Origin of the sequence: Vibrio inusitatus (genome assembly GCA_024346935.1) — a bacterium.
In the GTDB taxonomy this organism is placed as follows: domain Bacteria; phylum Pseudomonadota; class Gammaproteobacteria; order Enterobacterales; family Vibrionaceae; genus Vibrio; species Vibrio inusitatus.
The window spans coordinates 519042-576712 of sequence record AP024878.1 but is presented as its reverse complement, the minus strand read 5'-3'; the positions used below and the strand labels follow the sequence as shown (position 1 = coordinate 576712).

The following is a 57671-nucleotide window of genomic DNA, read 5'->3' as shown; positions in this document are numbered from 1 at the left end:
GCAAGAAGATGATCAAAGTCATCACCGCCTAGCGCCGAGTCTCCACCCGTTGACAGCACTTCAAATACACCTTTAGACAAGCGTAAGATCGAGATATCAAAAGTACCGCCACCCAGATCATAAACGGCAATAACGCCTTCTTGCCCTGAGTCTAGCCCATAAGCGATAGCCGCCGCTGTTGGTTCGTTAAGTAAGCGAAGTACATTCAATCCGGCAAGTTTGGCTGCGTCTTTTGTGCCTGCACGCTGTGCATCGTCAAAATAAGCCGGCACGGTGATCACTACACCAGTAAGCTCTCCGCCTAACGTAGATTCCGCTCGCTGACCTAATGCTCTGAGAATATCCGCAGATACTTCAATAGGGTTCTTACTGCCAAGTGTCGTTTGTAAAATAGGTAAGCCATTGTCGCTGTTCAAAAATGAATACGGCAACTTTGGATAACGCTGTTTAATGTCTTCAACCGAACGGCCTAAAAGTCGCTTCACTGAAATAATGGTATTTTTAGGGTCTGTCTCTGCCGCATCCAAGGCAGAATAACCTACATTGAAGCCATCTAATTTGTAATGCACCGCCGATGGTAAGATAGCGCGGTCTTCTGCATCAAGGAGTGGACTTGCTTGCCCGCTGCGCACTGAAGCAACGAGTGAGTTTGTGGTACCTAGGTCAATACCTGCTGCGAGCTTATGTTCATGAGGTGCAGAACTTTGGCCTGGTTCTGCTATCTGTAGTAATGGCATGACATTCCTATTCTATATACGACTAGTTAAGTAACTTGTCTTCTAGTCGTTCGATTTCTACTAATAACTTGGCAATAAATTTCAGTTTTCTTACGCTATCGGCCGCTTCAACCCAACATTGATCATTGATCTGTTGCTCAACTTGTTGCAACTGCTGCTTGTGCATTTTGGCCACTTTAGATTCAAAATCAAACAGTAAGTCATCCGCATTAGCACTATCGCCAATTTCCTCAAGCTCTTCGCGAAGTTCCATCTGCTGCATTAAAAATAAAGGATCTTGCAATGTTTGCTGCTCAGAGCGAATATCGTGCTCGTTCTCAGCCAACATATATTCAGCGCGGGCAATAGGACTCTTTAAGGTTTGATATGCATCATTGATGCTTGCTGCTTTTTGCACAGCCATCAAACGGTCGCGCTCAGAAGCAGTAGCAAACTTATCGGGATGAAAACGACGCTGCAATTCTCTGAATTGAGAAGAAAGAAGGCTACCATCCACATTAAACTGTGTTGGTAGCCCGAATAATTCGAAATGGTTCATAATGAGACTCTCGATATTTAAAGAGAGAGGGCTCATCCTAATGATGAACCCTAGCCTTAACTCGCTCGCTAAACGTTGAAGCTTTCGCCGCAGCCACATTCACCCTTAGCGTTCGGGTTATTGAATTCAAACCCTTCGTTAAGACCTTCTTTAACGTAATCTAGCTCGGTACCATCAAGATAAACAAGGCTCTTGGCATCGATCACCACTTTAACGCCCTTGTACTCGAAGATGCTGTCTTCTTCATTTACGTCATCTACGAATTCAAGCACATACGCCATACCTGAACAGCCCGTTGTTTTAACACCCAGTCTTAAACCGACGCCTTTGCCTCGACTGTCTAGGAATGCTCTAACGCGGTCTGCCGCGGTTTCTGTCATTGTGATGGCCATACTACAACCTTTATTGCCAATGAGGGGAAGCCTCCCCTCTAATTATTACTCTTGATGTTTTTTCTTATAATCTGAAACAGCTGCTTTAATTGCATCTTCAGCTAGGATAGAACAGTGCACCTTAACCGGTGGCAACTCTAGTTCTTCAGCAATTTCAGAGTTCTTGATTGAAGCTGCTTCATCAACGGTTTTACCCTTAACCCACTCAGTAACAAGTGAGCTAGATGCGATAGCACTACCACAACCATAAGTTTTAAATTTAGCATCTTCGATGATGCCCTCAGGAGTCACCTTGATTTGTAGTTTCATTACGTCGCCACAAGCGGGTGCGCCTACCATTCCACTGCCTACGCTTGGGTCTTCTTTATCGAAAGAACCAACATTGCGTGGGTTTTCGTAGTGGTCAATTACTTTTTCACTGTAAGCCATAATATAGTCCTCTAATCCTCTACTTCCTTGGAATTAGTGATGTGCCCACTCTACGGTGTCCAAATCAATACCTTCCTTGTACATATCCCAAAGTGGAGACATGTCGCGTAATTTTGTTACCGCAGTGCGAATTTGCTCTACCGCATAGTCAATTTCTTCTTCTGTCGTGTAGCGACCGAAAGAGAAACGCACTGAGCTGTGAGCTAGTTCATCATTGAGGCCTAGTGCTCGCAATACATACGAAGGCTCAAGGCTTGCAGATGTACATGCTGAGCCAGATGAAACAGCTAAGTCTTTCAGTGACATAAGCAGGGACTCACCTTCAACAAACGCAAAGCTTACGTTTAGGTTGTGTGGTACACGCTGCTCAAAATCACCATTAACCGTTACTGCTTCCAAATCTTTAACCGCATTAAATAGGCGATTACGCAGATTCAGAGCATGTTGGTAATCTTTTTCCATATCCAATTTAGCCACACGGAATGCTTCACCCATACCTACGATTTGGTGAGTTGGAAGTGTGCCAGAGCGGAAACCGCGCTCATGACCACCACCGTGCATTTGTGCTTCTAAGCGAATACGTGGTTTACGACGAACATACAAAGCGCCGATGCCTTTAGGACCATATACCTTATGTGCAGATAGCGATAGCAAGTCGACCTTAGTCTCTTGCACATCAATCGGTAGCTTACCTGCTGATTGAGCCGCATCCACATGGAAAACAATTTTTCGCTCGCGGCACAATTCGCCAATTGAAGTGATATCTTGAATCACGCCAATCTCGTTGTTTACGTGCATGATAGATACCAGAACAGTATCTTCACGCATTGCATCTTGAAGCTTGTTTAGGTCAATAATGCCATTGGCTTCAGGCTGTAGATAGGTAACCTCGAAACCTTCACGCTCAAGCTGACGACATGGGTCTAATACCGCTTTGTGTTCAGTTTTGCAGGTGATGATGTGCTTGCCTTTCTTTGAATAGAAACGAGCTGCACCCTTAATAGCAAGGTTATCTGATTCTGTTGCGCCAGAGGTAAATACGATTTCACGAGGATCCGCATTTAGAAGATCAGCAATCTGTTCACGAGCATTATCTACAGCTTCTTCTGCTTGCCAACCATAGCGATGTGAGCGAGACGCTGGGTTGCCGAAGGTACCATCCATAGTCATATACTGGACCATTTTCTCAGCAACACGCTCATCTACTGGGCAAGTGGCTGAATAGTCTAAATAAATTGGCAGTTTCATTATTTACTCCAAGTAAAACTGTTTGCTCTATGAGCGGACATTGACGCCGATTGCATCGGCTATCGATTTAGAGCTAAAACCATGATTAGAGGCTAACTCTATATCTTGGCGTCCTGAAATCGCTAAAACTTCATTGTCCAACATCAACTCACCTAAGGTGATATTGTTTAAAAAATCACTGATTCGAGAACTCAAATCACGCCAAAGCGTGTGGGTGAGACAACGAGCGCCTCCCTGACAATTGGCTTTTCCATTACAACGCGTTGCTTCAACTGATTCATCAACCGCTGAAATAATGGTGCCAATAGCAATAAGTTGCGCGTCTTTTCCTAGGTTGTAACCACCACCTGGACCTCGAACACTAGCAACTAAACCCGCTTTGCGTAGCTTTGAAAATAATTGTTCTAGATAAGAAAGAGATATACCCTGACGTTCCGATATGTCAGCCAGAGGTACTGGTCCTGACTGAGAATGCAATGCTACATCAAGCATGGCTGTTACGGCATATCTTCCTTTCGATGTAAGCTTCATATCACACTCTTTTCAATTACTTCGTTGCGGAAAGTCTCCCATACCCGACAAAAACGGTCAAGTATTTATTTGACCAATTTACTCAAGTATTTAACCTTATACGTAATATGGCTATTATTTGTGCGAAACTTTCTTTTGTATCGCTGTAAGGATACCGCGTAGGATATTGATTTCTTGAGCTTCAGGACGAGCGCGACTGAATAGTCGTCTCAGTTTATTCATCACTTGGTTAGGCTTATCCTTCTCAATAAACTGGGTATCAAGAAGCACATTTTCAAGGTGCTGATAAAACATTTCTAATTCATTATGACGTGAATAGACCACTGACTCATCTTCTGGATATTGAGCCTTGTCACTTTCTAGAAACGCCATTCTCACTTCGTAACAAAGGGTTTGTACCGCCATCGCTAGGTTCAGTGAACTATATTCAGGGTTAGCAGGTATGGCGACATGATACTGACACAGTTGCAGTTCATCATTAGTTAAGCCGGTCCGTTCACGACCAAACACAAGAGCAACTGAGGTATTCCTGCCTTCTTCAACAAACTTAACGCCACATTCGCGAGGCTCTAGCATTGGCCAATTAAGGGTTCGAGAGCGTGCACTCGATCCAACAACAAGGGCACAATCGGCCACAGCTTCTTCCATGGTCGAAAATCTTTGTGCGTTATTCACTACATCGTCAGCGCCTGCCGCCAATGCCATGGTTTGCTCATCTATTTCACATTGCGGATCAACCAAGACCAACTGAGTCAGCCCCATCACCTTCATTGCTCGTGCAGCTGAACCAATATTCCCAGGGTGAGAAGTTCCCACCAGTACCACTTTGACGTTCTGTAACATCAAACTTACCTCTATATTTCACAACCGACGCATACTAACACATCCCAAAAGCGGAATAAAAAAAACACTCGCGCAAAAAATAACCACTTCCCTTTTGTCACAATCTTGCTTATACTCCGCCCCGCTTTCCGTTCTTTAACATCCGTTGGGTATAATTATGCATCCTATGCTAAATATCGCTATTCGCGCTGCGCGAAAAGCAGGCAATCATATTGCGAAATCTCTTGAAACTGCTGACAAAATTGAAATCTCGCTGAAAGGCGAAAATGACTTTGTGACTAACATCAACAAAGACGCAGAACATGTGATTATCGATACAATCAAATCTTCTTACCCTGACCACAGCATCATCGCTGAAGAGTCTGGTTTAACTGTAGGTAAAGATGACGCAGTTCAATGGATCATTGACCCACTGGATGGCACCAATAACTTCGTTAAGGGTATCCCACACTTCTCTGTATCTATCGCTGTTCGTATCAATGGCAAAACAGAAGTTGCTTGTGTTTATGACCCAATGCTTAACGAGCTTTTCACTGCACAACGTGGTTCTGGCGCACAGCTAAACAACGCCCGCATCCGTGTTAAGCAACTAAAAGACCTTCAAGGTACTGTTCTTGCAACGAGTTTCCCAACTAAGCAAAAGCAACACTCTGAATCTTACTTCAAAATCATGAGCTCTCTATTTGTAGAAGTTGCTGACTTCCGTAGCACTGGTTCTCCTGCTCTTGACCTATGTTATCTTGCTGCTAACCGTGTTGATGGTTACTTTGAGCTTGGTCTTAAGCCTTGGGATATCGCTGCAGGTGAGCTTATCGCTCGTGAAGCTGGCGCAATCTTAACTGACTTTGGTGGCGGTACTGACTACATCAAATCTGGTAACCTTGTTGGTTCAAGTGCACGCGGTGTTAAGAATATTCTTCGCCACGTACGTGAGAACGCAAACGAAGGCATGCTGAAATAATTTCAGCCCTTTGAAAATAATATAAAAAAAACGGCCATCATCTGATGGCCGTTTTTGTATCTAACTTTTGACTATTTAATCAATTGCTAGCTTAACAGTGTTCACGAACAGTATCGGCTATGCGGTTAGCTAACTTAAGCACTAACTCGCCATTTTCACCTTCTACCATTACTCGAATCAAAGGCTCAGTACCGGACTTACGTAAAAGCACACGTCCTTTGTTACCCAATTCTTGCTCTGCTTGCAGGACGGATTCTTTAACGACATCTAACTGCATTGGATCGGTGTTACCTGAGAAACGAACGTTGATAAGCTCTTGCGGATAGAGTGTCATCCCTTGCGATAGGTCAAATAGGCTCATGCCGCTATCAACGATCGAGGACAGAACTTGAAGAGCCGCAACAATGGCATCACCCGTAGTCACTTTATCTAGCAAGATAACGTGACCTGAGTTTTCAGCACCAATGCTCCAACCTTTTTCTTTCAGCTGCTCCATCACATAACGATCGCCTACTGCCGCACGCGAGAAAGGAATACCCAATTGCTTGAGGCCATTTTCCATCCCTAGGTTCGTCATCAAAGTGCCAACAACACCGCCTTTTAACTCACCACGACGCAGAGCGTCACGCGCAATGATGTAAGCGATTTGGTCACCATCAACTTTATTACCTTTATGGTCAACCATGATAATGCGGTCACCATCGCCATCAAAACCAAGGCCTAGATCAGCTTTTTCTTCAACGACTTTAGCTTGCAGTGCACGAACATCCGTTGCACCCACTTCAGCATTAATGTTCAAGCCGTCAGGCTCACAGCCCATAAGCACCAAATTTGCACCTAGCTCTTTAAATACATTTGGAGCGATGTGATACGTTGCACCGTGAGCACAATCAACCACAATCTTTAGTGAGCTTAGGTTTGCATTGCTTGGGAAGGTGCTTTTACAAAATTCAATATAACGACCCGCCGCATCATTCATACGTGAGGCTTTACCCAGCAGTGCTGACTCAACACATTCAATGTCTTTATCTAGCTCAGCTTCAATAGCAAGTTCAATGTCATCTGGCAGCTTTGAACCCTCAGAGGAGAAAAACTTGATGCCGTTGTCATAATAAGGATTATGAGATGCTGAAATAACTATGCCCGCTTCAGCGCGGAACGTTTGCGTTAAGTAAGCAACTGCAGGTGTTGGCATTGGACCGGTAAAGGTTGCTTTTAAACCCGCTGCAGCAAGCCCAGCCTCGAGTGCAGACTCAAGCATATAACCTGAGATTCGAGTATCTTTACCAATAATGACTTTCTTGGTGCCTTGTTTAGCCAAAACACGACCCGCAGCCCAACCTAGCTTTAATACAAAATCCGGAGTGATTGGGTATTGGCCCACTTTTCCTCGAATACCGTCAGTACCGAAATAACGTCGTTTAGACATTGTCTAATTCCTATTTATTATTTTAATGATTCCATAAAGCTCACGACTCGTACGGCATCTACCGTTTCTTCAACGTCGTGAACTCGAATGATCTGTGCACCTTTCTGTGCAGCTACAACCGCACATGCCACACTGGCAGAAACGCAATCTGCAGGCGCTTTATCTAGCAACTTGAACACCATCGACTTTCGAGACATCCCCGCTAACAGTGGCAGGCCAAAGCGATGAAATTGCTCTAAATGTTGCAGTAAATGGTAGTTGTGTTCAAGTGTTTTACCAAATCCAAAGCCCGGATCCAGAATTAACTTATCTTTGTCTATTCCCACGCCCTCGCAAGCCTTGATACGTTCTGTCAAAAATGAAGCTACATCTAAAACCAAATCATCATAGTGTGGATTAGCCTGCATCGTTCTTGGTTGACCTTGCATATGCATGAGACAAATAGGAACGCCACTGTCAGCCGCAACTTGCAATGATCCAGGCTCTTGCAGTGCTCTTACATCATTGATCAAGTCCGCTCCGGCCTCAATGGCTTGGCGCATAACTTCCGCTTTACTGGTATCGATAGATATCCAGACATCAGACTCAGCGCGCACAGCTTTGATTATGGGAATAACGCGATCGAGCTCTTGTTGTAACTCTACCTCTGGAGCTCCAGGTCTTGTTGACTCCCCACCAATATCAATAATGGTGGCACCTGCAGCAATCATCTTTCGAGATTGGGCTAGCGCATCATCAATTCGGTTGTATTGACCACCGTCAGAAAACGAATCAGGGGTGACATTGAGTATGCCCATGACTTGAGGTGAAGAAAGGTTGAGTTGTTTTTTTCCACTATTTAGGATCATAACATTAAAGAATTTTAGAAAGTTTAAAGCGATAATTTGTGAGGGGTAGAAACAGAAAAACCCCGAGAGATCTCGGGGTTTGCTTACTTAGCTATTATTCTGAATCTTTTTCAGCTGGTTCTGTTTTAGATTCTTCTGCCGTTTCTGGCTCAGCTTTTGCTTCAGCCTTTGGCTCTTCAACTGGTTTTGATTGTTCACCCCAACCCGCTGGTTCACGAATATCACTACGACGTTCCATTAGATCATCAATCTGACCTGCATCAATGGTTTCGTATTTCATCAATGCATCTTTCATTGTATGCATGATATCCATGTTCTCTTCAAGAATCTGACGAGCTCTAGCGTAGTTTCGGTCAATGATTTGACGAATCTCGTCATCAATCAGCTTAGCGGTATCATCAGACATGTGTTTAGTCTGAGTTACGCTACGACCCAAGAATACTTCGCCTTCTTCTTCAGCATATAGAAGAGGACCTAGTTTCTCAGAGAAGCCCCACTGAGTCACCATCTTACGAGCGATATCAGTCGCACGTTCGATATCATTTGATGCACCAGTAGATACACGTTCTTTACCGTAGATAAGCTCTTCAGCTAGACGACCACCATAAAGGCTTGAAATCATCGACTCAAGGTGGCGACGGTTCATACTTACACGATCTTGCTCTGGTAAATACATCGTCACACCTAGCGCACGGCCACGTGGGATAATAGAGACCTTATACACAGGATCGTGCTCAGGAACCAAACGACCTATGATGGCGTGACCTGCTTCGTGGTATGCCGTTGACTCTTTAATGTCATCCGTCATTACCATAGAGCGGCGTTCTGCACCCATCATGATTTTGTCTTTCGCTTGCTCAAACTCGGCCATAGAAACGTTGCGCTTGTTACCACGAGCTGCAAATAGAGCAGCTTCGTTGACAAGGTTAGCAAGGTCTGCACCGGAGAAACCAGGCGTACCACGAGCAATCAAAGATGGCTCTACATCGCTAGCAAGAGGAACCTTACGCATGTGTACTTTTAGAATCTGCTCACGGCCACGTACATCTGGAAGACCTACCACTACCTGACGGTCAAAACGACCTGGACGAAGTAATGCAGGGTCCAATACGTCAGGACGGTTAGTTGCAGCGATAACGATAATACCTTCGTTACCCTCAAAACCATCCATCTCTACCAGCATTTGGTTCAATGTTTGTTCACGCTCATCGTGACCACCACCAACACCCGCGCCACGCTGACGACCTACGGCATCGATCTCATCGATGAAGATGATACAAGGTGCTGCTTTCTTCGCTTGCTCGAACATGTCGCGCACACGAGATGCACCCACACCAACGAACATTTCTACAAAGTCAGAACCTGAGATAGTAAAGAACGGTACTTTAGCTTCACCTGCAATCGCCTTCGCAAGTAGGGTTTTACCCGTACCTGGAGGACCGACTAGCAAGACACCTGTTGGGATCTTACCACCCAACTTTTGGAATCGACTTGGGTCGCGAAGGTAATCCACTAGTTCTTTCACGTCTTCTTTGGCTTCATCACAGCCAGCGACGTCAGAGAACAGTGTTTTGATTTGTTCTTCACTCATCATACGAGCTTTTGATTTACCGAAAGACATGGCACCTTTACCGCCACCGCCTTGCATTTGACGCATGAAGAAGATCCACACACCAATCAGCAGAATCATTGGGAACCATGAGATGAAGATAGTGCCTAGAAGACTTTGCTCTTCTGGTGGCGTACCTGTCACCTTCACGTTTTGATTGATCAGGTCATCAAGAAGCTTAGTGTCGTACACAGGCATATAAGTCACGTTACGTGAGTTATCGCTGCGATAAAAAACGATTTCTTTATCGTTAATTTTAGCTTCACGAATCTGGCCTTGGCCAACTTCCTGTATAAAAGTGGTGTAATCCACTGATTTTCCGTTGCTGTCTCCAGGGCCAAAGCTCTGGAAAACGGACATTAGCACTACAGCTATCACTAGCCACAGAATTAGATTTTTTGCCATGTCACTCAAGGTGTAAGCCTCTCGATAACTAATTGTAATTAAAAGTAGATTACTACAGTTTGGATGCTGTAGCCAGAATGTAAAGCTTTCTCAAGCTTGTTGAGCCGTTAGCCTTTGTAACCTGTTGCTACAACGAAGACTTCACGAGAGCGAGCTCGAGAAGAATCGGGTTTTCGAACTTTAACCGTTTTGAACATTTCACGTACATCTTTGACGAATTGATCAAACCCTTCGCCCTGAAATACCTTAACGACAAAGCTACCATTTGTAGCTAGAACTTGTCGACACATATCAAGGGCTAATTCGACCAAATACATAGCCCTTGGCTGGTCTACCGAGTTATTACCTGCAATATTGGGAGCCATGTCAGACATTACGACGTCCACCATGCTAGGTTGAATGCGTTCTAACAGCGCTTCAAGAACGCTCTCTTCACGAAAATCACCTTGCAGGAAGCTTACACCAGCAATAGGGTCCATTGGCAACAAATCACATGCAATAATTTGTCCATTGTCACCAACTATTTTTGCAGCGTATTGTGACCAACCACCAGGAGCGGCTCCTAAATCTACTACGGTCATTCCAGCAGAAAAGAGCTTATCTTTGGTGTGTATTTCTTCCATTTTGAAGTAAGCACGCGAACGGTAGCCTTTTTTTCTGGCTTCGTTGGCGTATTTATCATCAAAATGTTCTTTCAACCATCGACCCGAACTGGCCGAATGCTTTTGTTTACTCATTCAATTTCCAATGTGTTTTGAGTAGGCAAACCGCCTAATATTCCCGTTTCATGGATAAAGTATAGTCTTGAGACTTATATGACGTTAAAATAGGATTTTTCAACCCTTACATAAAAGAAATTGGCCGCGATATGAACTTAAGCACCAAACAAAAGCAGCATCTTAAAGGCTTAGCACACAACCTAAAACCGGTTGTGTTGATGGGCGCAAATGGACTTACTGAGGCTGTTCTAGCGGAAATTGAAATTGCATTGGGTCATCATGAATTGATCAAAGTTAAGGTAGCATCGGAAGATCGCGATACTAAAAACCTTATCATTGACGCTATCATTCGTGAGACTGGTGCAGAAAAAGTACAAACTATTGGTAAAACACTGGTTATGTACCGCCAATCAGAGCAACGCAAAATCGAACTGCCACGCAAATAGGCTGCAACGATTAATCGTTCTCATTAAAAAAGGCTGCAGATGCAGCCTTTTTGATATCTAAAGCCAATAAGCTTATAGATATTCTACTTGATCAATTTCGTAATCTTTTACGCCACCAGGCGTGGTGATAGTCACTTCATCACCTTCCATTTTGCCAATAAGGCCACGTGCGATAGGCGAGCTAACAGAAATACGACCTAGCTTAATTTCCGCTTCATCTTCACCTACGATCTGATACTTGAATTCTTCTTCTGTATCTACATCGATTAGCGTTACTGTTGTGCCAAAAATTACCTTACCGCTGTTATCCATCTTAGTGACGTCAATAACCTGAGCAACAGATAACTTGTATTCAATATCGCGAATCTGAGCTTCACAGATGCCTTGCTCCTCACGAGCGGCGTGATATTCAGCATTCTCTTTAAGGTCGCCTAACTCACGAGCCTCAGCAATAGCAGTCGAGATCAGTGGACGCAGTTTAAGCAGTCTTTCTAATTCTGTTTTTAGTTGCTGTTCGCCACGAACAGTCATTGGTACTTTTTCCATATTAAACCTCATTTGCCCAGCAAATATAGGGCAACAAAAAACCTATCAAGCGAAGGCTCAATAGGTAACTAACTGATAGTGATAGGCCAATTGTACCGAAAAGTCTGCTTTTTTTCACCAAAATTCGACGTATTGATTATAGGTAAAAGCGTGATGTAAATCACAATGCGACGGGCAAAAAACAAACAAAAACAACGGCATAAAGGTAAATAAACCTAAAAACTGCACATGTCATACCAATTGCATTACAACGCTAACACATTGTTTTTATTGAACCACAGTAACGTGGACATCATTTCGATACAAAAAGTTCCACTCCTTTACAACATTTTACTATCGCCTACTTATGCATCTAAGTCAGAATTCTAACCGAGAACAAATCTTATTAAGCGTAAAACACTGCGTATTACAATAACTTAGTGCAGTGCTTAACCAAGATTTTCTTAAAGGGAGTTTGGGTTTATACAGCCCACTTTTTATCGGACAAATACATTCTAGGACTTGGAAATGAACAAAAAGATTATTGCTCTAGCAGTAGCTGCTGCTGCTTTCGGTACTCAGGCATCAGCTGTTGAACTATACAACCAAGATGGTTCTACTTTCTCTATCGGCGGTCACGTATCTATTAGTGCTAAAGGCAACTCAGATGTTGGCGGTACAGACATCATCTCAAACTCGCCTCGTATTAACATGACTGCAACTCAAGACCTAGGCAACGGCTTCACAGCTGACGCTCGCGGTGAGTGGTCTGTAAACTACCTTAATGGTGGTGAAAACGCATTCTCTACTCGTTTAGGTTACATCGGCGTAACTCACGATACTTTTGGTCGCGCTGTTGGTGGTACTCAATGGTCTCCATACTACGACATCGCTGGTATCGCTGATATGCCAATCGCATTCGCGAACGACTTCCTATACGACAACCACGGTGCCCTAGGTACTGGCCGTGCGGAAAACATGATTTCTTACCGCAACGACATCCAACTAGGTGACAACCTATCTGTATTTGGTGGCCTAGGCTGGCAAGACGATGCAACTGCTGGCTTTGACTCTCGTGGTCAAGTAGCTATCGGTGCAAACTTCGCTGATTTCATGGTTGGTTACTCTTACAACGCTGGTGATCGTACTGACGGTGTAATTGGTACTAAAGAAGCAACTTCTCACGCTCTTTCTGCTAAGTACGGTTCTTACGGTAACGGTCTATACGTAGCTGCTGTATACACTATGAACGAATACATGCATGGTACTAGCAACTACAACACTGGTGCTTCAACTGCTGGTGTTCTTAAAGACTCTGACGGCATCGAATTCATCGCTGCATACGCATTTGCTAACAGCCTAAACCTATCTATCAACTACGAAGCAGTTGAAGGTAACGACAAAGCAATCGTAGACGGTACTGTATACAGCCAAATGGCATTCCAAGCGGAATACAACATCACTCCAACTTTCGTTACTTTTGCTGGCTACCAGCTTGACCTAGGTTCTGACCTATACAACAAAGAAAACGACATGTGGAACGTTGGTGTTCGTTACTACCTATAATGGTATAACAACCTAAATTCCTAATAAAACACCTGCCTCTTGGCGGGTGTTTTTGTTTATACTGATCTCTAAATTGCTTCTGCCTTAATTAGGGATGTTATGCGCACTCTCACCTTTTTGCTGACCTGTGTTTCCACAGCGGCAATGGCTTCAATCTCAACCCCTTATGAGGTTCTTCCTCCTGGGCAGCTTTCCAGTGTTATCGTCACCAAAGGTGCCGCTGTAGAGTCCTCTGTAAATGCCGAACAGCTTCTTCCTCCAGCAAGTACCCTAAAATTGGTCACAGCTCTTGCAGCTAAACTGCACTGGAAAGAAGGGTATCAATTTTCTACCGAGCTTGTTAAGCAGGGCAATGATTATACGCTTCGCTTCTCAGGTGACCCAAGTTTAAGTCGTCAAGACCTTGAGACTCTGCTTAAAAATCTAAAAGGCAAAACCATTTCAGGCAACCTTTACCTAGATGGATCGATATTCAGTGGTTATGACCGAGGTGTCGGCTGGCCATGGGATGTGTTAGGCGTTTGCTATGCGGCACCGGCTTCGGCTTTAAGTCTAGAAGGCAATTGCGTTCAAGCATCACTAAAGACACTCGATAACGGCGCTACGTCCGCATTTGTGCCCAAACATCAGCCAATAAAAGTCATTACCAATGTAAAAGCGGTAAGCCAAGAAGAGAAAAATAACAGTTACTGTGATCTTAACTTAACCACAGCGCCTAGCAATAGCTACACGCTTAGCGGATGTTTAGTCAATCGAGACAAACCATTGCCACTCAAGTTTGCAGTGCAGTCTCCTAGCTTGTTTGTGAAAAAAACCATCTCTAACCTCCTGCAACAACATAACATCACGCTCAATGGCAAGGTGAAATTAGGTAAAGCAACACACAATGCAGTACTTGTAGCCGAACACAAATCGGCTCCTCTAGACGAAATGCTAGAGTTCATGTTGCATAAATCTAATAATTTGTATGCGGACAATATAACTAAGCAGTTGGGAGCCGACTTTTATGGCGCACAGGGAAGCTTCAACAGTGGCACCTCAGCGATTAGAGAGATCCTACTTCAGCAAACGGGGATTGACCTTGCTAATGCGGTATTAGAGGATGGCTCAGGATTATCTCGCAACAACCGAGTTTCCCCTCAAGTCATGATGCAGATAATGCAGTACATAAAGAATAACGATGACAAGGTGCACCTTATTGCCCTACTGCCTACATCAGGTTTAGATGGCACCTTAAAGTATCGTCCAAGCATGCGAAACACGCCGATCAAAGGCAATATTAAAGGGAAGAGTGGTTCACTGTTTGGTAGCCACAACATGGTCGGATACAGTTATGATGAGCAGGGAAATATCAAATACACTTTTGTGCAGTTTGTTAGCAATTACCACCCTGAACCTAGGATTAAAGGCGTTGAACCAGCAATCACTCAGTTTGAAAAAGCTTTCTACGGATCTTTAGTAACACAGTAAATTAGCAACAAAAAACGGGCTCTGCATTGTAATGACAGAGCCCGTTTTTATTTGTTTTGACTAGGATAGGCCTAAGAAGTAATTGACCACGTTAAAATAGATCCACATCCCCGTAATGTCTACGATTGATGCCAATACTGGACTCACCAATACCGCAGGATCTAATTTGAAGGCTCTTGCAATAATAGGTAGCACACCGCCTAAAGTGGTTGAAATAGAGATCTGAATAAACAGAGCGACTGCAATTGCCAAGGCAATGATATTGAGGTCATGACCACCGGTTGAAACGCCATCACTGAACAGTAGAATGCGTCCAACGATCACTATTGCTATCACAAAGCCAATGCACAAAGCCACTCGGCTTTCTTTCCAGAGTACTGACAGCCACTGCCTTTTTTTGAGCTCCCCTGTTGCCAACGCCCTAATGACTAACGTTGCCGACTGAGTACCTGTATTGCCACCCGCAGCGGCAATGACGGGCATATAGATAGCAAGAAGCACCAATTGGCTTAGAGTATCCTCATAACTTGCAATGATCAGACCTGAAACGATCCCCATCAAAGCCAAACCAATGATCCAACCAATGCGTTGCTGCACATGTGCCAGCACACCCGTGGAAAGGTACCCTTTGTGAGGCTCAGCCTCAGAGCGAATAAATCCTAACTGATGAGCAAAATGTCGCGCTCTTACGTCTTCTCCAACAACTTCTAGTTCCGCAATAATATGCTGAACAAAAGCCACAGAGCATTGATTAAGAATCGCCACTGCCTCTTCAATAGGCATCACTTGTAGCAGTTTAACCTGCTGTTTTACATCATATTTCAAAAATGCGCTTGTTGCTGCGCAGATTTCCTCACGAGAAAAATCAGATACATCGTGAGCTAAAGTTGTGTTCATTACCGTCATGGCGAATCTCCCGATTAGCTGTGTCGACACCAGCATAAAAGCTGATATAAATGGGGTAACGACCATCGAAATAACACGTACGCTTCGCATCAGAATAGCGAGGCAATTCCATGATATTTATGACTAGAGTGTAAGGAGAAAAATCGAGAGAGAATCAGAAAAGATTTGATAAAAGTTCTCTACCACTGAGGCAGAGACGAAGAACGTACATACCGACAGAGGGTTATTTTTCTCCCTTCATACTAGGAGGATGGTCGGTAGTGTTCATAGTGTTCTCCAAAGGTTACTGAGATGCCCCAGCGCCGCGTAATATATCAAAAACATGACTTGGTTCACAAGTTCATAGATATAAAAAAAGGCGCCAAATAGGCGCCTATTAATCAATGGTAACAACTTAACCTATTTGAAGGTAAGACGAGCAAATTTACGCTTACCTACTTGGAACACATACGTGCCCGCTTGAGGTACAAATTTACTGTCAGTGAGTTTCTCACCATCAATTTTAGCTGCGCCCTGCTTAACCATGCGCATCGCCTCTGAAGAAGATGAGCATAGGCCCGCTTCTTTAAGAAGGTTACTTACAGGACGGCCTACTTCGAATTCAAACTCAGGCATTTCCTCTGGGATTTGACCTTTTTGAAAACGATTAATGAACTCTTGTTCTGCCGCATCAGCATCGGCTTCAGAGTGGAAGCGAGTAATAATTTCTTTAGCCAGCAAGATCTTAACATCACGAGGGTTTTTACCGTTCTCGACGTCTGCTTTGAACTGCTCAATCTCAGCCAGAGGACGGAAAGAAAGTAACTCGTAGTAGCTCCACATAAGTACGTCAGAGATAGACATGATCTTACCAAACATATCGCTTGGTGCATCGCTAACGCCGATGTAGTTGTGAGCAGATTTTGACATCTTCTTCTCACCATCAAGGCCGACAAGAAGAGGCATAGTCAATACAGCTTGAGGCTTTTGACCGTGGGCCTTCTGCAGCTCACGTCCCATTAGAAGGTTAAACTTCTGATCAGTACCACCAAGCTCTACGTCAGTTTCCATAGCTACAGAGTCGTAACCTTGCAGTAGCGGGTACATGAACTCATGGATAGCAATTGGCTGGCCACCAGCATAACGCTTTTTAAAGTCATCACGCTCTAGCATGCGCGCTACAGTCTGATTAGCAGCAAGACGTAACATACCCTCAGCGCCAAGTTCACCTAACCACTCAGAGTTAAAGGCAATCTTGGTTTTTGCAGGATCTAGGATCTTGAACACTTGCTCTTTATACGTTTCTGCATTTCGCAGAACATCTTCACGAGTCAGAGGTGGACGAGTTGTGTTTTTACCCGTCGGATCCCCTACCATACCGGTGAAGTCACCGATTAAGAAGGTGACATCATGTCCAAGATCTTGGAATGTACGCAGTTTATTAAGAATAACTGTGTGACCAAGGTGGATATCCGGTGCCGTTGGATCCGCGCCCAGTTTAATACGTAAAGGACGGTTTTCTTTCAGCTTGGCGATCAGCTCTTCTTCTGGAATCAGCTCTTCAACGCCACGCTTGATCTCAGATAAGGCAGCTTCAAAACTTGCCATATTAGTGTGCTCCCACAAAATCAGGAAAAAATATATCCCGACAGTGTACTTGAATAGCGATTAGTTTTGAAAGCAGTTAGACTAATGAAACACCAATTTTTCACTGATTATTTAACGAATCGGGATATGCTGACCATTTTTCAACGTTTACCTCTTTTGCATCGAGCGTTAATCTGCTGTTTTAGCGCACTTATTGTGGTTGCCCTATTTCTTCTTCCCGATCCTAGAAGCCTTCACGAGCAAGAAAATAACTATCAAGTCGGTCGTATTTACCCTCTAGAGATCAATGCCAAGGCTTTGTCACCTTCCGATCAAAAATTACCTATGGCAGTCATGCGTTGGGATACCCACAAAGTGCGCTCAGGCGAAAGTGCCTCTGTATTGTTTGATCGAATTGGTTTGTCACCTCGCCTATTGCATAACCTAGTAAGTAGTGATGACGAAATTAATAAACAGCTATCGCGCTTGCGTCCAAATGATGAATTGATTTTTGGATATGACGATCAGAATAATCTCATTCAATTGCAGCGTAAGATCAGCCCTTACGAAACCTTTAAAGCAGTAAAAAGTGGCGATAAATTTAAAGCTGTAACTGATAAGAAAGAAGTCTACACCCAACTTAATTACGCAGAAGCTAACATTACCTCAAGCTTTTGGAACGCCGCTATTGAAGCAAAACTAACACCGAACCAAATCATGAGTGTTGCGGGGATCTTTGGCTGGGATATCGACTTCGCCTTAGATATTCGTCCAAATGATAGTTTTAAGGTGCTATTTGAAGAAAACATTGTCGAGGGCGAATTCGTAGGTAGAGGTAAAATCTTAGCTGCACAATTCATCAACCAAGGTGACACCTTTAAAGCTGTTTTAGATGAAGACAGTGGTAACTATTACGACGAAAAAGGCCGCGCAATGAAAAAAGCCTTCTTGCGCTCACCGGTTGATTTTCGACGTGTAACTTCTAACTTCAACCCTAATCGTCGTCACCCAGTAACAGGAAAGGTCAGAGCCCATAGAGGCACGGATTACGCTGCCCCTGTTGGCACTCCTATATACGCGGCGGGCGATGGTGTCGTGCTTAAATCAGGTTATAACCAATTCAACGGTAACTATGTGTTTATTAAACACAGTAATATCTACATCACTAAGTACCTACACCTTCAAAAGCGCAGAGTAAAAGGTGGTCAAAGAGTTAAACAAGGACAAACCATAGGTACTTTAGGCGGAACAGGCCGAGTCACGGGCCCTCACCTTCACTACGAATTCTTGGTGAATGGCGTACATAAAAATGCGCGCACAGTTAAACTACCAGAAGCAAAATCTCTCACCGGTAACAAGAAGAAAGAGTTTATGAAGGTAGCCAGTCAACGTTTGGGTGAGTTAGAACGTTATCAGCATTTACTTACCGCTTCAGCAAACTAAAAAATTTCAGCTGACAGCTTTAAGCCTGACTGTCACACGCAAGTTAGATTAAATTGTATGTTAGGTTCTTGGGAAGTATTGAAAACTTATCCAAACAACTCGTCGTATCCGAGAGCTTTTATCGGGGACCTTTCGATTGTGTGCGTAGAAATAGATTCTCGATAAAAGCACTCGAGAATGACGCATATCTCAGAGCAGAGCTTGTGATCAAGAGACAAGCTACAAGCTGCAAGCCTGACTTTCATACACAAGTTAGATTAAATCGGCGGTTAGGTTTTTGGTAAGCATTGAAAACTTATCCCAAACAACTCGTCGTCCCCGAGAGCTTTTATCGGGGACCTTTCGATTGTGTGCGTAGAAATAGATTCTCGATAAAAACACTCGAGAATGACGCATAGCTCAGAGCAGAGCTTGTGATCAAGAGACAAGCTACAAGCTACAAGCCTGACTTTCATACACAAGTTAGATTAAATCGGATGCTAGATTCTTGGTAAGCATTGAAAACTTATCCCAAACAACTCGTCGTCCCCGAGAGCTTTTATCGGGGACCTTTCGATTGTGTGGCGTAGAAACAGATTCTCGATAAAAACACTCGAGAATGATGTATACCACAGGTGGGAATAACACCTACCTCATAGTTTGAATTGTGTTCAAGAGATAGGCGCTGAGCTATCAGCTAAAAGAGCGCCCCTTTCAATCTGTTTTTATCTTATTTCTTCCAAACATTAATAAACATGGCGTCAGTACCAGAGTTAGCACTGTAGCGAAGGCTAGCCCTCCGGCAATGGCTGTTGCTAGCTGGGTCCACCACTGAGTGCTAGGTGCGCCAATTTCAATTTTCTGGTTGATGAGATCTACATTGGTTTGTAGCACCATAGGCATTAAACCAAGAATGGTGGTAACTGTGGTAAGCATGACAGGTCGAAGACGCTGTACACCCGTTCGCAATATCGCTTCTTCTTTTGATAAGCCACGTTGACGCAATTGGTTAAAGGTATCTATTAAAACAATATTGTTGTTGACGACAATACCCGCCAACGCAATAACGCCAATGCCTGACATCACGATACCAAACGGGCGTTGGAACAAGAGCAAACCTGCAAAAACCCCAACCGTTGAAAACAACACTGCACTTAAGATCAATAACGCTTGATAAAAGCTATTAAATTGAGTGATCAGAATTAGAGCCATTACAGCCAGCGCCGCCAAGAAAGCGGACTGCAGAAAACTCGAAGAGTTTTGCTGCTCTTCATTTTGCCCTTTTATTCTAAACTCTACGCCTTCTGTTAGTTCCAAACCTTGCAATGCTTGCTGAATTGACGGTAACTCTATCGCGAGGTTATAGCCCTCGCTCATATCCGCCACGACATTAACAATACGCTTACCATCCAAGCGATTAATGGTGTCCTGCTTTGGTTCTGGCTTTACCTTCGCAAAATTAGTAATAGGCACTAATCCTACGTGTGTTTTTACTCTTAGCTCATCAAAACGACCAATATCTCGCTTATCTTCAGGGTAACGAACCAGTATATCCACCTCATCATCGGTATCATCGGGTAGGTAGTCCCCCACTCTTAAACCATTGGTAACAAACTGAACCGTATTACCCACCAAAGAAGCATCCGCGCCAAATCGAGACGCATCAGCGCGGTTTACATCGATAGTCCAATCAATACCTTCCTTGCTTGAATTGTCACTGATATTAGTCAAGGCAGGGTTACCATCAGCCCATAGACGTATTTTCTTGGCCGCTGAATCAATCAAATTAGGATCTCGAGAGGTCACCTCTATCACCAAGTCGTTCTCAACCGGAGGGCCTGCATCCGGAAACTTGTATTCAATCTCGACACCAGCAAACTTGTCCGTTCTTTCTCGCAGCTCTTCAATAATTTCTTTTACAGAACGGCGATTTTGCCAATCTACAGGTGTCACTTGTATGGTGCCTATTTCATCTTGACCGCCTGTTCGGGTGTAAACACTTTCAAGTTCAGGGTGACCTATGATCTCCCTTTCCAACTCGCGCATAATGCTGTCTTTCTCAATAATAGAGAGATCGCCATAAGAACGAGCCTTAACATTAAAGTAAGGTGGATCCACCTCTGGGAAAAACTCGGCACCAAGCCCTGCTTTGTTATAAGCAAAGCCAACAGCAAATGCCAACAGCACTGCACTCAACAACACTTTCAGAGGATGTTTAATGGCAATTGCGAGTGTGTGGTAATACAGTTTGGTAATGCCTGTAGCCTTTTCAAAATCACCATCGTGAAGTTGCTGCATACGAGTCTGCGTAGCCGCATTCATAAATTGAGGCTTACCAATCAAGCTACCTAAAACAGGCACAAATACCAGCGCCATTACCAAGGAAGCACTGAGAGTTGCTATCAAGGTCAGAGGAAGATACTTCATAAACTCGCCAGTGGTATCAGGCCAGAATAACAATGGAGCAAATGCGGCTAAAGTTGTTGCGGTTGAGGCGGTAATAGGCCACGCCATCCTCTTGGCTGCATCACGATAGGCCTCTTTGCGAGACGAACCTTCTTGCATTTTCCTATCAGCGAATTCAGTAACTACTATCGCCCCATCCACCAGCATTCCCACTGCCATAATAAGCGAGAACAGCACGACGATATTAACCGTCAGACCAAAGATAGAAAGTACCAGTAGACCGGTGAGGAAAGATCCAGGAATTGAAATACCGACTAAAAGAGCGGTGCGCATCCCAAGAATGGCAATGATAACAATAACGACAAGGATAATGGCTGACAGCACGTTGTTTTGAAGATCAGTCAACATGCGATCGACATCTTCAGAATCATCATAGGTGTACTTAACCAATAGGTTGCTTGGCCAATCAGGTAGCTTTTGAGCTTCTGCAATAACCGCCTTTACGATATCAACCGACTCTATAATATTTTCACCGGCACGCTTTTTGACATCAAGCACTACAGCACTTTCACCATCCAATCGTGCAAAACTCTCAGGATCTCTAAAAGAGCGTCTTACCGATGCGACATCACCAAAGGTAATCACTTGCTTGCCATCTACCTTAACCGGCAATTCAAGCACATCTTGCAAAGACGCAAAAACAGAGGGCACTTTCACTGAAAAGCGTCCATAACCGGTATCCACAAAACCTGCCGCCACTACGCGGTTACTCGCCGCAATCAAGTTATAGATATCTCCCTGATCAAGGCCATAGCTCTCCATCAATAGGGGATCAACGATCACCTCAACAATATCGTCGCGATCACCGGCTATATCTACTTCTAAGATCTGCTTGAAGCTCTCTAATTTATCTTGAATCCGACGGCCGATCTGAACGATGGTTCGCTCTGGCACTGTGCCATACAAAGCCACCGACAAAATAGGTTGTTCGCTGGCAAGGGTCACTTCATTTACTGTGGGATCATCACTGTCATCTGGAAGCTTTGATTTAGCCAGATCAACTGCCTCTCGAACATCTGTCATTGCTTTGTTGAGGTCACTGCCTGCCACAAATTCTAGCGTCACCGAACCATGCCCTTCAGATGCAGTAGAAGTCATTTTTTTAACGCCCTCAATTGAGCGAAGTTCTTGCTCTATGGGGCGTACTAGCATTCGCTCTGCATCTAGAGGTGAGATGCCTTGATGACTCACTGAGACATAAATAATAGGAATGGTAATGTCTGGGCTCGATTCCTTAGGAATAGTGATATAGGTATATACACCAGCCACTATTAGCATAAATAAAAGCGTTAATACTGTCCTAGAACGGTTGAGAGCAGCATCAATGATAGAGTGCATAATTTACCCTCTACTGTCGAACAGCGATGACAGAGTCACCATCACGAACAAAGCCCTGCCCTTTGGTGACAATTTCAACGCTGTCACCTAAGCCACTCAACCAGACACCATCTTGCTCAGCTTTTACAATCTGAATGCCAACAAAATACACCTTATTCTGCTGCAGTGTTTTCACGCCAAGGTTACCCGCTTCATCCAGTGCTAGCATCGCTGGCGTGACCTTAACCGCCATTTGAGTTTCCAGTTCAAGCTCGACCTCTGCACTCACGCCAGAGGGAAGCATTTGATCTTTATTCGCAATTTCTATTTCAATGGGAAAGGTATTGGTTGTCACAGAAGAGTTTCGAGACACATAGCGCAGGGTGCCCTGAAGTTTTTCGCCTCTAAGTAAGGTAATGTCGGCTGTTTGCCCTTTCTTTACGTGCTGGATATGTCGCTCGCTGAGATCAGCTTCAATAACAAGTGTTTCAAGATCAATAAGATGAGCCACCTCATCGCCACGCGACACATAATCCCCCAATTCAACATGTAAACGATCGATGATGCCATCAAACGGAGCTCGAATAATGCTGTTCTTGAGGCCTAATTTAACATTGGCGACCGTCGCTTTTGCATTGACAAGTTCAGCTTCTGCTTTAGTAAAAGCCACCTCATTCTGTAATCCACGTTTTTTAAGGGAGGTAGCAGCATCAAACTCTTTTTGTTTAACTCGCAACAAGGCATTTGCACGATCTAGCTGGATTTCCAAATCACCTTTGTCAATTAAAGCGATGATTTGCCCACGTTTGACCGTAGCACCCTTGCGAACCCTTAATGTTTTTATCGTGCCCGCGAGCTCGGCACTGAGTTCAACATGACGATTGGGAGCAGTTCGGCCATAGAGTTCGATTTTGCGAGCGACCGGCTCGGCATTGAATTGAGTAACAACAACCTTAGCTAAAGGTACGCTGCGTTCTGTTGCTGGAGGCTGTTCTGGGGACTGTTCTGCCCTAAGAGCGCCGGCTGCAAGCCAAGCACCAAGGACAACAACAAGAGTAAGCGAGATGATCCAAGGTCGTTGGGCAAAAAAATGCCCTGTCCTTCTTAACGGCATAACTAAATCCTTTTAATTATCAGTAGGCGACCTTGCCTAGCTGTTTATACGGCACAGCCTTTGTAATTGACTACTGTACCGAATACTGCCGGTTATTTCTGAGGGTAGGATCACACGCTAAATGAGGCTCCACAACCGCAAGTGGTTGTTGCATTCGGGTTATTAATGAAGAAACGTGCACCTTCAAGCCCCTCTGTGTAATCAACTGTTCCACCGATTAAATACTGCAAAGACATAGGGTCTACCACTAGGGTCACCTCATCTTTCACTATAATCGAGTCGCCTTCATTCACTTTCTCATCGAAGGTAAACCCATATTGAAAACCACTACAACCACCACCTGTAATGTATACACGCAGTTTAAGTTCAGGATTTTCTTCCTCTGTAATCAATACCTTAACGCGCGCAGCTGCTGCGTCAGAAAAATTCAAAGGGACATTTAATTCGCTCACCGAGACCTCTCTTTATTCGATGTTGCCACTCTAGGTGGCAGTGTTGTTGTGGCGATTATCTAATACCTGAGCAAAGTGTTCAAGTATTGTAATCTCGCGACTCGAACTAATAGTGAGACACAAGCGTTAGACTTGTGCCCAATATTTATTACAATGCTGTCATTCCCAAAATGCTATCCAAAAGCAAGGATTCTTTAATGAGCAAATCAGAAGCACTCTATCAGCAAGCACAAACCATTATTCCTGGTGGTGTTAATTCGCCAGTACGCGCATTTAATGGCGTTGGCGGTTCCCCACTTTTCATTGAACGCGCTGATGGTTCTCGTATCTATGATGCAGACGACAAGGCTTATATCGACTACGTCGGGTCATGGGGACCAATGATCTTGGGCCACAATAACCCTGTTATTCGTGATGCTGTTGTAGAAGCTGCGCAGCGTGGCCTTAGCTTTGGTGCTCCAACTGAGCTTGAGATCAACATGGCTAAGCTTGTGTCTTCTCTTGTTCCGTCAATGGAACAATTGCGTATGGTAAGCTCTGGCACAGAAGCGACCATGAGCGCAATCCGTTTGGCTCGTGGTTACACAGGTCGCGATAAGATCATGAAATTTGAGGGTTGTTACCACGGCCACGCTGATAGCTTGCTAGTTAAAGCAGGTTCTGGGGCATTGACTCTAGGCCAGCCAAGTTCACCAGGTGTACCTGAAGATTTTGCCAAGCACACATTAACCGCAACGTTTAACAACCTTGATTCAGTTCAAGCGCTGTTTGATGCCAATCCAGAGCAAATCTCATGCATTATTGTTGAGCCTGTTGCAGGCAACATGAACTGTATTCCGCCAATTAATGGCTTCTTAGAGGGATTGCGTGAAATCTGTGACCAAAATGGCGCACTGCTTATCTTTGATGAAGTAATGACTGGCTTCCGAGTTGCACTTGGCTGTGCTCAAGCGCATTACAACGTGAAACCAGACCTAACGACGCTAGGTAAAGTTATTGGTGGCGGTATGCCAGTAGGCGCGTTTGGTGGCCGTAAAGAAGTAATGCAACACATTGCCCCAACAGGCCCTGTATACCAAGCGGGTACACTATCAGGTAACCCTATCGCTATGGCAGCAGGTTATGCATGTCTGACTCAGCTGGCACAAGCAGGCAATGAAGAGCGTCTTAACGAAATCACAGCAAAATTAGCTCAAGGTTTCAAAGAGCGTGCAGATAAGCATGGAATCCCACTATTGGTGAGCCAAGTAGGCGGTATGTTTGGTTTCTTCTTTACCGACCAACAGCAAGTTAACTGCTACGAGGAAGTAGCGAAATGCGATGTTGAGCGATTCAAACGCTTCTTCCATCTAATGTTAGAAGAAGGGGTTTACCTTGCGCCATCTGCATTTGAGGCAAGCTTTACCTCTTTATCTCACTCTGATGACGATATTGAGCAAACGCTCGCAGCCGCTGACCGTAGTTTTGCCGCTTTATCCGCTTAGTATCAAGCAGTAAAAAGCGAATAAGGAGCCTTCGGGCTCCTTTTTTATTTCTAGCGATTCATGTTGCATAACGCTATGATTTATAATTACAAACACTATAAGTAGGCTGTTTCAAGTGCAAAAAAAATTCCAACTTACCTCAAGCCAATGGCTATTAATTGTTGCGCTACTGGTTTTTGCGTATGCCTGCTTTGTCTTAATTAGGCCTTATGTCAATTCAATCGTAATGGCGTTCATCATCTCTTTGCTGATATTCCCTATTCATGAGTGGCTTGATAAAAAGATGCCTACCATGAGAAATACCAGCGCCTTACTCTCATGCATTATTTTAACCTTTATCATCGTGATACCGCTGTTGCTAGTCTTCACTGCGATAATCCAACAGGGCTCATCTTTTTCCCAAGGAGTCTACCACTGGGTTACCGATGGCGGTGTGCAGGAGTTATTCGCTCAGCCTTGGGTGGTTAAGATCCTTGACATAGCAAATACGTACTTACCATTCGACACATTAAAACCCTCTGAAATAGGGCAAAAAGTCGCAGAACTTGCCAGCACATTCGGTTCTAATTTGGTTGCTATCAGTGCCTCCGTTGTGGGTAGCGCAACCAACTTCTTAATGAACTTTGGTTTGATGTTATTTGTGTTGTTTTTCCTACTGCGCGACCATGAAAAAATAATCAACACCATGCGTCATATTCTGCCTCTCTCTCGTTCACAAGAAGACCGACTTCTAGATGAGATTGAGAACGTCTCAAAGTCTGCCGTGATGGGGTCGTTCTTGACCGCGATCGCTCAGGGTGCTGCGGGTGGTTTTGCTATGTGGTTGGTGGGCTTCCCAGCATTATTTTGGGGCACAATGATGGGCTTTGCTTCCTTTATCCCAATCATTGGCACCGCATTAATTTGGGTGCCCACTTGCCTGTACCTTCTTTTAACTGGTGATACCAGTTGGGCCATATTCTTGTTGATTTGGTCAGTTGCAGTAGTCGGCTCTATCGATAACATCCTACGTCCTCTGCTAATGCAGGGAAGTGCGGGAATGAATACCTTAATGATCTTCTTTTCTTTGCTTGGTGGTTTGCATGTCTTCGGCTTAATTGGTTTAATCTACGGCCCGCTGATCTTTGCCATCACTATGGTGCTGTTTACCATGTATGAAGAAGAGTTCAACGACTTCCTCGATCAGCAAGATAACAACTAGTAAGAGTAAATTAATGAGTGCCTACACTGCCCCAAGCCAAATCGCTGAACGTCAACTTGCTTACTTCGCAGGAAAGCGAGTCGTCATTGCAGGAGAAGCTGAGGATCATTTCCCAAAACAGCTACAGCAGCATGCACAGGCGGTGACTGTATTTACGACCCATTATGGTTATCATCAACAAATGCAACGCATTGGTGTTGATAGCCAGTTTGGGGTTGAGTTTGATAATAATGTTGATGCAGACATGCTATTGCTTTATTGGCCAAAGGCAAAAAGTGAAGCAAAATATTTGCTCGAGATGATGCTAAGTAAACTGCCACCGGAAACAGAAATTGCCGTTATCGGCGAAAATCGCTCAGGGGTAAAAAGTATAGAAAAAATGTTTAAAGAGTTTGGTCTTATTAATAAATATGACTCGGCGCGCCGCTGCTCTTTTTACTGGGGGTTAAGCCAAACGCCACCCAAAACCTTTGAGCTCAACGATTACTTCAAGTCTTATCAAGTTGAACTAGAAGGCGTCACTATCGAAGTTCAAAGCCTGCCAGGAGTATTCAGCCATGGTGAGTTTGATTTAGGTTCTAAATTGTTGCTCGCTAACCTACCCAGGCTCAAGGGCAAGGTTCTCGACTTTGGCTGCGGTGCAGGCATTATTGGTGCAGCTATGGCACTCAAAAATCCCTCGATAGAACTAGAGATGTGTGACGTGAGTGCTTTTGCAGTGGAGTCAAGCAAGCGCACCCTAGAGGCAAATGGACTCAAAGGACGGGTATTTGCTACTGACGTTTACTCTGAAGCAAGCAAAGATTACCAATTTGTTGTCAGTAATCCGCCCTTCCACTCAGGATTAGATACCAGTTACAGCGCGACAGAAACTTTACTGACAGACGCTCCAAAGCATCTCACTCGTAGTGGCGAGCTTGTGATTGTGGCCAATAGTTTTCTGAAATACCCTCCAATTATCGAAAAAGCCTTTGGTAATTGTGAGACGACAAGTAAAACCAATAAGTTCGCGATTTACCACGCGACGAAATAAAACTGTGTGAGGCAACACGCTTTTTTAAGCCTTTGCTTGCCTCACTGCATTTGCCGAGTACATTTCAGCAATGATGATCTCATTATCAGGCCTTGAATTAGTACCCTATGTCAAAAAGTCACGCTCGCCCAAAGTTTAAACGTCTACAAAGCACCCTGATGGGCGCCTTTATGCTAGTCAGTCTTATCCCGATGCTGCTGGTCGCTTTTTTCTTTCTTCGATCTCACACTCAAGATCTTCAAGAACAAAGCACCACCTATCTAACTTCAATGAGAGATGGTAATACTAATAAGGTTACCGCTTATATTGGAAATCTTGACTCTGAGGTTATTGGCTTTGTTCATTCGGAATTGGCTTACGCCAGTGGCGGACGTTTTTATGGGCTGATTGACTCTTTCAGACGCTTAGGGGAAGACCTCGGCGAATCAAGAAGTATCGGTCAACAGAGATACATCCCCGGCTCTGGGAATGCGATCCGCACAAAAACTATCAAAAGCGACGACAACTACGCCAATGTTGAGCGGTACCGATTGCTGCACAAGCGCTATCATTCGACCTTTCAAAGCTTGGTAGAGCGTTCAGACTTCGACGATATCGCACTAGTTGATCTTGAAGGTAACGTCTCCTACTCAATCCAAAAGTACGATTACTATGCAACGAACCTTGATTCAGGACGCTACAAGAAAACTGAACTGGGCGAACTGTTTAAACAACTTAAAGACTATGTCGCCTCAAATAAAGACTCCTTGGAACAATATAATGACATTGTTCTTATGAGCGATTTCTCTATTAATGGTAATTCTGGTAACTCAGAGGAAGTAGCATGGTTTGCAGCTCCAATTGTGCAAAGGGGCTACTTACATAGCTACGCGTTTTTCCGACTCCCGCTATCGGCACTCACAGGCCTCATTACTGAAGAGCACCTCGTCAACCTGAACGTATCCTTGTTCGATAAATCCTTAAAGTTATTGGCAAGCAATAGCAACGATGTTGACCCAAAGCAAAGTTCACCAGTAGCCATAAAAGCCCTTGAAGGCTTTGCTGAAGTCAAGACGTACACAAACTTATCTGGCGATAATACCATCGCTGCCTATACACCTATTGATGTGCATGGTCTCACATGGGCCGTGGTCGTTGAAACTCCAGAAGAAGTCGCATTTGAACGAGTCAACCAACTATTTAAGCTGTTTTTCATCATTGTATTAAGTGCAGCCATTATCGTAGTGATAGCCTCCCACTACCTGTCTAACTTCATTACTACCCCATTACTCAAGCTTACATGGGCTGCCGAGCGGATCTCTGCCGGCGATCTTAAAGAAAATGTCGAAGGTACTAAGCGAAAAGATGAAATAGGCCGACTTGCGGTCAGCTTTGAAAGAATGCAGCGTTCAATTCGAGAAAAAATTGAGTTAATCAAAGAGCAAAACAAAGAACTTGAGTTCAACCTCGATACTATCGCCACACAAAACGGTGAGCTTCAACTTGCGGATAAGCTGAAAGATGAGTTTTTGGCTACCACGTCTCATGAACTAAGAACACCGCTACACGGTATGATTGGAGTCGCGCAAGCTATACTCAGCGAAGCTCATGGAAGCGTACCTCCATCCCAAAGATACCAACTAGAGATTATCATCAATAGCGGGCACAGATTGTCTAACTTGGTGGATGACCTATTGGATTACCACAAGATGCAGTATGGTCATTTACAGCTTGAACCTACCGCGGTTTCACTCTCGTCTGCATCTCAGTTGGTTGTCGAGTTATCAAAGCACCTCGTCGATAAGAAGCCCGTTCGCATCATCAACCAAATTGACAGTAGCTTGCCTATGGTCAGTGCCGATCCACAGAGGCTTGAGCAGGTGCTGTACAACCTTGTTGGTAACGCGATTAAATTCACTTCGGAAGGTAAAGTGATCTTAAATGCAGAGCAACAAGGTGAACACCTAAAAATACAAGTAATTGATACCGGACACGGCATACCCAAAGAAGACCTCAATAATATCTTTGAACCACTTACTCAAAGTAACGCTTCTGGCTACCATCAAGGTACTGGTCTTGGACTATCTATCAGTAAGCGTTTGATTGAAATCATGCGCGGTGAATTGACTGTTACTAGCCAACCCATGCTCGGCACGACCTTTACTATGATTCTGCCACTCGCAAGTAAGCAAGAACTTGATACCTTCAATAGCGAGTCAGAAACTGAGCATTACTCTCGAGAGGAATTTCATCAAACAGAGCTTGATGAGCAGTCTCTATCTCTGCCAAGCAATCCAGATGGCAAGCTAGTCATGATTGCGGATGATGAACCAGTCAACCTCAAGATACTAGAAAGTTTCTTGCGAGTAGAAGGATATAGAGTAGTAAGTGCGCACAATGGCCGTGAAGTGCTTGATCTCATTGCCGAGGAGAAACCCGACATTCTGCTATTAGATATCATGATGCCGGAGCTGAGTGGGTTCCAAGTTTGCGAGTATTTACGTAATCTTTACAACTACAACGAACTGCCTATCATCATGCTCACAGCACTGAATCAGGTAGAGGACAAAGTGAAAGGCTTTGACTGTGGCGCTAATGATTATCTGGTTAAGCCGTTTAATAAGCAGGAGCTCTCTGCACGAATTCAAGTGCATATTAATGCGAGTTTGTCGGAAAAACGTAGACAGGAAAATGACTCATTGAGCGCAGAGCTTTCTCAGCGAGAAAAGGTTGAATCTTTGCTTCTAGAGACTCAAACCAAGCTTTTAGAGCAACTCGAGAGCACCCCTGAAGCGATCGTTTGTATCAATGAAAACCACAAAATCACCTTTGCTAATAAGTCTGCAACTGAGTTATTAAAGCGCTCTATAGAGCAAGTTAAGCGCTCACAAATTGAAGAGTTTATAGCGCCCAAGCACTTGCAGTTTGATCAGCCACACCGCAGCATAGATATCGATATTTTTGTTGGTGAGACCAAACAGGTCATTGCCAGCGATATCTTCACCCTACCGCTAGAAACCGGCCTAAGAGGCATGATTATCTTCAATTCAGACCCTGATGATGCTAACCAACGCATCAACAATCTTGAGGTCGCTTTAGATGCCTTGGCTAGTTATGCTTTTTCCGGAGATAAGTCTCAACTCGAAGAGCTTAAAGAGATGGGTGATGAGTTTGCAGACTTAGTCGGGCAGTTGGATAACAGCAAAGACAGCAAACAGCAAAATATGCGACAGCTACTCGTAGACTGCATGTCATCAGCGCTTGAATATTGGGAAAACCACGATGGTAATACTAAGTTCAATTTCGCCGAGCAAAGCGGTCTATGGCGTGTGTATCTCGATAGAAGCACCCTTCAAACGAGAACGTTGGACAAATATCTAAGAATAGAAACGCTACCGAAAACACCTCGTTGGCGTACAGTACTCAATTCTCTAGACTTCATTCTTGCACATTCTGATCATGATGATGCCCAGCGAGCTCAAGTGGTCGGATTAAGAGATCAGTTACAAAACTTAGTCACACAGTAACCCTAGATCAAAGAGCTTATTACACACGGTAATGAGCTCTTTTTTGTTTCTACCCCTTATTTCTCCCTTCTAAAAAAGCACTAAAAACAACAAGAAATCTCTTCTATAAAAGCCCTGCATCGACCTAACTTAGCCAGAATTAATTAAAAATGGGAGCATAATCACAACAAATCCATGGTCATATTTTTAACTTGCGAATAAAGTAATGACGCTTTGATTAATCAAGATCACGAATCAACAAAAGCCTGATGCAAACAAAACATCAAAAAGGCACAGGAAGTAAGTAAGCACTAACAACAACCCTATCCCTCATTATTGCTTGTATAAAAAAAGAACGAAAACAGTATTTGATAACAATTCAATATTAACGATTTTGACATCAAAACAGTCTTGTTTAACGTTTTTGACGGGAATGTAAATTGACGATTTAACCTTGAGAGACAATTCTACTCTCAAGCAATGGTTCTCAGAGTCATACAGATGACCCGCCACAGTTAAGCAGTCAAGTCGTTGGGTGGCACTGTTCAAGCAATAGGCTCAGGCAATCAAGCTTGGTTACTTACTAATAAAGAAGCAAACACAGACTAAGGATAAACTATGCTTGCTAACATAAAAAAAACAGCTCTTGCTACCGCAGTAATCGCAACTGCAGTTACTGCTATCTCAGCACCCGTTGCAGCAAGATCGGAGCTGACTATCGTACCTGATTTTTACCCTACAATGGTTCGCAACTTTAACCCCTATCTGGCGACAAACCTGCGCACTACGACTGACTTTATTTATGAACCTTTGGTTGTTTTCAATGAGATGCACGGTAATACACCGGTGATGCGCCTGGCAGAAAACTTCACAATGGCTGATGACTTAAAGAGCGTTACCTTTGATATTCGCAAAGGTGTTAAATGGTCTGATGGTGAAGCCTTTACTGCTGACGATGTTGTTTTTTCTTTCGGCCTAGTGGCTTCGCACGCAGCGTTAGATCAAACAGGCATCAACAAATGGGTAAGCAAAGTAGAGAAACTGAATGATTATCAAGTTCGCTTCCTTCTAACGGAAGGCAACTCAAATGTTCCTTATGAAATTGCCAAGGTACCAGTAGTTCCCGAGCACGTTTGGTCAAAAGTGGAAGATCCAACATCATTTACCAACGAAAACCCTGTAGGCTCGGGCCCGTTCACTGAGATCGATACCTTTACACCACAGTTATATATTCAGTGTGAAAATCCGAATTACTGGGATGCAGACAATCTAAATGTTGACTGTCTTCGTGTTCCACAAATTGCGAACAACGATCAGCTTCTAAGTAAGATAGTAAACTCTGAACTGGATTGGACATCGTCTTTCATTCCAGACATTGACCGCACCTATAAAGCTGCTAATCCGAATCATGGTTACTGGTACCCACCAGCAGGCACACAAGCATTAGTAGTGAACTTTAAGAACCCAGACCCGGCTAAGCACGAAGCACTCACTAATGTGGATTTCCGCCGCGCTATGGGTATGGCCATTGACCGTGAAACCATCATTGATATCGCATTCTATGGCGCAGGGACCGTAAATGACTATGGTTCTGGGCTTGGCTATGCATTCGAAGCTTGGTCTGATGAAGGGACTCACAATAAGTTCCAGAAATTCAACTCTTACCACCCAGAAGATGCACAAAAATTGTTGAAAGAAGCCGGCTTCAAAGACACCAATGGTGATGGCTTTGTTGAAACTCCATCAGGCAAGTCTTTTGAGCTGTTAATTCAGTCGCCAAACGGTTGGACAGATTTTAACAACACCGTTCAACTGGCTGTAGAACAGCTAAACGAAGTTGGCATCAAAGCGCGTGCTCGTACTCCTGAGTTTGCGGTATACAACCAAGCGATGCTTGAAGGTACTTACGATGTCGCTTACACCAACTACTTCCATGGTGCTGATCCGCACCTATACTGGAACAGCGCATACAACTCAGCCCTTCAAGAAGGCAGCGGTATGCCTCGCTTCGCCATGCACTTCTACAAGAATGAAGAACTAGATAACCTACTAAACAGTTTCTACAAAACTGCTGATAAAGGTAAGCAAATGGAGATTGCACACGGTATTCAGCGCATCATTGCTGAACATCAAGTCACAATCCCAATCATGTCTGGTGCAAGTAATTACCAATACAATACTACTCGCTTCACGGGTTGGTGGACTGAAAACAACGCAAAAGGCCGTCCAAATGTATGGGCTGGTATTCCTGAGCGTCTACTTCACGTGCTAGATCTAAAACCTGTCGAGTAATCGACGTTAAAAGGCGCACCAAATGGTGCGCCGATTAATTCCCCTCAAAGTCAATAACAAGTATGGCGCTAAAGCGTCAGGGGACTCTTCGCCCAAAAAGCGAGCTTTATCCGATATAAGGAAAATAAATCGGATAGTTAAGGTGTAGGTATGGGATATTTTCTAAGACGTCTATCGTTCTATTTTATCGCGTTGCTGGTAGCAGCGACGATTAACTTTATTATACCGCGAGCAATGCCAGGTGACCCCGTTACCATGATGTTTGCTAATGCGACAGCCCAAGTAACTCCAGAGCGCATCGAGGCAATGAAACAACTGCTAGGTTTCGTTGATGGTCCTTTGTGGATGCAATACATCACTTATATCAAGAGTATTCTAAGCTGGGAGTTGGGTACTTCTATCAAATTCTACCCTCTGAGCGTGAATGAATTGCTCGGCGGCGCCTTTGGTTGGTCTTTATTTCTAGCAGGCACTGCTGTAGTGCTTTCATTTTCTCTTGGCTCAATACTAGGGGTCTTCGCTGCTTGGAAACGTGGCAGCAAATACGATACTTTTATTACCCCTGGCATGCTGGTTATTCAGGCGGTACCGCAGGTGGTTATTGCTATGTTAGCGATGTTCATCTTCGCCATTGGTCTTAAATGGTTCCCAACAGGCTACGCGTATACCGCTGGCATAACCCCAGATTGGACAAGCTGGGAGTTTATAAAGAACGTCGCCTATCACGCTGTATTACCTCTATTTTGTGCCTCGATTGTGCAGATTGGTGGCTTCCTTGTGAATATGCGAAACAACATGATCAACTTGCTCGCTGAAGACTACATCACTATGGCAAAAGGAAAAGGTCTTAGCGAAAATCGAGTCGTGTTTAATTACGCTGCACGAAATGCTTTATTGCCAAGTGTTACTGCCCTATCCATGTCGCTAGGTATGGCAATTGGTGGGCAATTGATTATCGAAATTATCTTCAACTATCCTGGTCTTGGCACAGTACTGTTTAATGCAATTACCGCTCGCGATTACCAAGTGTTGCAAGGGCAACTATTGATCATGACCCTATTCATGCTGTTCTTTAACTTACTAGCCGACATGCTGTATGTACTGCTAGATCCTCGCTTACGCAAGGGAGGCAAGTAATATGAAAGACATACTAAAACTGGTTCGAGGCAATACCGTTGCCATGATTGGCGTCGCTATTCTAAGCACATTCTTATTTATTGCTATTGCTGCACCGCTGATCACGCAACATGCTCCGGATAAACGCACAGGTAAACCTCACGAATATCCGGGGTTGATCGTCAAAGCTGCGCAAGCAAACCCTGAGGGTTGGGTGGCACAAAACCTAGCAACAGACAACCGTACCCTACGAATGTCTAAGGATGCAGAACACACCTTAGGTACAACGCGCATGGGACGAGATGTTTGGGCACAAGTAGCCTATGGTGCTCGCGTATCTTTGGCCGTTGGCTTTGGTGCGGGCATCACTGTATGTTTTCTTGCCACTATTATTGGCGTTTCCGCGGGCTACTTTGGTGGCAAGGTGGATGAATTCCTGACCGCCGCAATGAACATCATGCTAGTTATTCCTCAATATCCGTTGCTGTTCGTTGTTGCTGCATTTATTGGTGAGGCCGGGCCATTAACCATTGCCCTTATCATAGGGATCACCTCTTGGGCATGGGGGGCTCGCGTTGTAAGAGCTCAGACCCTGGCATTACGCGAAAAAGAGTTTGTTAAGGCTGCAGAAGTACTGGGTGAGTCTTCATTTAGGATCATCTTTGTGGAAATACTGCCAAATCTTATCTCTATTGTGGGTGCTAGTTTCATTGGTTCTGTGATGTACGCCATCATGATGGAAGCCACTATATCGTTTTTAGGTATGGGCGATCCCAACACTATCAGTTGGGGCATTATGCTTTACAACGTACAAACCTCTTCTTCAATGCTGATTGGCGCTTGGTGGGAATTACTCGCACCTTGTATGGCGCTGACGCTGTTGGTCACAGGCCTAGCTCTACTTAACTTTGCGGTTGATGAAATTGCTAATCCACAGCTTCGCTCTCATAAAGGTATGCGTCGCTGGAAAAAAATGGCCAAGTTAGACAAAAAAGAACGTAAATCTGAACCAATTAAAGTTCCAACTCACCCAATCATGCGCGGAGACTGATCATGACTGAACCATTAATTTCTGTGCGCAATCTTTGTGTGGATTACATTACCGATGCCGGCGATGTAAGAGCGTGTAATAACGTGAGCTTTGATATTGCTCCCGGTGAAGTGTTTGGCCTAGCCGGAGAATCCGGTTGTGGTAAATCCACCGTAGCCTTCTCTCTTATGCGCCTGCATAAGCCACCAGCTTTTATCTCCGGTGGAGAGGTGATCTTTAACGGCGAAGATATTCTTCAATACAGTGATGACCGTATGCAAGCGTTTCGCTGGAGCGAAATGTCTATGGTATTTCAAAGTGCGATGAACGCCCTTAACCCAGTGCTGCCAATCGAAGAGCAGTTCTGTGACGTAATCATGCGTCACACTAACATGACTCGAGAGCAAGCAATTAACCGTGCTGAGGGATTGCTGGAGATCGTTGATATCCACCCGAGCCGACTCAGCGATTTTCCTCACCAATTCTCTGGCGGTATGCGTCAACGATTAGTGATTGCAATTGCTTTGGCTTTGAACCCTAAGATGATCATTATGGATGAACCTACCACAGCACTTGATGTAGTGGTACAGCGAGAGATCTTGCAAAAGATCTACGCATTAAAAGAAGAGTTTGGCTTTTCTATCTTATTCATCACCCATGATCTTTCATTGATGGTCGAGTTCTCAGATCGCATTGGGATTATGTATTCCGGTGAATTAATTGAAGTTGCTCCTGCCAAGCAAATTCTCGAGCACCCTTTCCACCCTTACACTCGTGGATTAGGGAGCTCTTTCCCTCCACTCACTGGTCCTAAAACCAAGTTGACAGGCATTCCTGGTAATCCATTGAACTTATTGGAAATCCCAGAAGGTTGCCGCTTTCAGGCACGTTGCTCCGAGGTCACAGAGCGATGCAAGACAGTACCCACACACCTGCGCCAAATAGAGCATCAACGCTTTTCAAACTGTCACCTGTTTGGTGAGCCTATCGCACAACAAGAAGTCAGCTAAGGCCAATGGAGAAGTAACATGAGCAAAGCAACAGGCGAATTACTCATTGAAGGCAAGAACTTAGTCAAAGACTTTCCTGTGAGTAGCAATGCGCTAAAAAACCCAATGATGCGAGCCATTAATGACGTGTCATTTAAGATGTATAAGAGCCGTGGATTATCCGTAGTTGGTGAGTCTGGTTCTGGTAAATCCACCACCGCTAAGATGATTGCCAAAATGTATGCCCCTAGTAACGGCTGCATCGAATATCGTGGTCGTGATATCCAAACCATCACTAAAAAGTCTGATCTTATGCGCTACCGAGAGGGCGTGCAAATGGTATGGCAGGACCCATTTGGCTCTCTCAACCCAACCCACAACATCTTTCATCATATTGCTCGACCACTTCTGATCCACAAGAAGGTGCCATCAGGGAACAAGAAAGAGCTACAAGAGCGTGTTTATGACCTTCTTGAGCAAGTTGGTTTAATTCCTCCAAAGGAAACAGCAGAGAAATTTCCTCATCAACTCTCTGGCGGTCAGCGTCAAAGGGTAAATCTAGCACGCAACATTGCTGTAGGTGCAGAAGTGGTACTCGCTGATGAGCCCACCTCAATGCTAGATGTGTCTATTCGAGCTGGCGTACTAAACCTGATGGAAGAGATGAAATTTGAAAAGCAGATGTCTCTTCTGTACATCACTCATGACATTGCCACGGCGCGTTACATTGCCGAAGACATCGCCGTTATGTATGTAGGTCATATGGTGGAATGGGGGGATACCGACGAGGTTATTGCCAATCCGCAACACCCGTATACACAATTGTTGGTTTCTGCAGTGCCCGATCCAGCTAAATCTATCCATGAAAAATTAGCTGGGAATAAGGGGGAAATACCCCTTTGGACTCCAGAGTCTGCTGGTTGCCCTTTTGCAGGGCGTTGCCTACACGCTACCGACAAATGTAAAGATAAACTCCCTGAAGTCACTCAACTGTCCGAAAACCACTTTGTGCGCTGTTATTTGCACGAGGGTTAAGGGTGACTTCTATTTTGGCCCCCACTATTGGGGGCTATTTTTCTATAAGGAATAACGACTTATGCAGTTGTTAATCAATCAAATCGGCTATTCCACTGCGGCCAATAAACAAGGTGTACTTCTTTCCCCTCACCCACTTAAAACAGCAGATAAATTACAAGTCAGTATTGTTGATACCGAGACCCAAAAAGAGGTGGCCCGCATTGCTCTACAATCCGGTGAACAAGTAGATCAATGGAATATAGGTTGGAGTTATCCGTTTAACTTTAGTCAACTCAACAAGAGTGGCATTTATCAGATTCGCTTTGAAGGCAGTGCGTCACACTCTTTTGAGATTCAACCTCAACTTCTGTTCAAGCGCACCTTCTCTGATCTTTTGCATTATTTCAAATCTCAGCGTTGTAGTGGTATTTATGATCAAGCAGATCAACAAGCGAAACTATTTGGCTCAGATCAAACCATGGATATCTCTGGAGGTTGGTATGATGCTTCTGGCGATGTAAGCAAATATCTAAGTCACCTATCCTATGCCAACTATCTGAACCCGCAGCAGATTCCTATGTTGGTGTGGAACCTGCTCTCTAGTTTAGACAAGTTAAAAACTGAGCCAAGTTGCCATTCTTTTACGCAAACTCGTCTGATGGATGAAGCTCTATTTGGCGCTGATTTTCTGGTGCGAATGCAAGATGAAACAGGCTTCTTCTACATGACGGTATTCGATCAATGGAGTAAAGACCCAGCTCAGAGAGACATCTGCGCCTATAAAACCCAAGCAGGCATTAAGCTTGATAGTTATCACGCAGGCTTTCGTCAAGGGGCGGGAGTGTCCATTGCAGCTCTAGCCTCTGCGGCTAGGCTTGAACACTGTGGCGAGTTTAGCAATACCACTTATTTGGAAAAAGCAGAGCTCGGATACTGGCATCTAATTGAACACAACCAAGACTACCTAGACGATCACACTGAAAACATTATTGATGAATATTGCGCTCTACTTGCGAGTATCGAACTCTATAAAACAACCCAAAAGTCCCACTATTTAGACGAAGCACGCAGTTGGGCTAATAGATTAATTGCTCGCCAATCTAGTGATAATGATTGCCATCACTTTTGGTCAGCCAACAGTGATGGCTCTCGCCCTTATTTTCATGCTGCTGAAGCTGGATTGCCAGTTATCGCCTTATGTTCTTTTCTCGATATTGAGACAGATACAACAATGAGAAGTCAGGTAGTCGATACTATCAACGCATCACTAATGTTTGAGATGAGCATCACTCAAAAAGTGGCGAATCCCTTTGGGTATCCTAGACAATATGTCAAAGATGTTAGTGGAGCGAAACGTGATGCCTTTTTTATTGCTCAAGACAACGAATCAGGCTATTGGTGGCAAGGAGAGAATGCCCGCCTTGCTTCACTAGCCGCTATGGCACATTTTTCACTGCCTTATCTATCTAAGCACCTAATTCCTCAAGTAAAAAACTACGCACAGCAATCCCTCAACTGGGTTCTTGGTCTTAACCCCTATGATATGTGTATGCTCGATGGACACGGACACAACAATCCAGACTACCTTCCTGAGTTGGGTTTTTTCAATGCGAAAGGAGGCATTTGCAATGGCATTACCGCAGCCTTCAATAACCCGTCAGGCATCGGGTTCAACCCCGAAGAATACGCAGACAACTTAGAACAAAATTGGCGTTGGGGTGAACAATGGCTACCTCATGCAGCATGGTACCTATTAGCCATTGCCTATCAAACCAGTGATGAATTATCAGGAGACTCTCAATGAGCCTATTTCGTCTCGACTTAAAAGTGATAAACCAAACTGAGCAACGTACTCGATTTTCAATGACGATAAGTAACCACTCTTCACTAATACTTAAAGATTGGACTCTCTACTTTTCGATTACCCGTCTCTTAGACGCGAACAGCATTACTCAAGGTGAGCTCTCTCAGGTGGGTAGCTTTTGCACTTTAAAGTCTCTGCCAAGGCTTGAAAATGGCGACCTATTCAACACTGAATTTGAGATGCCAACTCCGCCTTTACAGCTACAATGTGATGGTATTTTAGAGGCATTTATCACTACCCATGAACAATACATTGTCGATGTAACGCCTCTGCAACTCATAGAGCCACAATCAAACGCACAGCCTTTAAAAATGATAAGCAAGGCAAGCATAGGCATAATTCCTAAGCCTCAAGAGATACAAATTGGCTCTGGTGTCTTTGAGTTTTCCCAAAAAGAAGGCGTGTTCTCAGAGTGTAAGCAAGCAGAAGAAGCCGTTTTATGGCTGATTGAAGCAAAGCCTGAACTTGATTTGTCCCTAGGGGATCAAACAAGCAGAATCGAATTTAAGCAACTTGAAAGCTTACCTCACCAATCTTATCAATTAGAGGTGTCCCGTAACTCAATCACTCTATTTGCCAGTGGTTCCCAAGGGTTTAGTCACGGTGTTGCTTCTTTATTGCAACTGCTTGGCAATGGAGTGAAAGCCACTTGCATTCAGATATCAGATAGCCCGGTCTATGACTATCGAGGAATGATGCTAGATTGTTCCAGACACTTTCATGAACTAGATCAAGTGAAGTTGACCATTGATCAACTTGCCCGTTATAAATACAACCACTTTCATTGGCATCTCACCGATGATGAAGGGTGGCGCATTGAGATAAAGGCCTTCCCTGAGCTCACCGATATAGGCGCATGGCGAGGCAAAGATCTGCCTCTTACCGCTCAATTCAAACACATCGATTCCAAGTATGGCGGCTTCTATTCTCAGCAACAAATAAAAGAGGTGATTGCCTACGCTAAGCGTCGTGGGATCACGGTTATCCCTGAGATCGACATACCGGGTCACTGCCGAGCGGCGATCAAGGCTCTGCCTCATCTTTTGCTCGATAGTGATGACAGGTCAATCTACCGCAGTGTACAGCACTATACCGACAACGTGCTCTCCCCTGCGTTAGAGGGAACTTATGTATTCCTCGATACAGTATTAGAAGAGGTGGCACAGTTGTTTCCTGCACCTTATGTACATATCGGTGCTGATGAAGTCCCTGAAGGAGTTTGGACGGATAGTAAAAAATGCCAAGCAGTAATGACTAAGCACGGTTACTCTGATGCGAAAGAACTGCAAGGACATCTACTGCGCTACGTAGAAAACAAATTACATAGTTTGGGCAAGCGCATGCTTGGCTGGGAAGAGGCTCAGTATGGAGATAAGGTTAGCCAACAAACCGTGATCTATTCATGGCAAAGTGAAGAAGCTGCCATAAAATGCGCACGCAAAGGCTTTGATGTGGTGCTGCAGCCAGGTCAATACACCTACCTCGATATGGCTCAAGAATTTGATGCCACTGAGTCTGGATTTTATTGGGCGAACATTACTCCGCTCAAACACGCTTATCACTATCGTCCATTGAGTGAGATTGAGGCTAACGATCCTATCCAACAAAAGGTGTGGGGAATCCAAGCGGGATTATGGTGTGAACTGATTGATAGTGCTGAGCGACTGCAATATATGGTGCACCCAAGGTTGCAAGCCATCGCAGAGGTAGCGTGGACTAAAGAAACCAACAAAGACTGGGATGATTTCTTATCTCGTTTACAGATTGATTTGCAAGCATTAGACGGTCGCGATATCCACTACCGCAACCCTTTCTATTAAAAAGCCAGTAGTTGAGTTGGGGTTAAGGTAACGTCAACTCGACTACCAATGTCTAATTGTTCTATGGAGCTAGACAGCAGCTTATGTCCATCAACATCAATAACATAGCGGAAGTGGTCACCCATGAACTGCTGTTCTAATACTTTAGTTAATCCATCAGGAGTTGCAGTCAGTTGCAGATGTTGAGGTCTAAACAATATATGAGCCTGCTCATCTGTACTTTGCTGCTTAGATAGCGCTTTAACCACACCTAGAGCTGTCTGATATAGCCCTTGCTCTACTCTACGCCCGGGTAAATAACTGCCACCGCCAAGGAAGTCAGCAACAAATCGGCTCGATGGATTGTGATACAAATCGCTTGCGGTACCAAACTGCTCTATCACTCCCTTATTCATCACTGCCATCTTATCCGCAAAGGCAAAAGCCTCTTCTCTACTATGGGTAACAAAAATAGCCGTTACCCCTGCTTGCTTGAAAATAGAGCGGATCTGAGCAATCAGTTTATGGCGCACTTGGGTATCGATATTCGAAAACGGTTCATCGAGCAGTAATAGGTCTGGTTTATAAGCAAGAGAACGCGCAATCGCCACTCTCTGTTGTTGACCACCAGACAATTGGTGTGGATAACGATCACCGAGTTCCTGTAGGTGTACCATTTCAAGCATCTGCAAGACACGTTCTTTTTGCACCTCTTTCGCCAACTCTTGAATACCAAAACAGATATTCTCGGCCACTGTAAGGTGTGGAAACAACGCATAATCTTGAAAGATCATCCCAATATTTCGTTGTTCTGGTGCTATCCAATGCTTACCATCATCAATAACGTTACCGTTAAGTTCAATATACCCCTTTGTTAAGGGTAGCAAACCTGATATTGCCTTAAGCAGTGTGGTTTTCCCACAACCGCTAGCCCCCAGCAAACAGACAATTTCTCCCTGTTTAACCTTTAAAGACAAAGACTCAAGAACAGTCTGGTTGTCATACTTACAGGTGAGGTCTTTAATGGCTAAGGTACGGCTCATTAGTGTGGTTGCTCCAAAGAACGGTTGACGATAATTAACGGGATCAATCCAACAAGCACAAGAAGCACAGCAGGCATCGCCGCGATTTCCAATTGCTCATCAGAGGCAAAGTTATACACGTAGGTGGCAAGAGTTTCAAAGTTAAATGGTCGTAGTAGCAATGCCGCATTTAACTCCTTCATTGACTCGATAAACACCAATAAAAAGGCAATCAACGCTCCACGTTTCATCAATGGGATATGCACACGCTGTAGCATTTGCGTACTGTTGCAGCCCATAGTACGAGCAGCCATATCCAATGATGGTGACACTTTATTCATACTGCTCTCAATAGTACCAATGGCAACAGCAGAGAAGCGTACAACAAATGCAAATACGATGGCGAACATAGAACCAGAGAAGATAAGTCCAGGTCGACCCCAATCCATTGCCTTCGCAATATCATTAATGAAATGATCAGCAGTTAGTACGGGGACCATCACACCAATCGCAAGAACAGTCCCCGGAACGGCGTAGCCTAGGGATGCCAAACGTACGAACACATTGCTACTGGTTGTGGTTGATAGGCGATTATAGAAATTAAGTACAACCGCGATAACAAGGGCAATCAATGCCGCCAGTACCGAAACCTGCAGACTGTTCATTGCATATTGATAAAATTGAGTCGTCCAACTTTGTGAAAAGTAACGATAAGCATACTGACAAAGCTGAAGTAACGGGAAGATAAAAGCAACCGCAACAATAGACCAACACCAAGTAACTGCCGCCCACTTTTTCCAGCCTTTCAGTTCATAGCGGAAGTTTTCATGACTATTAAATTGATTTTGGAACAGCTTCTGCTTGCGGCGACTGTAACGTTCAGCACTGATAAGCAGGATAATGACCAATAGCATAATCGCTGAAATTTTAGCGGCTGCGCCCAAATTAGAGTAACCAAGCCAAGTATCAAATACAGCAGTGGTGAGGGTATTCACAGCAAAGTAACTTACCGTACCAAAATCACCAATCGCCTCCATCGCTACAAGAGACAAACCAACGGCAATTGAAGGTCGAATAATTGGTAACGATATACGCCAAAAACTTTGCCACGGCGAACATTTTAGCAATCTAGCTGATTGCAAAATACTTACGCTTTGTTCCATGAATGCAGCGCGACACAGCAGGTAAATGTACGGATAGAGAACTAATGACAACACCCAGATAGCGCCACCTAAGGTGCGCATATCAGGAAACCAATAATCTCCAGGTCCCCAGCCAGTAAGGTCTCGTAGGAAAATCTGCAAAGGGCCTGCAAAATCAAACCAGTCCGTAAACACGTAACCGACGATATAACCTGGCATTGCCAGCGGCAGTACCATTGCCCATTGCAATATTTTCTCAGAAGGAAGGCGACACATGGCCATTAGCCAAGCGCTTGGAATACCAATTAACAAAGACAGCAACATCACACCAAATACCAACCAAAAGGTATTTGAGACATAGGTAGGCAACACCGTAGCAAAAAGGTGGGTGAACAAGTCATTGTCACCACCAATACTGGTGTAAAAAATAGCTAAAATTGGCAAAACCAGTAGCACAGCTAAGAGTGCGCTACTGGTTCGAAATACTGGGTAGTTTTCTTTCATCAAATAACTTGAAAAGGCGCCCTAAAGACGCCTTATTTCTAAACCTTAAAGTTTATAGGTGTTTATCCCATGCAGTGTATTACAGGTCAAACTTAGTTTCATCCAATAGCTTCACAGCAATGGCATGATTTTCAGCAATTTTCTCTAGCGCTAGAGTATCAGCCTTAAAGTCACCCCATGATGCTACAAGTTCAGAACGCTTCACACCTTCTTTCACTGGGTACTCATAGTTTATTTCTGCGTACATTTGCTGAGCTTTGTCGCCAGTTAAAAACTCCATAAGCTTCAGAGCGTTCTCACGGTTTGGAGAGTGCTTAGCCATCGCCATGCCACTCACGTTTACATGTGTGCCGTTAGATTCTTGACCAGGGAAGTTAATGTAAACCGATTCAGCCCACTCGACTTGCTTAGGATCGTTAACCATTTTACCTAAGTAGTAGCTGTTACCTAGAGCTAGGTCACACAGACCCTCTTTAATCGCTTTAACTTGTGCGCGGTCGTTGCCTTGAGGCTTACGAGCTAGGTTCGCCTTAACGCCTTCAAGCCAAGTTTTCGCTTCTGCTTCACCGTAGTGCGCCACCATAGAAGCCACTAGCGAAACATTGTATGGGTGCTTACCACTACGAGTACAGATCTTGCCTTTGTACTCCGGGTTAGCTAGGTCTTTATAATCAAAATCAGAGCCAAGCTTGCCTACACGATCACGAGAAGAGTATACGTTACGTGCACGTAGAGTTAGAGAAAACCACTCGCTTTCAGGGTCACGATATTGAGCAGGAACATTTTCATCGATCACTTTGCTATCAACGCTCTGTACAACATCTTTATTGCTTAACTCAACCAAGCGACTAATGTCTGTAGTCAACACTACGTCAGCTGGGCTGTACTCGCCCTCTTGAACTAGTTTCTCAGCGATACCTGTATTAGAGAACTTAACATTTACCGTGATACCCGTTTGTTTAGTAAATTCATCAAACATTGGTTCAACCAAAAATGGCTGGCGGTAAGAGTATACGTTCACTTCTTCTGAAGCTGATGCGATTGGCGCGAATACACCGCTAATAGCAGCAGTCAACACAAGTAATTTTTTCATTCTAGTTCCCTTAATTGAAAGTGAGAATAGTTATCAATGCGTTTATTATATTCAAGAACTCGTTTCAAACAATGATAAAACACAACTAAAATGCGATTTATTTAACTTTACTGTCAATTTATGTGATTCAGCTTTGTAAAAATAAGATTTAAAGCACTGAGATTACGTCCAAAAATATAACTCATAGTGGATAAGTTCTACTAAATTCACACATATTCCACACAAAAAAAGGCCTACTTTAAAGTAGGCCTTTCGTTAAATGTTTGATTTAAAGAATTATGACTTCACTGTCATGAATTCTGGGTAAGCACCGATACCACAATCGTGAACGTCCATGCCTTCCATCTCTTCTTCTTCAGTAACACGGATACCCATAGTGGCTTTTAATACAGCCCACACAACCATACTTGCACCAAATACCCAACCGAAGATTACTGCTGCACCAAGAAGCTGAGCACCAAAGGTTGCATCACCGTTGCTTAGAGGCACAACCATCAAGCCAAAGAAACCACACACACCGTGTACAGAGATAGCACCTACTGGATCATCAATCTTGATTTTATCTAAGCCTACGATACTGAATACTACGATTGCACCGGCTGCTGCACCAACACTAACCGCAGCAAGTGGTGATGGGGATAGAGGGTCAGCCGTTATAGCAACCAGACCAGCCAACGCACCGTTAAGAATCATAGTAAGATCAGCCTTACCCCAAGTTGTCTTACACACTAGAAGCGCAGCGATTGCACCTGCAGCTGCAGCCGCGTTAGTGTTTAGGAAGATTTGACCTACAGCGGTTGCGTTTTCAAAATCAGAAACCATTAGCTGAGAACCGCCGTTGAAGCCGAACCAACCAAACCAAAGGATAAACGTACCTAGTGTCGCAAGAGGCATGTTTGAACCAGGGATAGGGTGAACTGAACCGTTTTTACCGTATTTCCCCTTACGAGCACCTAGTAGAATGACACCTGATAGTGCAGCTGCTGCACCTGCCATGTGAACAATACCTGAGCCAGCAAAATCACTGAAGCCCGCTTCTGATAGGAAACCACCGCCCCAAGTCCAGTACCCTTCCATCGGGTAGATAAAGCCAGTAAGAACGACTGTGAATGCAAGGAAAGCCCAAAGTTTCATACGTTCAGCTACAGCACCAGAAACCACTGACATTGCAGTCGCTACGAACACTACTTGGAAGAAGAAATCAGATTCTAGAGAGTGATCTGCCCCTTCACCTTGTGTTCCAATTAGGCTGCCAAATGATGGTAGGTAACCGCCACCGCTATTGTCTACGTACATGATGTTGTAGCCTACTAGCAAGAACATAGTACAAGCGATTGCGTACAACACGATGTTTTTAGTTAAGATTTCAGTGGTATTTTTAGAGCGTACTAAGCCTGCTTCTAGCATGGCAAAGCCTGCTGCCATCCACATAACTAACGCACCTGAAATAAGAAAGAAAAAAGTGTCTAGTGCGTAACGAAGTTCCGTTACTGTAGCTGTAAGTTCCATAATAAATTCTCTTGTCCGTTATTCTTAAAGGGCTTCTGTATCCATTTCGCCTGTACGAATACGTACAGCCTGAGATAGGTCGTAGACAAAAATCTTGCCGTCACCAATCTTGCCTGTGTGAGCTGCTTTACTAACAGCTTCAACAACACGGTCAACGTTCTCAGCCTGTGTTGCGATTTCTAGCTTAACTTTTGGCAAGAAATCCACTTGATACTCTGCACCACGGTACAACTCAGTGTGACCTTTCTGACGGCCAAATCCCTTAACCTCAGAAACAGTCATACCTTCAATTCCCACATCCGAAAGTGCTTCACGGACATCGTCCAGTTTGAAGGGTTTTATAATTGCATTGATAAGTTTCATCGCTTTCCCTCTGCATAATTAATTTCATCAACACTTTTACATATACAAAGGGCGTGCCAAGTTTTTAAGGGTATGAATTTAAAGGATTTATAAGATAAAGAAGAAAAGAAGTGAAATTAATTGCACAAGATTGGTGCACTAGACTCACCAAAAATGAACAAATGTTAAAAAATGTCACAAGATTGTGCAATTAAGGAGGCAAGGGCCTATCTGCCTGTCGTTAGAAAACGCTGCCATTGGTGGATAAGGGTAGAGAAGTCCTCTAAGCCGCACATTCCAGAACTTTCGCAATCATAGAAGTCCATATCTGGTTCAAAGTCTTGTTCATATTGCTGCAGCAATACGTTTTCTTGTACGGTCACTTCGCCTGCTTCAATACTGATGCTGATTTCTGTACCGGGAAGATTAAATACGTCCGCTAGATTGTTTTCCGCCTGTGCTATCAGACTCAGAACTTGGCTGATCTTTTCCATGTCTCTACCAATTTCTTCATTCAGCCAACGACCAATAATCTCGTGTCCCATGCTGCATTGAACGGAGTATTTTCCAAATACGCGTCTAAATTCAAACTCCATAACTCAACCTATACTGCAATAATAACTAAGCGTCACAAGCTCGGCAGTATACCATTATCTTTTTAGAAACGAGCATATTGACGCATTTGTCGTTACTATCCTGCTGATAGTGCCTGAAACAGATACCTGTATATATGAGACCCTTTTATGCAACTTAATGAAATGATCGCCAGACAAATTGTTGAACGAACAATGAAGATCATTCCCTACTCTATTAATGTCATGGATGATCAAGGGCGTATTATTGGTTCGAGCGATGCTACTCGTTTGCACCAAAAGCATGAAGGCGCAGTACTGGCTATCACTGAGTCTCGCGTCGTGAATATAGATGAAGCGACGGCTGAGCACCTAAAAGGCGTGAAACCTGGCATCAATCTACCTATCCTTTTTCAAGATAAAGTCATTGGCGTGATCGGTATTTCAGGCACACTGCAGCAAGTGCATCATTTTGGTGAATTAGTCAAAATGACCGCTGAGCTTATTGTCGAACAGGCTGCACTAATGTCACAGGTCGAATGGAACAAGAGGCACAGAGAAGAGTTGGTGTTGCAACTGATCCGTGGCAGCACTCTAAATGACATGCAATTACAGGCTATTGCCCAGCGTTTGGATCTTGATCTTAAACAACCACGGATTGCTGCTGTCGTAAAGGTTCTCCCTATAGGCAATAAAGCACCTTCCTTAGAGAACCTGCAGCAATTAGTGCATCTATTAGAATATCCCGAGCGCGACAACCTAGTCGGTATATTATCCGTTTCACAAAACGAAGTGGTCGTCCTAAAGCCTATAATGTTGGCCGGAAAAGGTTGGTCTAAAGAGGCTGAAACTAAACGTGTAAATCTGCTTCTTAAAAGAATTAAAAAAGAAGCTAAGTTTCAAATCAAAATTGCGCTAGGAGATTACTTTCCTGGGCTCGCGGGACTCGCACGTTCTTACGATACTGCCGAATTGACCATGCACAGCGTCGGTAATCGCTCTGGCGAGGTGTTCTTTTATCAAGACCATCGACTCCCAGCCATCATGAGTAGCCTATTGGAAGACTCCTGGATTCGCGAACAGCTAGAGCAATCTTATCTGCTATTACAGAAGCAAGACGGAAAAGGGCTGCTTATCAAAACTCTCAAAACATATTTTAAACAGAATTGTGATTCAGCTCTCACCTGTAAGGAACTACACATTCACCGCAATACTCTGCGTTACCGGATAGATAAAATAAATCAAATAACCTCTCTAAATATCAATAACATAGATGACTTATTTCAACTGTACATAGCCATCAATCTATTCCACTGGAAATAACCATAATTGTGCAGATGCACAATTAACAACGTCCTAAATGGCTGTTTATTTGTAACAAGTGCTAAAGACTTGTCACTCCTACCTCTTTATATTTGCCGAAAAATTACAAATTGTTACTTGGGAAATATCACATGATTGAAGTTTCAACCCTCGGCGCACTTGCCGCTCTTGTAGTGGCTATAGCGCTGATTCTAAAAAAAGTTCCACCCGCCTACGGCATGATTATTGGTGCCTTAATTGGCGGTATTGTTGGTGGTGTATCACTGACAGATACCGTCGGCCTAATGATCGGTGGCGCTCAAGGCATAGTCACTGCAGTTCTACGTATATTAGCGGCGGGTGTGTTAGCGGGTGTACTCATCGAGTCTGGCGCCGCAACTTCTATTGCTGAGACCATAGTAAAGAAAGTGGGCGAGACGCGAGCACTTCTAGCGCTTGCAGTGGCCACTATGATCTTGACTGCCGTTGGCGTATTCGTCGATGTTGCTGTTATTACTGTATCCCCAATTGCTCTAGCGATTGCTCACCGTGCGAATATTTCCAAGACAGCAATCTTGCTAGCAATGGTAGGTGGCGGTAAAGCAGGTAACGTTATGTCGCCAAACCCAAATGCGATTGCAGCCTCTGATGCGTTTAATGTTCCTTTGACCTCTGTAATGGCTGCCGGCGTTATCCCTGGCCTATGTGGCATGCTATTGGCGTACTTTATAGCTAAGCGCTTAGTCAATAAAGGTAGCAAGGTTTCAGCATCTGAAATCGTAGCAGTCGACCATAGTAAGTTACCTTCATTTAGCGCTGCGATTGTTGCACCTTTAGTCGCTATTGCCCTGCTGGCACTTCGTCCTATTGCAGGCATTAATGTTGACCCACTTATTGCGCTACCTCTTGGCGGTCTTCTTGGTGCAGTGGTCATGGGACGCTTCAAAGATTCTAACCAATTTGCGGTTGCCGGTTTAAATCGTATGGCTCCCGTAGCCGTAATGCTTCTTGGTACGGGTACCCTAGCGGGCATCGTAGCCAACTCTGCATTAAAAGGCGGACTAATTGATATCTTGACGGCGTCAGGTTTACCTTCCTATCTATTAGCTCCAATTTCTGGTGCGATGATGTCCCTTGCTACCGCTTCAACTACAGCCGGTACAGCGGTTGCTGCTAGTGTCTTTAGCCACACTATTTTAGAGCTAGGTGTTCCCGCTCTTGCTGGTGCTGCAATGATTCACTCTGGTGCTACCGTTCTTGACCACATGCCACATGGTAGTTTCTTCCATGCCACAGGCGGTGCTGTACACATGGGTATTCGTGAACGTCTTAAGCTGATTCCTTACGAATCTGCAGTAGGTCTGATGATCGCGTTTGTTTCTGTGATGATCTTCGGTGTATTTGGTCTGTTTGTTTAAGTTTAAGGGTTTCAACATGAAAATTATAATTGCTCCTGATTCATATAAAGAAAGCCTATCTGCAATGGGTGTTGCTCAAGCGATTGAAGATGGCTTTAAACAAGTAATGCCTGACGCTGAGTACATTAAACTGCCTATGGCGGATGGTGGTGAAGGCACAGTTCAATCGCTAGTAGATGCGACAAGTGGCACTATTACTCAGCATCCTGTTGTTGGCCCACTAGGTGACATCGTTGAAGGCTTCTACGGCATGTTGGGTGATAGCAAAACTGCGATCATTGAAATGGCAGCAGCTTCAGGTTTAGATTTAGTCGCACCAGAAATGCGTAATCCGCTCAAAACCACTACCTATGGTACGGGTGAGCTAATCAAAGCCGTATTAGATAAAGGTGTTGAGCATATTATTATTGGCATCGGCGGTAGCGCGACCAATGATGGTGGCTTGGGAATGGCACAAGCGCTTGGCATTCGCATGCTAGACGCTAAAGGTCATGAACTCGGCTTTGGTGGTGGTGAATTGTCAAAACTGGCAACAATAGACCTAAACAATCTAGATTCACGCCTAAAAGATGTGCGTCTTGAGGTTGCATGTGACGTTGATAATCCATTGTGCGGTCCAAAAGGGGCATCACAGGTATTCGGTCCACAAAAAGGCGCAACACCAGAAATGGTTGAACAATTAGATGCCAACCTTGCCCACTATGCCAACATCATAAAAGAGCAGTTAGGAGCTGATGTTATCAACCTACCGGGTGCGGGTGCCGCTGGTGGGCTTGGCGCAGCGCTCGTTGGCCTGCTAAATGCTGAGCTTCGCCCTGGCATTAATATTGTCATGGATGCTGTAAATCTAGATGACGTTATCGCGGGTGCAGATCTTGTTATTACAGGTGAAGGTCGTATTGATAGCCAAACCATCCACGGTAAAACGCCGATTGGCGTTGCACGCACCGCCAAAAAGCATAACTTACCCGTCATTGGTATTGCTGGCTGCCTAGCTGCAGATTGTAGTGTGGTTCATGCACACGGTATCGACGCGGTATTTTCAGTTGTAAACCGCTCGGTAGATCTGCCAACAGCACTAGCAGAAGCAGCTGAGAATATTGAGCTAACCGCTCGTAATGTGGCTGCGCTGTATATGATGAAGCGCTCGATATAACAAAGCATAAGCTATTCTCGATACAAAAAAGGCCGCTATAAAGCGGCCTTTTCGTATTTACAGTAGCTCAGACATTATGCTGGTTCTTGGAAAATCACCGTGTCTGCTTTTTCTGTGTACTCTCCCATGCGATGGAAGTTCAGGTAACGGTAGGTATCCGCTGCCGTCGCATCTATCTGCGATGAGTACTCTAGATATTCTTCTTTAGTCGGAATGCGACCTAAGATAGCACCTACTGCAGCCAGTTCTGCTGAGGCCAAGTAAACGTTCGCGCCAGTACCTAAACGGTTAGGGAAGTTACGAGTCGACGTTGACATTACTGTCGCTTTATCTGCAACGCGTGCCTGGTTACCCATACATAATGAACAGCCTGGAGTTTCGATACGAACCCCTGCACGTCCAAAGATGCCGTAGTAGCCTTCTTCTGTCAGCTGGTCACGGTCCATTTTGGTTGGCGGAGCAACCCAAAGACGCGTATCCAACTGGCCATTGAATTTCTCCAATAGCTTACCTGCAGCTCGGAAGTGTCCAATATTAGTCATACATGAACCGATGAAGACCTCATCGATATTCGTACCTTGCACTTCAGATAATGGACGAGCATCATCAGGATCATTTGGCGCACACAAGATTGGCTCATCGATCTCTGCGAGATCAATCTCAATCACGTGAGCGTACTCAGCATCAGCATCAGCAGCCATAAGCTCTGGATTATCTAGCCACTCTTGCATAGCCGTAATACGACGCTCGATAGTACGACGGTCACCGTAGCCTTCAGCGATCATCCACTTAAGCATAGTAACGTTAGAGTTAAGGTATTCTTCGATAGACTCTTGAGATAGCTTAACCGTACAACCTGCCGCACTTCGTTCTGCAGAAGCATCAGAAAGTTCAAATGCCTGCTCTACGCTCAGGTGTTCAACGCCCTCAATCTCAAGAACGCGACCAGAGAATTCATTAATCTTACCGGCTTTTTCAACCGTCAGTAGGCCTTGCTTGATGCCGTAATAAGGAATGGCATGAACCAGATCACGTAGCGTGATACCTGGCTTCATCTCACCTTTAAAGCGCACCAAGATAGACTCAGGCATATCAAGCGGCATAACACCCGTCGCAGCAGCAAACGCTACAAGACCAGAGCCAGCAGGGAAAGAGATGCCTAGAGGGAAACGTGTATGTGAATCACCACCTGTACCTACCGTATCAGGAAGTAACATACGGTTTAGCCATGAGTGGATAACGCCGTCACCTGGACGAAGTGATACGCCGCCACGGTTCATGATGAAATCAGGTAGAGTATGGTGAGTGTTCACATCAACCGGTTTTGGATAGGCTGATGTGTGACAGAAAGATTGCATCACAAGATCAGCCGAGAAGCCCAAGCAAGCAAGGTCCTTCAGCTCATCACGAGTCATAGGGCCTGTAGTATCTTGAGAGCCCACAGTAGTCATCTTAGGCTCACAATATTGACCAGCACGTACGCCTTCAACGCCACATGCTTTACCGACCATTTTTTGAGCTAGAGTGTAGCCTTTGTCAGATGCCAACGGGTCAATCGGCTTAGCAAATAAATCAGTCTCTTCTAAACCTAGAGATACACGCGCTCGACTCGTTAAACCACGACCTACGATAAGTGGAATACGTCCACCAGCTCGAACCTCATCAAGCAATACTTTGCCTAGTTCAAAACTAGAAATATCTTCGCCGTTTTTGCGTACGACACCTTCGTATGGGTAGATATCAATGACATCACCCATATTCATTTTTTGAACATCTAGTTCAATTGGCAATGCGCCGGAATCTTCCATCGTGTTGTAAAAGATAGGAGCAATCTTACCACCTAGACAGATACCGCCTGTGCGCTTGTTTGGTACAAATGGGATGTCATCACCCATAAACCAAAGCACGGAGTTTGTTGCCGACTTACGTGAAGAACCTGTACCTACAACATCCCCAACATAAGCAAGTGGAATGCCGTCTTTTTGTAGTTCTTCAATTTGAGTGATAGGACCAACATTACCCTGCTCATCAGGATGGATACCTTCACGCTCCATCTTCAGCATAGCTCTGGCATGTACAGGAATATCTGGACGTGACCAAGCATCAGGCGCAGGTGATAGATCATCAGTATTGGTTTCACCGGTGACTTTAAATACTTTTACTGTGATTTTTTCTGCAACTTTGTCTCTTGAAGTAAACCACTCAGCATCCGCCCATGATTGAACTACTTGCTTCGCGAATTCATTACCCGCTTTTGCTTTCTCTTCTACATCGTAGAAGGCATCGAACATAAGCAGAGTATGAGAAAGTGCTTTTGTCGCAATAGGAGCCAGTTCAGTGTCATCTAATAAACTAACAAGGGGTTCAATATTGTAACCACCCTGCATTGTGCCAAGCAATTCAGCCGCTTTTTGCTTACTGACTAGTGGTGATTCAACCTCACCCTTAGTAACTGCGGTTAGAAAGCCTGCTTTAACATATGCAGCTTCATCTACGCCCGGCGGAATGCGATTTTCTAGAAGGTCTAAGATGAAGGTTTCTTCACCTTGAGGTGGGTTCTTAAGTAATTCAACAAGTGCAGCCACTTGTTCTGCGTTTAGGGGCTTTGGAACCACTCCCTGTTCAGCACGCTCAGCTACGTGTTTGCGATAAGCTTCAAGCACAACATCATTCCTCTGGTTGTGGTCTGTAAGCTAAAAAGCTACAGACATCCTTTGATCAGACACCTTGTCCTATTGTCGTAATATTTCTGCAACATTTATGCATCGCAGTGAACAAGGGCCAAAATGGTGTACCGAGAATATCAAAATTAACCTTAAATTAAAATCTCGCCATTTTGACCAACATAGCAACTTAGGATGAAATCTTTTACAATTTGTGTCTAAAAATGCCACCAGAGGTGTTATTTAAAGGCCGTGCCTATGATCAAATACACTGACCCCATACCATCTTCAGTATGACCGTAACCAAGAATTACCGGCCCCACAGGGGAATCTATACCAGCAAATACAGATCCTGCAACGAACAGTGGCGCATTACTAATATCGTTGTCATCACCAGTCCAAACACCACCATATTCTATTGAGCCACCTAAGTAGACCGGTGATTGGAACATACCAAAATCATTTTCAAACCATTGATAGCGATAAACTAGCTTAGTAAATACCTTATTCTGACCTATTAAACTATTTCTTGGGATGCCGGATAGGTTTTGAAAGCCACCCAAATCATACGGATCAATAGGCACAGCACCTGAATTATTAGCGTCGAATAAACCCAATTCAGCGGTAGCAACTAAGGTATGTTTTTCAAAGAAAGTCGCAGCGCCTACTAAGTCCATCTTGTACTCGTCGACTCTTTCATTTTCTTCTGTCGTTGCTCCTTGATTTTCAACTGAATCAAATGAACTAATGTATTCGAGGTAGACCAATGATCCGCGAGTTGGGAAAGATAGACTATCCAATGTATCGTGAAGGTATCGTGCATACAGCGCTTTTCGTTCAAAATTTGAATCACCTAGAGTCGGAAGTGTCGATAGCTCGGCCTCGCCAAGAGTATAGCGAATACCTACTTTTACTTCATTCCACAGCGCGGGTTGTAAGCCAATCCCCATATCTGCAACAAACTGCTTATAGCTAACAGGGACATAGTTCTTTGTTTGAGACAAATCATCTATATCACCGGATATGGATGCCAACGCTACGTTCCGACCTTCATCGGTATATTTAACGGTAAGCGTATTAAACAGTAATTGATTGGCAAAAAATGGGGCATAAAGATCAGCAGAAATCAGCTTATCAGTACCTAACTCTAAATTGGTACGTAACTCTGCTCCTTGACGACTCAAGTCGGTAAAATTAATGGAGGCCCCTAACCCGTATTTACTCTCTGTAGTAAAATCATCTTCTAGATAAAACCTAAAGTTAAGGTAATTAGGCCCCCAATCTTTTTCATCTACACTCACAACAATCGCATTCTCATGCTCCCGTTGCTCAACACGGTAAGTGATTTTTTCAAAGCGATCTAATGCGTAGAGACGAGTTATCCCCTCTTCGATCTCTTCTGGAGTAGGTTGCTGCTCATCAACTGTAAGGTCTAGACGATGGCTCAATATATCGGAGTTATAATGACTCTGATTTTGAACCTCAATAGCATCAATGGGAATCTCATCACCCATAATCAAAAGCTCAGCTTTAAGTGCTTTGTTCTTGATATACGTTGCATACTCTTCTTCGGACAGCGAGTAGCGCTTTAGCTTGCCGCGATTGGCCATTGCCGCTTCGTAGCCTAGCTCATAAGCCTCTGGCATAGCACTAAAATCTGTCGTCCCTATGGCACCAACTTCAGGCTTTAAATAGGTATCATCTTCAGTCAGTAATTCAGCCTTTTCTAGGGTGCTACGCTGTACTAAGTAATTGGAGAGTTGGCCACCGACATCCAAAAAGCTTCTCAGCTCTTCTTTGGTTTTGTAATTACTTGATATATCGACGGCAATAACATATTCCGCGCCCATATCCTTAGCTAGATCGACAGGCATGTTATTAACCACACCACCGTCTACCAGCATTCTTCCGTTCACTTCATATGGAGGCAGAGCGCCGGGTACCGACATAGACGCCATCATGGCATCGACTAGGTAACCTTTATCAATAACGACTTCTTCAAGCTCGACAATATCAGTTGCCACGGCGCGGTAGCGTATCGCCATATTATCAAAGGAGTCCATGGCCGGAGGATTACGAGAAGTTTCTCGCAAGATACGTAGCATCCCCTGCCCTTGAACAACACCCTTAGGCGTTTTAATGGTGCCCATACCAACACCTAGGTCAGTATTCAGCTGATAGCGGTCTTCGTATTCTTTGTCACGCAGGCGGCGATCTGAACGGTTTACTTGATCACGATAACCGGAGTTCCAGTCAACGGTGGTCAAATAACCTTTAATTTGATCGGCACTTTGTCCTGTAGCATAAAGCCCACCGACGTACGAACCCATACTGGTACCAGTGATGATATCAACAGGAATTCTCATCTCTTCAAGGGCTTTAAGTACCCCGATGTGAGCTGCACCTTTTGCCCCACCACCAGCGAGAACTACGCCAATGGTAGGTCTAGATTTTGATTTAACTGATTGAGACTCAGTTGAAGTTGCAGACTGCGCATGCACAGCAAAAGCAAAAGCTGCACATATGCCAACGAGGAATGTGTTACGAAGCAATTGATATTCCTATAAATCCGTTTACTAGAATACCCTTAAATCTAACACACTTTGTGACAAATCATTGGACCTACCATGGTAATATTTTTTTAAACCAAGGCTTTGCGCTAGATTCACACTCTTCTAGTGCCAAACCACTCTCATCCCAAACTGGGAGTTTAAAGTCACTACTGCAATCTACCGCTAGGCTCCCATCTTCCAACTTACGATAACCTAGAGTACGAATGCCTTTCGGCCAAGGCAGACTAAGAACCTCGGGTTCTCGATGCTTTAAGTAATCGGCATAGACTCTTAGAGCGCCTGATGATCCAGTCAAGTGAGCTTGCTGATTATCATCACGTCCAACCCAAAGTGTCACCACTTCTCTGCCGTCCACGCCAACAAACCAGCTATCACGACCATCATTACTGGTGCCCGTTTTTCCTGCGAGTGCATAGCGAGAGTAATTGGCAGATAGATAGCGACCCGAACCCTCACTCACGACTTTTTTCATGGCAAAAGTAGTAAGCCAAGAAGCTTGCTCAGGCACTACCTGCTGAGCACGAGGGAACGATTGATAAAGCACCTCATCTTCTTGGTTTTTCACTACTCGCAGAGCGCTCAAAGGCACTTTCCGTCCTGAGTTGGTTAGTGACTGGTACATTTGCGCTACTTGATACGGTGTTAGCGAAAACGCACCAAGGAACATCGAAGGTAGAGGGCGAACCTCATCCTCACCTACACCAAGCTTTTCAATGGTTTTCTGTACATTTCTAATACCTAGCGTCATACCCAGTTGCACTGTTGGTACATTCAAGGACTGAGCAAGTGAACGATAGAGCGGCACATCACCACGGAACTTTCTATCAAAGTTTCTTGGTGTCCAGTTGCTTCCCTTATTTCCTTTGAGTGAAATAGGTTCATCAACTAAGGTGGTAGCCAATTGATACTTATCTGGTTGCATCAGCGCATCCAGATAAACAGCTGGTTTAACCAAAGAGCCTATTTGACGAGAAGCATTCAATGCACGGTTAAAGCCGTCATAGCCAGTACGTCGTCCCCCGACCATGGCGCGAATTTCACCCGTTTGTCTATCTACAGCAATAGCGGCTGCTTCCAACTGTTCTGGTTTCCCTTTCTCAAGTCTTGGTAGGGTTTCCATTACTGC

At 44.3% G+C, this 57671-nt stretch carries 45 protein-coding genes (2 of these 45 cut by a window edge); 19 read left to right on the top strand and 26 right to left on the bottom strand.

Annotation, left to right across the window (positions count from 1 at the left end; genetic code table 11):
• The 7 genes from hscA to trmJ form a co-directional block, all read right to left on the bottom strand.
• Positions 1 to 737, bottom strand: the beginning of a protein-coding gene (gene hscA, locus OCU48_RS02715; protein WP_141343595.1) for a Fe-S protein assembly chaperone HscA. The gene continues 1114 nt to the left of window position 1, outside the view; 737 of the gene's 1851 nt are visible here — the first part of the coding sequence; the start codon lies at positions 735 to 737; its stop codon lies beyond the left edge, outside the window.
• Positions 738 to 759: 22 nt separating this feature from the next.
• Positions 760 to 1275 (bottom strand): co-chaperone HscB, encoded by a 516-nt coding sequence (hscB, locus tag OCU48_RS02710; protein ID WP_141343594.1) that lies wholly within the window; start codon positions 1273 to 1275, stop codon positions 760 to 762.
• A gap of 68 nt (positions 1276 to 1343) precedes the next feature.
• Positions 1344 to 1667: an iron-sulfur cluster assembly protein IscA gene (iscA, locus tag OCU48_RS02705; RefSeq protein WP_141343593.1), complete on the bottom strand. Its 324-nt coding sequence runs from the start codon at positions 1665 to 1667 to the stop codon at positions 1344 to 1346.
• A gap of 45 nt (positions 1668 to 1712) precedes the next feature.
• Entirely contained in the window at positions 1713 to 2096 is a 384-nt protein-coding gene (gene iscU, locus OCU48_RS02700) for a Fe-S cluster assembly scaffold IscU (protein ID WP_017028351.1), read from the bottom strand.
• A gap of 33 nt (positions 2097 to 2129) precedes the next feature.
• Positions 2130 to 3344: an IscS subfamily cysteine desulfurase gene (locus OCU48_RS02695; protein ID WP_141343592.1), complete on the bottom strand. Its 1215-nt coding sequence runs from the start codon at positions 3342 to 3344 to the stop codon at positions 2130 to 2132.
• Positions 3345 to 3371: 27 nt separating this feature from the next.
• Positions 3372 to 3875: a Fe-S cluster assembly transcriptional regulator IscR gene (iscR, locus tag OCU48_RS02690; RefSeq protein ID WP_141343591.1), complete on the bottom strand. Its 504-nt coding sequence runs from the start codon at positions 3873 to 3875 to the stop codon at positions 3372 to 3374.
• Positions 3876 to 3989: 114 nt separating this feature from the next.
• Complete coding sequence (trmJ, locus tag OCU48_RS02685) at positions 3990 to 4718, bottom strand: tRNA (cytosine(32)/uridine(32)-2'-O)-methyltransferase TrmJ (RefSeq protein WP_141343590.1); 729 nt, start codon at positions 4716 to 4718, stop codon at positions 3990 to 3992.
• A gap of 157 nt (positions 4719 to 4875) precedes the next feature.
• Between trmJ and suhB the strand changes: the two genes are divergently transcribed.
• Positions 4876 to 5679, top strand: a complete 804-nt coding sequence (gene suhB / locus OCU48_RS02680) for an inositol-1-monophosphatase (protein WP_141343589.1) — start codon at positions 4876 to 4878, stop codon at positions 5677 to 5679.
• Between the two features lie 91 nt (positions 5680 to 5770).
• Here the strand turns inward: suhB and glmM are convergent, their stop codons facing one another.
• The 4 genes from glmM to rlmE all read right to left on the bottom strand — a co-directional run bounded on the left by glmM (position 5771) and on the right by rlmE (position 10707).
• On the bottom strand, positions 5771 to 7108 hold the full coding sequence (glmM, locus tag OCU48_RS02675; protein ID WP_141343588.1) for a phosphoglucosamine mutase: 1338 nt from the start codon (positions 7106 to 7108) through the stop codon (positions 5771 to 5773).
• Between the two features lie 17 nt (positions 7109 to 7125).
• Positions 7126 to 7956, bottom strand: coding sequence for a dihydropteroate synthase (gene folP / locus OCU48_RS02670; RefSeq protein WP_141343587.1), 831 nt, complete (start codon positions 7954 to 7956; stop codon positions 7126 to 7128).
• A 94-nt stretch (positions 7957 to 8050) separates the two neighbouring features.
• Positions 8051 to 9979: an ATP-dependent zinc metalloprotease FtsH gene (ftsH, locus tag OCU48_RS02665; protein ID WP_141343586.1), complete on the bottom strand. Its 1929-nt coding sequence runs from the start codon at positions 9977 to 9979 to the stop codon at positions 8051 to 8053.
• A gap of 98 nt (positions 9980 to 10077) precedes the next feature.
• The gene (gene rlmE / locus OCU48_RS02660; protein WP_141343585.1) at positions 10078 to 10707 is read right to left on the bottom strand and encodes a 23S rRNA (uridine(2552)-2'-O)-methyltransferase RlmE; all 630 of its coding nucleotides are present in this window, start codon (positions 10705 to 10707) and stop codon (positions 10078 to 10080) included.
• A gap of 131 nt (positions 10708 to 10838) precedes the next feature.
• On the opposite strand from rlmE, the gene yhbY reads away from it, so the two are divergent.
• Positions 10839 to 11135, top strand: coding sequence for a ribosome assembly RNA-binding protein YhbY (gene yhbY / locus OCU48_RS02655; protein ID WP_141343584.1), 297 nt, complete (start codon positions 10839 to 10841; stop codon positions 11133 to 11135).
• A 72-nt stretch (positions 11136 to 11207) separates the two neighbouring features.
• On the opposite strand, the gene greA is transcribed toward yhbY, so the two are convergent.
• Positions 11208 to 11681 carry a transcription elongation factor GreA gene (gene greA, locus OCU48_RS02650; RefSeq protein WP_141343583.1) on the bottom strand — a complete coding sequence of 158 codons (474 nt, stop codon included), beginning with the start codon at positions 11679 to 11681 and terminating at the stop codon, positions 11208 to 11210.
• A gap of 507 nt (positions 11682 to 12188) precedes the next feature.
• Here greA and OCU48_RS02645 point away from each other — a divergent pair.
• A complete protein-coding gene (locus OCU48_RS02645; RefSeq protein ID WP_141343582.1) occupies positions 12189 to 13226 on the top strand; it encodes a porin in 1038 nt (345 codons plus the stop codon).
• Positions 13227 to 13325: 99 nt separating this feature from the next.
• A complete protein-coding gene (gene dacB, locus OCU48_RS02640; protein ID WP_141343581.1) occupies positions 13326 to 14696 on the top strand; it encodes a serine-type D-Ala-D-Ala carboxypeptidase in 1371 nt (456 codons plus the stop codon).
• Positions 14697 to 14756: 60 nt separating this feature from the next.
• On the opposite strand, the gene OCU48_RS02635 is transcribed toward dacB, so the two are convergent.
• Both OCU48_RS02635 and tyrS read right to left on the bottom strand, forming a co-directional pair.
• Entirely contained in the window at positions 14757 to 15602 is an 846-nt protein-coding gene (locus OCU48_RS02635; RefSeq protein WP_141343580.1) for a magnesium transporter, read from the bottom strand.
• 399 nt (positions 15603 to 16001) lie between these two features.
• Complete coding sequence (tyrS, locus tag OCU48_RS02630) at positions 16002 to 17189, bottom strand: tyrosine--tRNA ligase (RefSeq protein ID WP_141343579.1); 1188 nt, start codon at positions 17187 to 17189, stop codon at positions 16002 to 16004.
• Between the two features lie 126 nt (positions 17190 to 17315).
• Between tyrS and OCU48_RS02625 the strand changes: the two genes are divergently transcribed.
• On the top strand, positions 17316 to 18611 hold the full coding sequence (locus tag OCU48_RS02625; protein ID WP_141343954.1) for a peptidoglycan DD-metalloendopeptidase family protein: 1296 nt from the start codon (positions 17316 to 17318) through the stop codon (positions 18609 to 18611).
• A 693-nt stretch (positions 18612 to 19304) separates the two neighbouring features.
• On the opposite strand, the gene OCU48_RS02620 is transcribed toward OCU48_RS02625, so the two are convergent.
• The 3 genes from OCU48_RS02620 to erpA form a co-directional block, all read right to left on the bottom strand.
• Positions 19305 to 22394, bottom strand: a complete 3090-nt coding sequence (locus OCU48_RS02620) for an efflux RND transporter permease subunit (RefSeq protein WP_141347166.1) — start codon at positions 22392 to 22394, stop codon at positions 19305 to 19307.
• 10 nt (positions 22395 to 22404) lie between these two features.
• Positions 22405 to 23487, bottom strand: coding sequence for an efflux RND transporter periplasmic adaptor subunit (locus OCU48_RS02615; protein ID WP_141347165.1), 1083 nt, complete (start codon positions 23485 to 23487; stop codon positions 22405 to 22407).
• Positions 23488 to 23597: 110 nt separating this feature from the next.
• Complete coding sequence (gene erpA / locus OCU48_RS02610; RefSeq protein ID WP_017028370.1) at positions 23598 to 23939, bottom strand: iron-sulfur cluster insertion protein ErpA; 342 nt, start codon at positions 23937 to 23939, stop codon at positions 23598 to 23600.
• A 197-nt stretch (positions 23940 to 24136) separates the two neighbouring features.
• Here erpA and hemL point away from each other — a divergent pair, with 197 nt between their 5' ends.
• From hemL to OCU48_RS02555, 11 genes are all read left to right on the top strand, one after another.
• Positions 24137 to 25423, top strand: coding sequence for a glutamate-1-semialdehyde 2,1-aminomutase (hemL, locus tag OCU48_RS02605; protein WP_141347164.1), 1287 nt, complete (start codon positions 24137 to 24139; stop codon positions 25421 to 25423).
• Between the two features lie 115 nt (positions 25424 to 25538).
• The gene (locus OCU48_RS02600) at positions 25539 to 26624 is read left to right on the top strand and encodes an AI-2E family transporter (protein ID WP_141347163.1); all 1086 of its coding nucleotides are present in this window, start codon (positions 25539 to 25541) and stop codon (positions 26622 to 26624) included.
• Between the two features lie 13 nt (positions 26625 to 26637).
• On the top strand, positions 26638 to 27657 hold the full coding sequence (rsmC, locus tag OCU48_RS02595) for a 16S rRNA (guanine(1207)-N(2))-methyltransferase RsmC (RefSeq protein WP_141347162.1): 1020 nt from the start codon (positions 26638 to 26640) through the stop codon (positions 27655 to 27657).
• A 107-nt stretch (positions 27658 to 27764) separates the two neighbouring features.
• Positions 27765 to 31163, top strand: coding sequence for a response regulator (locus OCU48_RS02590; protein ID WP_141347161.1), 3399 nt, complete (start codon positions 27765 to 27767; stop codon positions 31161 to 31163).
• A 597-nt stretch (positions 31164 to 31760) separates the two neighbouring features.
• Positions 31761 to 33434 (top strand): ABC transporter substrate-binding protein, encoded by a 1674-nt coding sequence (locus tag OCU48_RS02585; RefSeq protein ID WP_141347160.1) that lies wholly within the window; start codon positions 31761 to 31763, stop codon positions 33432 to 33434.
• Between the two features lie 150 nt (positions 33435 to 33584).
• Positions 33585 to 34571, top strand: a complete 987-nt coding sequence (locus tag OCU48_RS02580; RefSeq protein ID WP_141347159.1) for an ABC transporter permease — start codon at positions 33585 to 33587, stop codon at positions 34569 to 34571.
• A 1-nt stretch (position 34572) separates the two neighbouring features.
• A complete protein-coding gene (locus tag OCU48_RS02575) occupies positions 34573 to 35601 on the top strand; it encodes an ABC transporter permease (protein ID WP_141347158.1) in 1029 nt (342 codons plus the stop codon).
• A gap of 2 nt (positions 35602 to 35603) precedes the next feature.
• Positions 35604 to 36590: an ABC transporter ATP-binding protein gene (locus tag OCU48_RS02570; protein ID WP_141347157.1), complete on the top strand. Its 987-nt coding sequence runs from the start codon at positions 35604 to 35606 to the stop codon at positions 36588 to 36590.
• Positions 36591 to 36608: 18 nt separating this feature from the next.
• The gene (locus tag OCU48_RS02565) at positions 36609 to 37604 is read left to right on the top strand and encodes an ABC transporter ATP-binding protein (RefSeq protein ID WP_141347156.1); all 996 of its coding nucleotides are present in this window, start codon (positions 36609 to 36611) and stop codon (positions 37602 to 37604) included.
• Between the two features lie 61 nt (positions 37605 to 37665).
• Entirely contained in the window at positions 37666 to 39390 is a 1725-nt protein-coding gene (locus tag OCU48_RS02560) for a glycoside hydrolase family 9 protein (RefSeq protein WP_141347155.1), read from the top strand.
• Entirely contained in the window at positions 39387 to 41270 is a 1884-nt protein-coding gene (locus OCU48_RS02555; RefSeq protein ID WP_141347154.1) for a beta-N-acetylhexosaminidase, read from the top strand. The genes OCU48_RS02560 and OCU48_RS02555 overlap by 4 nt, the downstream gene beginning before the upstream one ends.
• Here OCU48_RS02555 and OCU48_RS02550 read toward each other — a convergent pair.
• The 6 genes from OCU48_RS02550 to OCU48_RS02525 all read right to left on the bottom strand — a co-directional run bounded on the left by OCU48_RS02550 (position 41267) and on the right by OCU48_RS02525 (position 47457).
• Complete coding sequence (locus tag OCU48_RS02550) at positions 41267 to 42292, bottom strand: ABC transporter ATP-binding protein (RefSeq protein WP_141347153.1); 1026 nt, start codon at positions 42290 to 42292, stop codon at positions 41267 to 41269. The genes OCU48_RS02555 and OCU48_RS02550 overlap by 4 nt on opposite strands.
• Positions 42292 to 43917, bottom strand: a complete 1626-nt coding sequence (locus OCU48_RS02545; protein WP_141347152.1) for an ABC transporter permease — start codon at positions 43915 to 43917, stop codon at positions 42292 to 42294. Before OCU48_RS02545 ends, OCU48_RS02550 begins: the two co-directional genes overlap by 1 nt.
• A 79-nt stretch (positions 43918 to 43996) precedes the next feature.
• Positions 43997 to 45010, bottom strand: a complete 1014-nt coding sequence (locus tag OCU48_RS02540) for a Fe(3+) ABC transporter substrate-binding protein (RefSeq protein WP_141347151.1) — start codon at positions 45008 to 45010, stop codon at positions 43997 to 43999.
• A 276-nt stretch (positions 45011 to 45286) separates the two neighbouring features.
• Positions 45287 to 46519, bottom strand: a complete 1233-nt coding sequence (locus OCU48_RS02535) for an ammonium transporter (RefSeq protein ID WP_141347150.1) — start codon at positions 46517 to 46519, stop codon at positions 45287 to 45289.
• Between the two features lie 24 nt (positions 46520 to 46543).
• A complete protein-coding gene (gene glnK, locus OCU48_RS02530) occupies positions 46544 to 46882 on the bottom strand; it encodes a P-II family nitrogen regulator (RefSeq protein WP_017028386.1) in 339 nt (112 codons plus the stop codon).
• 206 nt (positions 46883 to 47088) lie between these two features.
• Positions 47089 to 47457, bottom strand: a complete 369-nt coding sequence (locus tag OCU48_RS02525; protein WP_141347149.1) for a YacL family protein — start codon at positions 47455 to 47457, stop codon at positions 47089 to 47091.
• A gap of 147 nt (positions 47458 to 47604) precedes the next feature.
• Here OCU48_RS02525 and OCU48_RS02520 point away from each other — a divergent pair, with 147 nt between their 5' ends.
• The 3 genes from OCU48_RS02520 (at position 47605) to OCU48_RS02510 (ending at position 51309) form a co-directional block, all read left to right on the top strand.
• Positions 47605 to 48756: a sugar diacid recognition domain-containing protein gene (locus OCU48_RS02520; RefSeq protein WP_141347148.1), complete on the top strand. Its 1152-nt coding sequence runs from the start codon at positions 47605 to 47607 to the stop codon at positions 48754 to 48756.
• Positions 48757 to 48887: 131 nt separating this feature from the next.
• Positions 48888 to 50153 carry a GntP family permease gene (locus OCU48_RS02515; protein ID WP_141347147.1) on the top strand — a complete coding sequence of 422 codons (1266 nt, stop codon included), beginning with the start codon at positions 48888 to 48890 and terminating at the stop codon, positions 50151 to 50153.
• 16 nt (positions 50154 to 50169) lie between these two features.
• Complete coding sequence (locus OCU48_RS02510; protein WP_141347146.1) at positions 50170 to 51309, top strand: glycerate kinase; 1140 nt, start codon at positions 50170 to 50172, stop codon at positions 51307 to 51309.
• Positions 51310 to 51383: 74 nt separating this feature from the next.
• Here OCU48_RS02510 and acnB read toward each other — a convergent pair whose 3' ends face one another.
• From acnB to mrcB, 3 genes are all read right to left on the bottom strand, one after another.
• On the bottom strand, positions 51384 to 53972 hold the full coding sequence (gene acnB, locus OCU48_RS02505) for a bifunctional aconitate hydratase 2/2-methylisocitrate dehydratase (RefSeq protein WP_141347145.1): 2589 nt from the start codon (positions 53970 to 53972) through the stop codon (positions 51384 to 51386).
• A 239-nt stretch (positions 53973 to 54211) separates the two neighbouring features.
• Positions 54212 to 56524 (bottom strand): patatin-like phospholipase family protein, encoded by a 2313-nt coding sequence (locus tag OCU48_RS02500; RefSeq protein ID WP_141347144.1) that lies wholly within the window; start codon positions 56522 to 56524, stop codon positions 54212 to 54214.
• Positions 56525 to 56594: 70 nt separating this feature from the next.
• Positions 56595 to 57671, bottom strand: the end of a protein-coding gene (gene mrcB, locus OCU48_RS02495) for a penicillin-binding protein 1B (RefSeq protein ID WP_141347143.1). It continues 1311 nt past the right edge of the window; only the last 1077 of its 2388 coding nucleotides appear in the window; the start codon falls outside the window, past its right edge — the gene reads right to left on this strand; the stop codon is at positions 56595 to 56597.

Bases quoted from the DNA above. Each gene is read 5' to 3' on its own strand.
- OCU48_RS02510 (WP_141347146.1), top strand. From the start codon at position 50,170: ATGAAAATTATAATTGCTCCTGATTCATATAAAGAAAGCCTATCTGCA.
- tyrS (WP_141343579.1), bottom strand. From the start codon at position 17,189: ATGGCAAGTTTTGAAGCTGCCTTATCTGAGATCAAGCGTGGCGTTGAA.
- iscR (WP_141343591.1), bottom strand. From the start codon at position 3,875: ATGAAGCTTACATCGAAAGGAAGATATGCCGTAACAGCCATGCTTGAT.
- suhB (WP_141343589.1), top strand. From the start codon at position 4,876: ATGCATCCTATGCTAAATATCGCTATTCGCGCTGCGCGAAAAGCAGGC.
- OCU48_RS02550 (WP_141347153.1), bottom strand. From the start codon at position 42,292: ATGAGCCGTACCTTAGCCATTAAAGACCTCACCTGTAAGTATGACAAC.
- OCU48_RS02545 (WP_141347152.1), bottom strand. From the start codon at position 43,917: ATGAAAGAAAACTACCCAGTATTTCGAACCAGTAGCGCACTCTTAGCT.
- glmM (WP_141343588.1), bottom strand. From the start codon at position 7,108: ATGTCTAAACGACGTTATTTCGGTACTGACGGTATTCGAGGAAAAGTG.
- OCU48_RS02695 (WP_141343592.1), bottom strand. From the start codon at position 3,344: ATGAAACTGCCAATTTATTTAGACTATTCAGCCACTTGCCCAGTAGAT.
- OCU48_RS02520 (WP_141347148.1), top strand. From the start codon at position 47,605: ATGCAACTTAATGAAATGATCGCCAGACAAATTGTTGAACGAACAATG.
- OCU48_RS02570 (WP_141347157.1), top strand. From the start codon at position 35,604: ATGACTGAACCATTAATTTCTGTGCGCAATCTTTGTGTGGATTACATT.
- OCU48_RS02635 (WP_141343580.1), bottom strand. From the start codon at position 15,602: ATGACGGTAATGAACACAACTTTAGCTCACGATGTATCTGATTTTTCT.
- OCU48_RS02615 (WP_141347165.1), bottom strand. From the start codon at position 23,487: ATGCCGTTAAGAAGGACAGGGCATTTTTTTGCCCAACGACCTTGGATC.
- folP (WP_141343587.1), bottom strand. From the start codon at position 7,956: ATGATCCTAAATAGTGGAAAAAAACAACTCAACCTTTCTTCACCTCAA.
- OCU48_RS02590 (WP_141347161.1), top strand. From the start codon at position 27,765: ATGTCAAAAAGTCACGCTCGCCCAAAGTTTAAACGTCTACAAAGCACC.
- OCU48_RS02645 (WP_141343582.1), top strand. From the start codon at position 12,189: ATGAACAAAAAGATTATTGCTCTAGCAGTAGCTGCTGCTGCTTTCGGT.
- OCU48_RS02540 (WP_141347151.1), bottom strand. From the start codon at position 45,010: ATGAAAAAATTACTTGTGTTGACTGCTGCTATTAGCGGTGTATTCGCG.
- dacB (WP_141343581.1), top strand. From the start codon at position 13,326: ATGCGCACTCTCACCTTTTTGCTGACCTGTGTTTCCACAGCGGCAATG.
- OCU48_RS02555 (WP_141347154.1), top strand. From the start codon at position 39,387: ATGAGCCTATTTCGTCTCGACTTAAAAGTGATAAACCAAACTGAGCAA.
- trmJ (WP_141343590.1), bottom strand. From the start codon at position 4,718: ATGTTACAGAACGTCAAAGTGGTACTGGTGGGAACTTCTCACCCTGGG.
- OCU48_RS02585 (WP_141347160.1), top strand. From the start codon at position 31,761: ATGCTTGCTAACATAAAAAAAACAGCTCTTGCTACCGCAGTAATCGCA.
- OCU48_RS02515 (WP_141347147.1), top strand. From the start codon at position 48,888: ATGATTGAAGTTTCAACCCTCGGCGCACTTGCCGCTCTTGTAGTGGCT.
- OCU48_RS02575 (WP_141347158.1), top strand. From the start codon at position 34,573: ATGAAAGACATACTAAAACTGGTTCGAGGCAATACCGTTGCCATGATT.
- yhbY (WP_141343584.1), top strand. From the start codon at position 10,839: ATGAACTTAAGCACCAAACAAAAGCAGCATCTTAAAGGCTTAGCACAC.
- glnK (WP_017028386.1), bottom strand. From the start codon at position 46,882: ATGAAACTTATCAATGCAATTATAAAACCCTTCAAACTGGACGATGTC.
- OCU48_RS02535 (WP_141347150.1), bottom strand. From the start codon at position 46,519: ATGGAACTTACAGCTACAGTAACGGAACTTCGTTACGCACTAGACACT.
- rlmE (WP_141343585.1), bottom strand. From the start codon at position 10,707: ATGAGTAAACAAAAGCATTCGGCCAGTTCGGGTCGATGGTTGAAAGAA.
- OCU48_RS02580 (WP_141347159.1), top strand. From the start codon at position 33,585: ATGGGATATTTTCTAAGACGTCTATCGTTCTATTTTATCGCGTTGCTG.
- OCU48_RS02525 (WP_141347149.1), bottom strand. From the start codon at position 47,457: ATGGAGTTTGAATTTAGACGCGTATTTGGAAAATACTCCGTTCAATGC.
- hemL (WP_141347164.1), top strand. From the start codon at position 24,137: ATGAGCAAATCAGAAGCACTCTATCAGCAAGCACAAACCATTATTCCT.
- OCU48_RS02565 (WP_141347156.1), top strand. From the start codon at position 36,609: ATGAGCAAAGCAACAGGCGAATTACTCATTGAAGGCAAGAACTTAGTC.
- hscB (WP_141343594.1), bottom strand. From the start codon at position 1,275: ATGAACCATTTCGAATTATTCGGGCTACCAACACAGTTTAATGTGGAT.
- OCU48_RS02560 (WP_141347155.1), top strand. From the start codon at position 37,666: ATGCAGTTGTTAATCAATCAAATCGGCTATTCCACTGCGGCCAATAAA.
- iscU (WP_017028351.1), bottom strand. From the start codon at position 2,096: ATGGCTTACAGTGAAAAAGTAATTGACCACTACGAAAACCCACGCAAT.
- iscA (WP_141343593.1), bottom strand. From the start codon at position 1,667: ATGGCCATCACAATGACAGAAACCGCGGCAGACCGCGTTAGAGCATTC.
- rsmC (WP_141347162.1), top strand. From the start codon at position 26,638: ATGAGTGCCTACACTGCCCCAAGCCAAATCGCTGAACGTCAACTTGCT.
- OCU48_RS02625 (WP_141343954.1), top strand. From the start codon at position 17,316: ATGCTGACCATTTTTCAACGTTTACCTCTTTTGCATCGAGCGTTAATC.
- OCU48_RS02620 (WP_141347166.1), bottom strand. From the start codon at position 22,394: ATGCACTCTATCATTGATGCTGCTCTCAACCGTTCTAGGACAGTATTA.
- greA (WP_141343583.1), bottom strand. From the start codon at position 11,681: ATGGAAAAAGTACCAATGACTGTTCGTGGCGAACAGCAACTAAAAACA.